This is a genomic window from Saccharopolyspora sp. NPDC002376, from assembly GCF_053593195.1.
This window is the reverse complement of sequence record NZ_JBSFBZ010000027.1, coordinates 1-54,722: the sequence shown is the minus strand read 5'-3', so window position 1 is coordinate 54,722 and position 54,722 is coordinate 1. Positions and strand designations below refer to the sequence as shown.

Sequence of the window (54,722 nt, the reverse complement as noted above, 5' to 3'; positions counted from 1 at the left end):
TTCGGGCTCGTCATCGGGCGCTGCGGGCTCGTCGGACTCCTGAGCTGCGGCCTCTTCGACGACCGGAGCGGCTGGAGTTTCCTCGGCGACAGCGTCGGTTTCGTCATAGGCCGGGGTCGCGTCGGAGTCCTGGTCAACCGTGGTTTCTTCGACGACAGGAGCTGATTCGGCAGCCTCCGCAGAGGCGCTTTCCTCTTCGGCGGTTTCCTCCGCGGGCGCTGCTTGCTCGGCGGGCTTCTCCGAGACGAGCGGCAGAGCGGAGGTGAAGTCCAAGTCGGAGACATCCTTGGCGGCTGGGTAGCGAGCCTCCCAGGCGTCACCGCTCGGCGGCGTCGGGCCGAACTCCAGCAGCCCGTCCTTGGCGAGGGCTTCGACGACTTCCCGCTGCTTGAGGTCGCGCAGCCACACGCCAGGCAGCGCGGGCGCGCCGTAGCGGGCGCCGACGATGTTGCCGCAGATCGCGGCGGTGGAGTCGCTGTCGCCGGAGTGGTTGACCGCCACCATCAGCGCGGCGGCGATGCTGTCCGTGCTCAGCGCCGCGCACACCGCGATCGCCAGGGCCTCGTGCCCGGCCCAGCCGCCGCCCAGCGAGTCCTTGAGCTGCTCGGGGGCCGGTTTCCCCTGCTTGGCGAGGTTTTCGGCGGCCTGCAGCGCGCGTTCGGTGTCCTCGTGGTCCGCGTACTGCACCAGCAGCTCACGGGCCTGGCGCACCGATTCCTCCAGCGTCGCCTCGCGCAGCAACTGGTGGACGATCACCGCGAACACACCGGCGGGCAGGTAGCCGTTGGGCTGCGAGTAGGTCAGCGCCGCGGTCGCGGCGGCCAGCTCGAAGACCTGCTTCGGGTCGTCGGACCACAGCGCGACCGGGGCGGCGCGTACCACGCCACCGCAGTCGGGCGAGTCGTTGATGGGACGCGAGAAGGTGCCGGGAGCGCCGACCGAGGCGAATTCGCGAAGTGCAGTTATGCAGCTGCTGTTCGGCGAGCGCACGGCGAACAGGTCGTGCTGCTCGATCAGCCAGCCGTTGGCCTTGGGATGGCTGATGGCGTACGGCCCGGCGGCCCGCATCCACGCGTAGCCCTGGGTGTGCAGCCAGCGCTGGTAGGCCAGCTGGATCGCCGACAGCGGGTTGTCCGCCCCGGCCCGGACCGCGATGTGGCCGCGGATCAGGCCTTCCAGGGTGAACATCGTCATCTGGGTGTCGTCGGTGAACTCGCCGGGCTGGTCACCGGTGCGGTCGTACTCGGTGACGCCCATCGCGCCGAAGCGGCTGCGGATCTGGTCCACCGGGTAGAACTCGACCGGCGCGCCCAGTGCGTCACCGATCGCACCGGCCAGCATCGAGCCCAGGAAGCGGCGGCCGAACTCCGTCTCGATCGGGTCGATCGGCGCGGGAGGCTGCGGCACGGGCGCGGCGCCGTTCGGCACCGGCGTGCCGTGGGGCGGAGACGGCGGAGCGACTGCGGGCATACCGGCGGCGGGGGAGTTCACCGGGCCCCCGGGGGCCTTCGGTGGCACCGAAGCGGCGGCCTTGACCAGGTCCTCGGCGGGCACTCGGGCCTTGACCGGGCTGGTCGGGTTCACCTGGACGTCGATGCCGGTCGGGTTGTGCGCGGCCAGCTGACGACCGGTCATCCGCTGCCAGGTCGTCCAGTTCGGCGGCAGGAACCCGTCGGAGGTGAACACCTGCAGCTGCCGGCGCCCCGACTCGTGCTCCATCGTGAACAGACCGCTGCCCTGCGGCTGTGCGAACAGGATCAGCTCGGCGTCCAGCATCGCGGTCAGCAGCGCGTGCCCCTGCGCGTAGCCGGTGGTGGTCAGCTGGAGGGCGCGCTCGACGTCGTTGGTCGGCGCGGGCAGCCGCAGCGCGACCGGGGACGGCCGGTAGTTCGGGTTGGGGGAGAAGTCGTCGGTGATCTCGCCCTTCTCATCGACCCGGTAGCCGCCGATGAAGCCCCACGGCGGAACCTCGGCGCTCGGGTCGGTGAAGATCGGATCGACCACGTACAGCCAGGTGTTGGGCTGCTTCGTGGCCTGCTCCCGCATGGCGGGTGTGATGACCGGTCGATTCGGCTGCTGCGTCGTGTTCATCTCGCGCTGTTGTCCCCGACTCCTCATCCAGCCCTGCATTGATCGCCCCCGCACCCCGGCGGTCACTTGATAGCGCGGGTCTGGCGGAGCCGACGAACACAGGGAGCAGCCGGTTCCCCGCCCCGACGCTGATATCAAACTCTCTCATGACCACATGGGGTGAAGCTTAGTGTTCGGCGCAACGACTCAGGGTTAATGGGTGATCAGCCCTTTGGCTCGAATGGGCAAGTTCATCTCGTCCAGCCCGTGACCGCGAAGTACGACCAGCACCGCGTGGTGGGCGGCGCATGCGCCGCCCACGCAGGACGAGGTTGAAACAACCCCAATGGTCAGGACGAGAGCATGGCGGCCATCAGGCAGCTGGTGCACGGCATGCCGACCGGAGCGTCCAGTGGTTCGGCCTCGCCGGGGCGGATGGCGAACCCGCAGTAGGCGCGCAGCGCGGAGGGCATGGTGCCTTCGGCGGGCAGCGGGAAGAAGTGGCAGGACTTGTCCCGCTCACCGCGGGCCAGCTCGGCGCGCACCCGAGCGATCAGGTGGGGCTGCGGGATCATGTGGCGCTCGCGAGGAGCAGCGAAGACGGGTCCGGCAGCGACCTGGAATGTCGGGGTGTTCCGGGTCGCTGCCGGTCATCGTGTACCCAGCTGGACACGTGCGCCATCATGCCCGGAAGGTTGCCCACCTCACCCGAGTTGTCGACTTTTGCTCACTTGGAGTTGTAGTCGCGAATGTAGGCCTCGGTGAGATCACGCTCCTGCTGCCGAGCGCTGTCCACGTCGCGACCGTGCGCTCGGTCCAGGCTTTCCTTGTCCTTCTTGACGTCTTTCCAGGATTGGCCCACCGTTCAGACCTCCTGGCATCGCTGGGTCGTGAGAACGTTCGCGAAGGATCCCTCGGTCTGCTCCGCGAGATCAGGCTTGGCGCCGAGCGAAACCTCGCGCTTGTTCGAGGCGCGCGTCCCCGTTCCGCTTGAGTTGTCCAGCAGCTTTCACTTCCCGTAGTGGTATCGGCATGCTGCGATGCGTATCTCGTCGCCCGCGAGTTTGTAGACCAGTCGGTGTTCGTCGGAAATGCGGCGTGACCAGTACCCCTGGAACCCGTGCTTCAGGGGTTCGGGTTTGCCGATGCCTTCGTTCCCGTTCCGGCAGATGTCCTTGATCAGCGCGTTGATCCGCTTGAGGATCTTGCGATCTTCGGTTTGCCACCAGACGTAGTCGTCCCAGGCGGCTTCATCCCAGAGCAGCTTCATTCGACGAGTTCGTGCTGTTCGCCGCCACCGGCCTCCAGTCGTTCGATCGCCTGGATGAGGCGGCGCGCGTTCTCGGGGCTGCGCAGGAGGTAGGCGGTTTCCTGCAAGGACTGGTAGTCGTCCAGCGAGACCATCACGACCGGCTCATGGCCGGCGCGGGTGATCACGACCTCCTCGCGGTCGTTGACCACGGAATCGAGGGTCTCGGCGTACTTCGCGCGAGATTCCGAGTAGCTCATCGTCTTCATCGAACACCTCCTGTACGCAATACTGTACGCCACCATGGGTGAAGTGGGCAAATAGTGGAGCGCGTCGGATGCGAGGCCCTTCTTCGAAGTCAGAGAGCGACGGGTAGGTGGGCCGATCCTCGGGCTTCGGCGTAGCGGTTGAGGACCAGGTCCGCCAGGGCTTCGTCGTCTGCCATCGGGGCTGCGATCAGGGGGCCCGACGCATGCTCGCGGGCCAGGGCGGTGATTCGGTCGGGGAGCAGGCCCGGGGCGAGGAACCAGGAGGCGACCGCGATGCGACGGGCGCCTCGGGCGCGCAGGAGCTCGATCGCCGCTGGCACTGCCGGTTCGGCCGCCGCTGCGAAGGTTGCGACTGCCCCTGCCCAGGCCGTTTTCGCCTGCCAGCGTTCCGCGACGTCTGCGACCAGCTGATTCGCCAGGGCGTGCGAGGAGCCCGCGCTCGCCAGCAGCACGCCGAGCTCCGGGTCGTCGGGATCGACTCCGGTTTCCAGCAGGCGGCGCCAGGCTGCTGATTCCAGACGCGGGTCGGGGCCCAGGACGTCGGTGACGTGCACCTGGAGACGTGGGTAGCGGCGCTGCGTCTCGGCCACCGCCGCTGGGACGTCCACGCGGGCGTGGAAGGCGCGGCCGAGCAGGAGCGGGACGACCACCGCCGTGTCGTGGCCGTCGCCGTGCACCGCGCTGAGCACGTCGCCCAGGCGCGGTGCCGACAGGTCCAGGAACGCCGCTCGCACGTCGAGGTCCGGGCGCAGCGCGCGCACCACGTCCAACAGGGCGTGGATGGTCGCGGCCGAGCGCGGGTCCCGGCTGCCGTGGGCGACTGCCACCAGAGGCGCCGTCATGGTCATTCCGCCGCGAACGGCGCCAGCGGCACCCCGATCAGGCCCGCAGCCAGCGTGGTTCCGTCGGCGGGGTCGATCACCAGGAACGAGCCGGTGCGGCGGCTGGCCGCGTAGGCGTCCACCGGTAGCCGCTCCGCGGTGCGCAGCTGCACTCGGCCGATCTCGTTGAGCTGCAACGCATCCGGAGCATCCACACTGGACAGCTGCTGCTCGTCGAAGCGGGCCGACAGCTCGGTGACGATGGTCTGCACCGTTCGTGTGCCGTGCTTCACCAGCACCTTCGCGCCCGGCTTCAGCGGCTTCTCGGCCAGCCAGCACACCGTGGCGTCGAGCTCGTCGGTCAGCTCCGGGGCGGCGTCGGCGGCGGCGATCAGGTCACCGCGCGAGATGTCCACGTCATCGGCCAGCAGCAGCGTGATCGAGTGACCGGCCGCGGCGCTCGGCTTCGCGCCGTTCGGAGTGTCCACCTTGGACACGCGCGTCCGCACCCCGGCGGGCAGCACCACGACTTCGTCGCCCTCGGTGACGATCCCGGCCGCCACCTGGCCCGCGAAACCCCGGTAGTCCGGGTGCTCCGCGGTGCGCGGGCGGATCACGTACTGCACCGGCAGGCGGAACGGCGCGTCGTGCGGGTCCGGCGCCACCGGCACGCCCTCCAAGTGCTCCAGCAGCGACGGGCCGTCGTACCAGGGCGTGTTCGCCGAGTGCTCCACCACGTTGTCGCCGAGCAGCGCGGACACCGGGATGGTCACCACGGAGTCGTCGCGGTAGCCCAGCGCGCGGGCGTGCTCGGTGAACTCGGCGGCGATGCGGGTGAACACCGCTTCGTCGAAGTCGACCATGTCGATCTTGTTCACGGCCAGCACCAGCTGCGGCACGCCCAGCAGCGCCAGCACCGCCGCGTGCCGCCGGGTCTGCTCGATGACGCCCTTGCGCGCGTCCACCAGCAGCACCGCCAGCTGCGCGGTCGAGGCGCCGGTGACGGTGTTGCGGGTGTACTGCACGTGGCCGGGGGTGTCGGCCAGCACGAAGGTGCGCTTCGGGGTGGCGAAGTAGCGGTAGGCCACGTCGATGGTGATGCCCTGCTCACGCTCCGCGCGCAGGCCGTCGACCAGCAACGACAGGTCCGGCGTCGCCAGGCCGCGGTCGGCGCTGGCGCGGTGCACGGCGTCCAGCTGGTCGGCCAGCACCGACTTGGTGTCGTGCAGCAGCCGTCCGACCAGGGTGCTCTTGCCATCGTCGACGGACCCGGCGGTGGCCAACCGCAGCAGGTCGGTCTGCACCGGCAAGGTCACCTCGGTGCCGCTGTCCGGCGCGGTGCGGGTCATGGTCTCGGTCATTCGGGAACCCTTCAATGAGGACGTGGTCGTTTTGCGTGGCGGTGCGAGTAGCGGAACCTCAGACGCCGCCTGGCTGCGGGATCCCGTTTTCATGCATGACCAATGCACGGCGAACGGGCTGTCCTCGCCAAGAGCCCAAGTCGGGCGGGCGCAGTCTGAGAACCCGCGGCGGTGCAAGCTGCTTGGGTGGGCTATGCGCCTGCGGCGCATGCGACCCGCGCCGCGCGGTGCTGTTTACCGCTCGAAGCGGCTGGCGCCGCTTGCCTGACGACGACCGCATACCGGGCTGCCCCACCGCCGATTGCTCGGCTGCTCAGAAGTAGCCCTCGCGCTTGCGGTCCTCCATCGCTGCTTCGGAGATGCGGTCGTCGGCTCGGGTGGCGCCGCGTTCGGTCAGTCGGCTGGCCGCGACCTCGGCGATCACGTCGTCTACTGTGTACGCCTCGGATTCCACCGCGCCGGTGCAGGAACCGTCGCCGACCGTGCGGTAGCGGACCGTCTTGAGCGCCGGGACCTCGCCGTCGCGCGGACCGCCCCACGGGCCGGAGGTCAGCCACATGCCGTCGCGCTGGTAGACCTCGCGGCGGTGCGCGTAGTAGATGTCCGGCAGCTCGATCTTCTCCCGCTGGATGTAGCGCCAGATGTCCAGCTCGGTCCAGTTCGACAGCGGGAACACCCGCACGTGCTCGCCCGGCCGGTGCCGGCCGTTGTAGAGGTTCCACAGCTCGGGGCGCTGGCGGCGCGGGTCCCACTGGCCGAAGGCGTTGCGCAGGCTGAAGATCCGCTCCTTGGCGCGGGCCCGCTCCTCGTCGCGGCGACCGCCGCCGAACACCGCGTCGAACCGGTTGTCGCCGATGGAGTCCAGCAGCGGCGTGGTCTGCAGCGGGTTGCGGGTGCCGTCCGGTCGTTCCGCCAGCCGCCCGTCGTCGATGTAGTCCTGCACCGACGCCACTACCAGCCGCAGGTCGTGCCGGGCCGCGATCTCGTCGCGGAACGCCAGCACCTCCGGGAAGTTGTGCCCGGTGTCGACGTGCAGCAGCGGAAACGGCACCGGCGCGGGGCGGAACGCCTTGAGCGCCAAGTGCACCAGCACCGTGGAGTCCTTGCCGCCGGAGAACAGGATCACCGGCCGGTCGAACTCCCCGGCGACCTCGCGGAAGATGTGGACCGCCTCGGACTCCAGCGCGTCGAGGTTGTCCACCTGCGGCGGCACGTCGGTCAGCGGATCGGCCGGCAGGTCGATTGCAGTCATGTCCTCTCCCAAGGTTATGGGACTGCTTGGTCGTTGTCTTTGAAACGCCGGAGGCGTTTAGCCCACCCTCGGCGCTTGCACCGCCGCGGGTTCTCAGCGTTCGCCTGGCGAAGACGGCCCCACTGCCGTGTATTGGCATACATCAAGTTGGGCACCCGCAGTCCAGGCGGACGCTGAGGTTCCGCTACTGGCATCGCTACGCAAAACGAGTCCGGAAACATAAATTCAGCCGTGCAGTCCGCACTCGGTCTTGGCGCTGCCCGCCCACCGGCCGCTGCGCGGGTCCGCGCCCGGTGCGGGTTTGGCGGTGCACGGTTGACAGCCGATCGACGGGTATCCGGCCGCCACCAGCGGGTTCACCAGCACGCCGTGCTCATCGATGTAGCGCTGCATCTCCTCGTCCGACCAGGCCGCCAGCGGGTTGATCTTGACCAGCCCGTTGCGCTCGTCCCAGGTGACGATCGGGGTGTTCGCCCGCGTCGGGGCCTCCACCCGTCGCACGCCCGTCACCCACGCCTCGTAGCGGGCCAGGGTGTTGCGCAGCGGCACCACCTTGCGCAGGAAGCAGCAGCGGTTCGTGTCCCGCTCGTAGAGCCGCGGGCCCTCGGCGGCGTCCTGCTGGGCAACCGTCTGCGCCGGGAGCGCGTCGACGATGGTGACGTCGTAGACCTGCGCCACGGCGTCTCGGGCGCCGATGGTCTCGGCGAAGTGGTAGCCCGTTTCCAGGAACAGGACGTCCACACCGGGCCTGGCGTTGGCCGCCAGGTCGACCAGCACCGCGTCCTGCATGTTCGACGCGACGATCAGCCCGTCGCCGAAGTTCCCCGCGGCCCAGCGCAGCGCCTCCTCCGCGCTGGCTTCGGCCAGCCGCGGGGCGGCCTCCTCGACCAGCGCCCGCAGCTCATCGTCGCTGCGCCGGGTGCCGATGTTCGTAGTGGTCATCGTCGTTCCTCTCCCAAGGCCAACCCGACGAGCCGCACCGCGAAAACTCGCAGGCACGACAAGCACTTCCACGCCCCGGCCGGTTCGGCTTCGGGCGCCAGGTCCTCTTCGCCGCAGTACGGGCAGTAGAACGGTGCCGCGCGGCTCATTTGAGGTCGTCCTCGTCGGCGCGGGCGACCCACTGCGCGAAGCGCTCACCGTCGCCGCGCTGCTCCAGGTAGCGGCGGACCAGGCGTTCCACGTAGTCGCCGAGTTCGGCGGAGGTGACCTTGTGGCCGCGGATCTTGCGGCCGAACCCGGCGTCGATCCCGAGCCCGCCGCCCAGGTGCACCTGGAATCCCTCCACCGGGTTGCCGTCGCCGTCCGGCACCATCTGGCCCTTCAAGCCGATGTCGGCGACCTGGGTGCGGGCGCAGGCGTTCGGGCAGCCGTTGAGGTTGATCGTCACCGGGTCGGCGATGTCGCCCTGGATGTCGGCCAGCCGCTGCTCCAGGTCGTGGACCAGGGCGATCGCCCGCTGCTTGGTCTCGACGATGGCCAGCTTGCAGAACTCGATGCCGGTGCAGGCGATCACGCTGCGCCGCCACGGCGACGGATCCGCCCGCAGCCCCAGCCCGGCCAGATCCGAGACCAGTCCGTCCACTTCGGACTGCGCTACGTCCAGGACGAGCAGGTTCTGCTCCACGGTGGTGCGAACTCGTCGCGATCCGACGCGCTCGGCGGCCTTGGCCACCTCCACCAGCGTCGAGCCGCTGACCCGCCCGGCCTCGGACTTCACACCCACGTAGAAGTTGCCGTCGGTCTGCGGGTGCACGCCGATGTGGTCGCGGTGCCCGGTCGGAGTCTCCGGTGCGGGGCCGTCGATCAGCTTGCGGCCCAGGTACTCGCCCTCCAGCACCTGCCGGAACTTCTCCGCACCCCAGTCGTTGACCAGGAACTTCAACCGGGCCCGGTGCCGCAGCCGCCGGTAGCCGTAGTCGCGGAAGATCGCCACCACCGCGTGCCACACCTCGGCGGCCTCGTCCAGCGGCACCCAGGCACCCAGGCGCACGGCCAGCTTCGGGTTGGTCGACAGGCCACCGCCGACCCACAGGTCGAAACCGGGGCCGTGCTCCGGGTGCACCACGCCGACCAGCGAGATGTCGTTGATCTCCGGCACGGTGTCCCATCGCGGCGAACCGCTGATCGCGGTCTTGAACTTGCGCGGCAGGTTGGACAGCGACCGGTCGCCGATGTACTTCTCGGTGATCTCCTCGATCGCCGGGGTGGCGTCGACGATCTCGTCGGCGGCGATCCCGGCCACCGGCGAACCCAGCACCACGCGCGGGCAGTCGCCGCAGGCCTCGGTGGTGGACAGTCCGACGGCCTCCAGCTTCTGCCAGATCGTCGGCACGTCCTCCACCCGCACCCAGTGCAGCTGGACGTTCTGCCGGTCGGTGATGTCGGCGGTGTCGCGGGCGTAGGTCTGCGAGATCTCGCCGATGGTGCGCAGCTGCTCGGTGGTCAGCGCACCGCCGTCGATGCGCACCCGCAGCATGAAGTAGCGGTCGTCGAGCTCTTCGGGTTCGATCGTGCCGGTGCGCGCGCCCGGGATGCCCGGTGCGCGCTGGGTGTAAAGACCCCACCAGCGGAAACGACCCCGAAGATCAGCCGGGTCGATCGAGTCGAAGCCGCCGTGGGCGTAGATCGTCTCGATGCGCTGCCGGACGTTGAGCGGGTTGTCGTCCTTCTTGGACCGTTCGTTGGCGTTGAGCGGCTCGCGGTAGCCGAGAGCCCACTGGCCTTCGCCGCGCGTCTTGCGCTTGCGGGCGGGGCGGGGGGCAGCTTCCGTCGGGGGGACCATGTCCGACCTCCGGGATTCAGGCGCGGCGACGCCGCGTGGAACCCCGTCGGTGACGGATCGCACTGCTCGGCGCCCCCGGCGCCGACTGGACAATGCAGCAGCGCGGGATCAACCCGTAGCGCGGCACAAACAGCTGGAGACCCGCCGCAGGTCCACGTAGCGGCGGGCGACCAGCAAAAGCGTCGGCAAGGTTGCGCCCATGTGAAGGAGCGTGCCACGCGCCCACCGGCCGGTCCAAGGCCATCCGAATGGTGAGACAGTGGTGCTGTGCCTGCTCAGCTGCCCACCGGCGAACCCGCGCCGGCAGACGGAACCCTGCCGCCCGAGGCCCTGACCGGACTCGGTTCGCGGCCCTTCGGGGTGTACGTCCACGTGCCGTTCTGCGCCACCCGCTGCGGGTACTGCGACTTCAACACCTACACCGCCGACGAGCTGGGGTCGTCCTCGAGCTTCGGCAGTTGGCTGGACGGTCTCAAGGCCGAGCTGGAGCTGGGAGCGCGGGTGTTGGCGCAGGGCGATGCGCCGGTGCCGCAGGCGCAGACGGTGTTCGTCGGAGGTGGCACGCCGTCGCTGCTCGGCGCACAGCGCCTGGGCGAGGTCGTGGCGGCGATCCGCGCCACGTTCGGACTGGCGGAGGCGGCGGAGGTCACCACCGAGTCCAACCCCGAGTCGACCTCGCCGGAGTTCTTCGCCGCGATCCGCGACGCCGGGTACACGCGGGTGTCGCTGGGCATGCAGTCGGCCGCCGAGCACGTGCTGCGGATCCTGGAGCGGCGGCACACCCCGGGGCGCGCGGTGGAAGCGGCCCGCGAGGCGCGGAAGGCCGGGTTCGAGCACGTCAACCTGGACCTGATCTACGGCACGCCGGGGGAGACCGACGACGACCTGCGCCGCTCGCTGGACGCGGTGCTGAGCACCGGCGTGGACCACGTCTCGGCCTACGCGCTGATCGTGGAGGACGGCACGGCGATGGCCCGTAAGGTCCGCCGCGGCGAACTGCCGATGCCCGACGACGACGTGCTCGCCGACCGCTACGAGCTGATCGACCGGACCCTCGCCGAAGTGGGCCTGACCTGGTACGAGGTATCCAACTGGGCCAGCGACGAGGAGGCGGCCTGCCGCCACAACCTCGGCTACTGGCAGGGCGGTGACTGGTGGGGCGCCGGGCCCGGCGCGCACAGCCACGTCGGCGGAGTCCGCTGGTGGAACGTCAAGCACCCGGCCCGCTACGCGTCCCAGCTGGCGGAGGGCAATTCCCCGGCGGCGGGCCGCGAACGACTGAGCGCCGAGGACCAGCGAATCGAGCGGGTCATGCTGGAACTCCGCGTGGCAGAAGGACTTTCGATGAAGGCCCTCGACGAATCCGGAGTCCTCGAGGCGAAGCAAGCGGCGACCGACGGCCTTCTCGACCGCGAAGCCCTCACCGCAGGCCGCTGCGTCCTCACCGACCGAGGCCGCCTCCTCGCCGACGGAGTGGTCCAACGCCTCATCGCGTGACCGCCGGTCGTGCTTCGCGGTCACAGTCCGGACAGGATGAAAAGGCTCGTCGCACCTGCAGATTTCAGTCACGACTGAACACAGTTTCAATTGAAACTGTAATTCCCAGGCAGGGGTGACCACAGTTTCAATTGAAACTGTGGCCCCACGGTGTGTCGGGCGCCTGACACACCGGAGGGTGTGGACAGGTCCCGGGTCCTGTGGAGAACTTGTGCGATTTCAATGGAAATCAGACGTCTGATTTCCATTGAAATCGCGTGCCGGAGCGTCGAGGTCGAAGACCCGGGCGTGCAGGACCGTTCGCTGGTGGAGGGCCGAGCGGAGGGCTCGGTGGAGGCCGTCCTCGAGGAAGAGCTCGCCGCGCCAGCGGACCACGTGCGGGAACAGGTCGCCGAAGAACGTCGAGTCCGGGCTCAGCAGCCGATCCAGGTGCAGGACCTTGGTCGTGGTGACCAGTTCCTCCATCCGCACCGGGCGCGGTGGCACCTCGGCCCACTCCCGCAGGGACATCCGGAGTTCCGGATACGGCCGGCCCTCGCGGACGTCCTTGAAGATCACGTGCTGGTACCTCCTGGCGAACGGCTGATCCGGCGGCAGGCTACCGGTGCCTACCTGCGGCTCTCGGTCCTGGGCGAACAACACCGTAAACTCGATGGTGGTACCCGGGGCCCAGTCCGGGCGCATCAGACTGGGCAGGTGCTACTGGGCGAAGAGGAGGTGGCGCGGGTGAGCGCGGACGAACGCCGGTTCGAGATCCTGCGGGCGATTGTCGCGGATTACGTGTCGAGCAAGGAGCCGGTCGGCTCCAAGGCACTCGTCGAACGCCACGATCTCGGTGTGTCCAGCGCCACCGTTCGCAACGACATGGCGGTGCTGGAGGAGGAGGGCCTCATCGTCCAGCCGCACACCAGCGCCGGACGGGTGCCCACCGACAAGGGCTACCGGCTGTTCGTCGACCGCCTGCACGAGATCAAGCCGCTGACCGGCGCCGAGCGCCGCGCGATCCACACCTTCCTGGAAGGCGCGCTGGACCTCGACGACGTGATGCGGCGCAGCGTGCGGCTGCTGGCACAGCTGACCCGGCAGGTCGCCGTCGTGCAGTACCCGACGCTGACCCGCTCCACCGTCCGGCACGTCGAAGTGGTCACCATTACCCCGGCTCGCCTGATGCTGGTGCTGATCACCAACACCGGGCGCGTCGACCAGCGGGTGGTCGACCTGGGCGACGTCATCACCGACGACGACGTGGCGCGGCTGCGCAACGTGCTCAACGCGGCGATGGCGGAGAAGCGGCTGGCCGACGCCTCGGCGGCGGTCGCCGAGCTGCCCGACCAGGCGCCGTCGGAACTGCGCGATGCGCTGATCCGGGTGTGCAGCGTGCTCATCGACTCGCTGGTGGAGCACCCGGAAGAGCGGATGGTGCTCGGCGGCACCCCGAACCTCACCAACAACGTGGCAGACTTCCCCAACTCGTTGCGCCAGGTCATGGAGGCGCTGGAGGAACAGGTGGTGGTGCTCAAGCTGCTCGCCGCCTCTCGCGACTCCGGCACCGTCCGGGTCAGCATCGGGATGGAGAACGAGGCCAAGGAGATGCAGACGACCTCGGTGATTTCGACCGGTTACGGTTCGGATGGCATGGTGCTGGGGGGCCTCGGCGTCGTCGGGCCCACTCGGATGGACTATCCGGGGACGATGGCGGCGGTGCGAGCAGTCGCCCGGTACGTGGGTGAGATCCTGGTCGGTCGGTGACGTTTCACCAGCAGGACCGGCGTTGCACTCGTTGATCGAGCAGAGGAAGTACGGAGAAGGTGGCCACGGACTACTACGGGACTCTCGGCGTGTCCAAGGACGCGACGCCCGAGCAGATCAAGCGGGCGTACCGCAAACTCGCGCGGGAACTGCACCCGGACGTCAACCCCGACGAGGCCGCTCAGGAGCGGTTCCGCGAGGTGACCACCGCATACGAGGTGTTGTCCGACCCGCAGAAGCGGCAGGTCGTCGACCTCGGCGGTGACCCGCTGGGCAACGGTGGCGGCGCCGGCGGCGGGATGGGCGATCCGTTCGCCGGTTTCGGCGGGCTCGGCGACATCATGGACGCCTTCTTCGGCGGCGGTGCCGGCGGTGGCGGTGGGCGCGGTCCGCGCAGCCGGGTCCAGCCGGGCTCGGATGCGCTGCTGCGGCTGGAGCTCACGCTGGAGGAGTGCGCCAGCGGCGTCAACCGGGACATCACCGTCGACACGGCGGTGCTCTGCGACTCCTGCGACGGCGGCGGCTCGAAGGCCGGCAGCGCGCCCTCGACCTGCGACACCTGCGGTGGTCGCGGTGAGGTGCAGTCGGTGCAGCGCTCGTTCCTCGGGCAGGTCATGACCTCTCGCCCGTGCCCGGTCTGCCGCGGCTTCGGCGAGGTCATCACCGACCCGTGCCAGCAGTGCAACGGCGACGGACGGGTCCGCGCGCGGCGCACCATCACGGTCAAGATCCCGGCCGGTGTCGGCGACGGGATGCGGGTCCGGCTGGCCGGCGAAGGCGAGGTCGGGCCCGGCGGCGGACCGGCCGGTGACCTGTTCGTCGAGGTCGAGGAGCTGCCGCACGAGCGGTTCACCCGCGACGGCGCGGACCTGCACTGCACCGTCGAGCTGCCGATGACGGCGGCCGCGCTGGGCACGGTGCTGACGCTGGAGACCCTCGACGGCGGTCAGGAAGAGCTCACCGTCGAGCCCGGCACGCAGCCCGGCACCGAGCACGTGCTCAGCGGTCGCGGCCTGCCGAAGCTGCGCTCCAACGGCAAGGTCAGCGGGCACGGCGACCTGTACGTCCACCTGGACGTCGTGGTGCCGACCAAGCTCGACGACTCGCAGGCCGACCTGCTGCGCCAGCTGGCCTCGCTGCGCGGCGAGGAGCAGCCGGAACCGACCGTCACCGCGAACGGCAACGGCAGCCGGCACGGGCTGTTCTCCCGGTTCCGCTCCTTCGGGCACCGCTGAGAACACCACTCGAACTCCGGGCAGCATTCCGGGACGCACCTGAGCGGGCGTCCCGGAATGCCGCTTCCGGGGCCAAGGACTGAGGGGCAGGACGTGTCGGAATCCTCGCTGCCGGTGTTCACCGTCGAGCAGCTGCCCGCCGTCGGACCGACCACATTGGACGGTCCGGAGGGCAAGCACGCGGCCACCGTGCGCCGACTCCGGGTGGGGGAGCACCTGCTGCTCTCCGACCGCGCGGGCGGCATGGCCCGTTGCGAGGTGGTGGCCACCGCCAAGGACTCCCTGGAGCTCGCGGTCGCCGAAACCTGGCAGGAACCGCAGCCCGCGCTGCGCGTGCGGCTCGCGCAAGCCCTGGTGAAGGGCGATCGCGGCGAGCTCGCGGTGGAGCTGGCGACCGAGGCCGGGGTCGACGCGGTCGTGCCGTGGCGCGCTTCGCGCTGCGTGGCGAAGTGGGACGACGGCCCGCGCGGAGCGAAGGCGCTGGCGCGCTGGCGAAGCGCCGCGGAGCAGGCGGCGAAGCAGGCGCGCCGGGCGTGGACACCGCAGGTGGACGAGCCGGTGAGCACCAAGCAGCTCGCCGCGCTGGTCAACAGCGCCGACGTGACCCTCGTGCTGCACGAATCGGCGACCGAGTCGCTGGCCTCCGTCGATCTCCCCGACTCGGGAGAACTGATCCTCGTGGTGGGACCGGAGGGCGGCATCGCCAGCGAGGAACTCGCAACTTTGACCGACGCCGGAGCCCATGTGGTGCGCCTCGGCCCAACGGTCCTCCGAGCCTCCACCGCCGCCGCAGTCGCCCTCGGCGCCCTCGGCGTCCGCACCAACCGCTGGACCTGATCCCCCCCACCCATCACCCGATCGCCGGACCCCCGATCAGTCCACACTTCCCCCGCTCCCATCCCGCCGTCTGACGCCCCCGGGCGGCCACCAGAGCCACAGTTTCAATTGAAACTGTGATCCGCCGTGGGTGGAAGTTACAGATTCAATTGAAACTGTGGTTCCTAGTGCGCAGGACGGCGGTTCGAGCGGGGTAACTGTGCGCGAAGGAAGATCAAAAAGTTCGTAAGGCGCGTAGCGCGAATGGTTGATGGGACGCTACGCTCGGTGGCGAAAGTGGATATCGCGGCTCTGCCGCGACCGGTGCCGCACGGGGCATCGGAGCCCAGCACTCGCCGGACACCTCCCCCCTCGGTCCGGCGAGAGCTGCGCCGCAAACGGGAATCCCCCCAGACCCGGTTGCGGCGCAGCGTGCGGGGCATCGACCGCCACCCGGGGCAGAGTCGGCACCCCTTAGTCTTCCGGCATGAGCGACATGGATTCCTTGTTCCTGCGGATCATCGAGCGCGAGATCCCCGCTGACGTCGTGCGGGAGAACGAGCGGGTCATCGCCATCCGCGACATCAACCCGCAGGCGCCCACGCACGTGCTGGTGGTGCCGAAGAAGCGCCACCGCAACGCCGCCGAGCTGGCCGCAGCCGACCCGGAGTTGCTCGCCGAACTGATCACCACGGCCCGCGAGATCGCCGCGCAGGAGGGCATCGAGGAGTCCGGCTACCGGCTGCTGTTCAACACCAACGCGGACGCCGGCCAGACGATCTTCCACGTCCACCTGCACCTGCTGGGCGGCGAGCCGCTCGGCGGCCTTACCGGCGGTCCGCTCAAGGGCTGAGTGCTGTCTGACGTACTCGTTTTGAGCTGCGGCGCGGGTAGCGGAACCTCAGCGTCCGCCTGGACTGCGGGAGCCCTGACTTGTGGTCCAGTACACGGCGTCAGAGCTGCCCTCGCCAGGCGAACGCTGAGAACCCGCGGCGATGCAAGTGCTGTATGCGGGCTGAGCGGCTACGCCGCTTCAACGACAAAACCAGTTCGAAGGCAGGCGTTGAATGGCCTCTCCGGTGGTGGCGCGGTCGGGCGCTGCGCCGCCACCGCGGCCTCGCGTGATCCACGTCGTTCGCGGGCGGTGACGACGGCAATTCGATTGTCGCGTGGACTACCATCGGTGCCAGGCAGAAATGACCGAACGACCCGCGCGGATCGCGCAGAAGGCAGGCCCGAACACACGTGGCCGGTATTGCAGCGGGTGGCGCTGCCGCCCAGTCCGGAGAACCACCCCAGACGGCAACAGCCCAGACCGCGAGGGCGCAGTCCAAGGTGACCGTTCCCGACGACGTCGTCCTGACGTTGGTCGGATCCCGCGACCAGAACCTGCGGGTCGTCGAAGACCTGCTCACCGCTGATGTCCACGTTCGGGGCAACGAGGTGACGCTGTCCGGCGACCCCGCCGAGGTGGCGTTCGCGGAGCGGGTGTTCGCCGAGCTCATCGCGTTGATCGGCAAGGGCGGCCCGCTGACCCCGGACGTGGTCCGCCGCAGCGTCGGGATGCTTTCGGCAGACCACAACGAGTCGCCCGCCGACGTGCTGAGCCTGGACATCGTGTCGCGGCGCGGTCGGACCATCCGGCCCAAGACGCTGAACCAGAAGCGCTATGTCGACGCCATCGACCACCACACCGTGGTGTTCGGCATCGGCCCGGCCGGTACCGGCAAAACGTACCTGGCGATGGCCAAAGCTGTGCAGGCGCTGCAGGCCAAGCAGGTCAACCGGATCATCCTGACCCGTCCCGCGGTCGAGGCCGGCGAACGGCTCGGCTTCCTGCCGGGCACCCTCTACGAGAAGATCGACCCGTACCTGCGGCCGCTGTACGACGCGCTGCACGACATGGTCGACCCGGAGTCGGTGCCGCGGCTGACGCAGGCCGGGACAATCGAGATCGCGCCGCTGGCCTACATGCGCGGTCGGACCCTTAACGACGCGTTCATCATCCTGGACGAGGCGCAGAACACCACGCCCGAGCAGATGAAGATGTTCCTGACCCGGCTGGGCTTCGGCTCCAAGATCGTGGTCACCGGAGACGTCACCCAGATCGACCTGCCCGGTGGCCAGCGCAGCGGGCTGAAGGTCGTCCAGGAGATCCTGGGCGGTGTCGACGACGTGCACTTCGCCCAGCTGGACAGCCACGACGTGGTGCGGCACCGGCTGGTGACCGACATCGTCAACGCGTACGACCGCTGGCACGCATTGGAAGACGCAGAACCGCACGACCGCCACGGTCGGCGCAACGGGCAGCGACGAGGACGAGCATGAGCATCGAGATCGCCAACGAATCCGGCGTCGCAGTGCCCGAGGCGACCATCGTCTCGGCCGCGCGCTTCGCCCTGGACAAGATGAGCGTCAGCCAGCTCGCCGAGCTGTCCATCGTGCTGGTGGAGCTCGACGTGATGGCCGACCTGCACGAGCGGTGGATGGACCTGCCCGGCCCCACCGACGTGATGTCGTTCCCGATGGACGAGTACGACTCGGCCCGTCGGCCTGACTCGGCCGGAGCCGGTCCGGCGCTGCTGGGCGACATCGTGCTCTGCCCGGCGTTCGCCCGCGACCAGGCCCGCAAGGCCGGGCACAGCATGCTCGACGAGCTGCACCTGCTGACCGTGCACGGCGTGCTGCACCTCCTCGGCTACGACCACGCCGAGCCGGAGGAGGAGCGGGAGATGTTCGGCCTGCAGAACCGCATCCTCGCCGAGTTCCGCGAGGCCCGCGCCGAGGCCGAGCGCGCGGAGGCGCAGCGCAGCGCCGACGACCGCGTGCTGGGCGCGGTCGGACTGGACGAGTCGGAGCCGCCGCAGGGCGGTCCGGCACCTGCCAACTGAGGGAGTCGGCGTTGGAATTGGCCGATTCCACCGCGTTCTTGATCGCGGCAGTGCTGCTGGTGCTGGCCGCCGGGGTGTTCGCAGCTTCGGAGTCCGCCGTCACGGTGGCCTCCCGCGCACGCGTCGATGAACTGGTGCGTGAAGGCCGGAGCGGGGCCAAGCAGTTCGCGCTGCTGCTCGCCGACCGCCCCCGACACGTCAACCTGCTCCTGCTGCTGCGGTTGGCCTGCGAGTTGGGCGCCACCGTGCTGGTCACGGTGGTCGCGCTGCGGCTGGCGAACTCCGAGGCCTGGGCGGTGGTGATCGCCTGGCTGATCATGCTGGTGGCCTCGTACGTGCTGGTCGGCGTTGGCCCGCGCACGCTCGGTCGGCAGCACCCCTACGGCATCGGGCTGAAGGTGGCCGCGCCGGTGCGCGTGCTGGCCCGGCTGCTCAACCCGCTGACCAGGCTGCTGATCCTGATCGGCAACATGATCACCCCGGGCAAGGGGTTCCGCGAGGGCCCGTTCTCCACCGAAGTGGAGCTGCGCGAGTTGGTGGACCTGGCGGGGGAGCGCGGCGTGGTGGCCGCCGACGAGCGGGAGATGATTCACTCGGTCTTCGAGCTCGGCGACACGCTGGCCCGCGAGGTCATGGTGCCGCGGCCGGAAATCATCTGGATCGAGCAGACCAAGTCCGCCCGGCAGGCGCTGGCGCTGTGCCTGCGCTCCGGGTTCTCCCGGGTGCCGGTGATCGGCGAGAGCGTCGACGACATCGTCGGTGTGGTGACCGTCAAGGACCTCACCCGCGCGGTGCTGACCGCCCGCGACGAGGCCGGTCCGCCGGTGTCCGAGCTGATGCGCCCGGCGAGCTTCGTGCCCGATACCAAGCGGGTGGACGAGCTGCTGCGCGAGATGCAGCTGTCCCGCAGCCACCTGGCTATCGCCGTTGACGAGTACGGCGGCACCGCCGGGCTGCTGACCATCGAGGACATCATCGAGGAGATCGTTGGCGAGATCACCGACGAGTCCGATCTGGAAGAGCACCGGCCGATCGAGAAGCTCGAGGACGGCACCGTCCGGGTCAGCTCGCGGTTGCCGGTGGAGGACCTCGGCGAGCTGTTCGGCGTCGAGCTCGACGACTCCGACGTGGAGACGGTCGGCGGCTTGCTGGCGCAGCGCCTCGGCCGGGTTCCGCTGCCGGGCGCGGAAGCCGAGATCGCCGGGCTGAAGCTGCGCGCCGAGGGCGGCAAGGACCACCGGGGACGGATCCGCATCAACGCGCTGCTGGTCCGCCCGGCCAACACCGACCAAGCACCGCTGCGCGGTGCTGACCAGGAGGGAAGCAACAGCCGTGGCTGAGCACGTGGAAGCGGCAGCACCGCAGCAGATCGACCCGGAGGACGCCAAGATCGTCACCCTCGCCAGGTCGTCCCGCGCCCGCAACGGCGCCGCCGAGGGCGCGGCGGTCCGCGACACCGACGGCCGGACCTACGCGGCCACCACGGTCGCCCTCCCGTCCCTGAACCTCACGGCGCTGCAGGCGGCAGTGGCCGCCGCGGTCTCCAGCGGCGCTGAAGGCCTCGAGGCCGCCGCAGTCGTCACCGACGCGGACTCCGTGGACGCGGACTCCGTCGCAGCAGTCCACGACCTCACCTCCACGGCCCCGATCCTCCGCGCCGACGCCCGAGGCGATGTCGCCGGAGTCCGCTCCGCATAACTCCCGCGCTCGACCAGGCGATTCCACAGTTTCAATTGAAACTGTGGAATCGCCTCGTGGGGCGGGCGCCCGACACACCCGGGTGCGTCGGGATCTGATGCGATTTCAAGGGAAAACGGATGTCCGAGTTCCATTGAAATCGCGAACTCCGGGGCTCGGGAAGGCGCCGGACTCGGCGTCGGGTCGGGAACGGTGCCCGGTGCGAGGGGGTGCGGGCGGGGCGGTCACAATGGGTCGGTGACCAGCTCTGATGTGCACCGCTCCGGATTCGCCTGCTTCGTCGGCCGCCCCAACGCCGGGAAGTCGACGCTGACGAACAGCCTGGTCGGCTCCAAGGTGGCGATCACCTCCAGCAAGCCGCAGACCACCAGGCACGCCATCCGCGGCATCGTGCACCGCCCGGACGCGCAGCTGATCATCGTCGACACCCCTGGCCTGCACCGCCCGCGCACCCTGCTCGGCAAGCGGCTCAACGACCTGGTCTACGAGACCTGGTCCGAGGTCGACGTGGTCGGGTTCTGCGTGCCGGCGGACCAGAAGGTCGGCCCGGGTGACCGGTACATCGTCGAGCAGCTGAAGAAGGTGGCCCGCCGCACCCCGGTGCTGGGCATCGTCACCAAGACCGACCTGGTGTCCAAGGACCAGGTCGCCCGGCAGCTGCTGGACCTGCAGCAGGTGATGGACTTCGCGGACCTGGTTCCGGTGTCGGCCAAGGATTCCTACCAGGTCGACGTGCTCTCCGACCTGCTCGTGAAGCAGATGCCGGAGGGGCCGCAGCTGTACCCGGACGGTGAGCTGACCGACGAGCCGGAGACCACCCTGATCGCCGAACTGATCCGCGAGGCCGCGCTGGAGGGCGTGCGCGACGAGCTGCCGCACTCGCTGGCGGTGACCATCGAGGAGATGATCCCGCGCGAGGACCGTGACGACCTGATCGACGTGCACGCGGTGGTCTACGTCGAGCGCTCCAGCCAGAAGTCGATCGTCATCGGCCGCGGCGGGGAGCGTCTGCGCGCGGTCGGCACCCAGGCGCGCAAGCACATCCAGGCGCTGCTGGGCAGCAAGATCTACCTGGACCTGCACGTCAAGGTGGCCAAGGACTGGCAGCGCGACCCGAGGCAGCTGCGCAAGCTGGGGTTCTGATCACACCAACGTGATGGATTCACCGGAATCGACCGAACGGTGAATTCGCGTTGGGTACGGTCCTGCCTGGCCCGAGTGCGGGGAGACCCGCGCCCCGTTCTGGACGGCCCGCCGCTGCTGCTCTGGGGCGTGGTCCGGAACTTGCCGTTCGAGCCGTTCCACGCGCTGCGGGCCTGAGCCCTGGTGGGCGGCCGGCCCGACCGCCCACCAGGCGGTCACATGCCGAGCAGCGGCACCGCGAAGCCGGTGATCAGGAACGGCAGCGCGACGAGGGCCGCCAGGAACCCGATGATGCAGTAGCCGATGACGATCCCGGCCATCGCCATGCCCGAGCCGCGGGTGCCGTCGCGCTTGATCTGGGTCTGCGCGATGTGGCCGAAGACCACCCCGAGGATCCCGAGCAGGAAGCCGATCCACGCGCACATCAGTGGGATGCCGACCAGCGACACCACCATCGAGGCGACGGCCAACCCGTTGTTCGGCGGAAGCACGGACACGCCGACCACGGGAACGTAGGCAGGCTGCCCGTACTGCGGCTGGACGTAGGGCTGCTGCGCGTAGTTCGGGTCGTAGGGCTGTTCGAATCCTCCGCTGTTCGGGTTGTTGGGGTCGTACGGGGGCGTTGTCAACTCGGGTTCTCCGTCCACCATGGGAAGTTCGTCTGATCTTGGCAAATCTGGTGCGGGGCGCGCTGGAGAATTGACTACCCTGGTACGACGTGTTGTCAGTGCGGATGCGTTCCCCGTTGCGGTTGAAGTGGACCGCGACCGCGGTCGTCGCGACTGCAGGGCTCGGGCTCCTGTTCGGCAGCGGGGTCATCGCGATCCAGTGCCCCATCAAGGCGGCCTTCGGCGTCGACTGCCCGGGGTGCGGTGGCAGCCGGATGTGCGCGGACCTGCTGCGCGGCGATCTGTCCGCGGCCCTCGACCACAACGCCTACGCCGTGCTCGTGCTCGCTCCGCTGGCGCTCGCGCTGCTGATCGCCGGAGCCAGGTTCGAACTGGGGCTGGCCCGGCGGATGTGGCCGCCGGGGCGGTGGGGGAAGGTCGCGGCGGTGGCACTCGGCGTCTCGATGATCGCCTGGACCGTGCTGCGGAACCTGCCCTTCCCGCCCTTCGACGTGCTGCGCGCCTGAGCCCCGCTAGTTCGAGAGCTCGGCCTCGAGCGCTGAACCGAGCAGGCCGGTGGCGGCGAGGATGAGGAACGCGATGATCGACGCCCACACCGCGAACAGCGACCAGCCGACGATGATGCCGGTCAACGCCATGCCGCGGTTGGTGTAGGCCTGCGGGTTGCGCTTGATCTCGCGCAGCGACACGTGCCCGAGGATCGCGCCGACCGGCCCGACGACCACCGATGCGTGGCACATCAGGATCGAGGCCAGCGAGACGCACATCGACGCGATCGCCATGCCGTTGTTCCGCGGGGGCTGCGGATAACCCATGCCGTACGGCTGCGGGGCCTGGTAGTACTGGGCGTTGGGGTCATACGGGTAGGTCATCCGTTCCTCTCAAATTCAGCCGGTTCACCGATGGGACGTCCCGAAGGGCGAAACGGATCCCCGCATTCTTCGCCTTGCTCGCGAGTTGCCCGCACAGAGGTGCGACGATGTGGGGGTGAGCCTCTACCGGGATACCGCGGTCGTTCTGCGGGTGCAGAAGCTGGGTGAGGCGGATCGGATCATAACCCTGCTGACCCGCCGCTACGGGAAGGTGCGCGCGGTGGCCAAGGGGGTGCGTCGGACCACGTCGAGGTTCGGTGCCCGCGTCGAACCGTTCTGCCACGTCGACGTGCAGCTCTACACCGGTCGCACGCTCGACGTGATCACCCAGGTGCAGACGCTGGACGCCTTCGGCCTGCACATCGTCGACGACTACCAGCGCTACACCGCGGCCTGCGCGGTGCTGGAGACCGTGGACCGGCTGGCCGCCGAAGAGGGCGAACCGGTGCTGCGGCTCTACCTGCTGGCCAACGGAGCGCTGCGGGCGCTGGCCGCCCGGGATCGCGACTCCTCGCAGGTCCTCGACGCGTTCCTGCTGCGCGCGATGTCGTTCGCCGGGTGGGCCCCGGCGTTGTCCGAGTGCGCGCGGTGTGGCGAGTCCGGGCCCCACGTGGCGTTCAACGTGCAGGCCGGTGGCGCGGTGTGCGCTCAGTGCCGCCCGGCCGGTTCGGTCCGGCCGTCCGCGCACACGCTGCCGTTGATGGAGGCGCTGCTGCACGGCGACTGGGCGAGCGCGGAGCGGGCCGAGCCGTCGGTGCGCCGCGAGGCGAGCGGGTTGATCGCCGCCCACCTGCAGTGGCACATGGAACGCCAGCTGCGCTCGCTGCCGCTGGTCGAGCGCACCGTGCCGGAGCTGATCCGGGAGCGGGCGGCGGAAGCCGCGCTGGTCGGCACCGCCGAGGACGGGCGCTGAACTGTTGATCGACGCGGGCGGGGACAATGAAGCCGCACGCAGTCCGAAGGGGAGAAGCCAGATATGTTGCGACGCCGTGGGCGGGGCAAGGACGACCCGACCGTACGGGCGCCGGATCCGCACGCCTCGGGGGAGAAGCCGCCGGCGCTGCCTGCCGAGTTCGTGCCCAACCACGTCGCGGTCGTGATGGACGGCAACGGCCGGTGGGCCAACGAGCGCGGCCTGCCCCGCATCGAGGGGCACAAGCGCGGCGAGGCCGTCGTGCTGGAGCTGGCCCGCGGTGCGATCGAGCTCGGCGTCAAGTGGCTGTCGCTGTACGCCTTCTCCACCGAGAACTGGAAGCGCAGCCCGGACGAGGTGCGGTTCCTGATGGGCTTCAACCGCGACGTGATCCGGCGGCGCGTCGACGAGCTCGACGAGATGGGCGTGCGGGTGCGTTGGGCCGGGCGCAAGCCGAAGCTGTGGCGCAGCGTGGTCAACGAGCTGCAGTCCGCCGAGGTGCGCACGGAGAAGAACGAGGTCATGAACCTGACCATGTGCGTCAACTACGGCGGCCGGGCCGAGATCGGCGACGCGGCGCGGGAGATCGCGCGGCTGGCGGCGGCCGGGAAGATCAACCCGGAGCGGGTCGACGAGCGCACCCTCGCGAAGTACCTGTACCAGCCGGAGATGCCGGACGTGGACCTGTTCATCCGGCCCTCCGGGGAGCGGCGGACGTCGAACTTCATGATCTGGCAGTCCGCCTACGCCGAGTTCGTCTTCCAGGACACCCTGTTCCCCGACGTGGACCGACGGCACCTGTGGCACGCGTGCGAGGAGTACGCGCGCCGCGACCGGCGGTTCGGCGGGGCTGTTGATCGGGCGGCGTCCGGTGAACCCGCCCAGGAGGGCAATTGATGACCCAGGAGGCCGCAACCACGGCGCGGTTGATGACCGCGGCGAAGGAAGCGCTGGAGACCTACCACGACGTGCACGTCGACGACGACGGCGCGCTGACCTTCCGGCACTCCGAGGTGCCGTGCGCGGTGCAGGCGATGCAGCTCGCCGAAGGGCTGACCGTGCTGAGCCTGACCTGCGTGGTCGCGTGGGACCTGCCGGCGACCGAGGAGCTCGCCCAGTCCGTCGCGGAGCGCGCTGGGCAGGGCCTGTTCGGCACGCTGGGCGTGGTCCGCACCGAACGCGGCATGGACGTCACGCTGCGCTACGCGTTCCCGGCCGAGGGAATGGCGCCGACCCCGCTGGGCACTCTGATGATGCTCGTCGTGGCCACGGCGTCCCAGCTGCGCGCCGAACTCCTCGAATCCGAAGACACCGCGTCCTGACGCGATTCCCACGGCGTGTCGGGCTCCCGACACGCCGGAGGGGGACAGGTTCCGGGTCCTGTGGAGAACTTCCGCATTGCGGTTCAACACCCTCGCTCAGGGGATCCGTCGGTGTGTCGGATCCGGTGAGTGCTGGGTTCGAACCTCTGCTTGACCAGGGGTGATTCGCCGTGGGTGGTGTTCGGGGATGATCGCGTCACACTAGTGCGAACGATTATCAGTTCGAACTGCCACGATGTGCGGGTGACTGAGCTCGCCGATCCGCCGCGCACGCGGCGCCCCGTCATCACTTCGTTGGAGGTGCTCTGCGTCCTGCTGGTGCTCGCTGCGGTGTTCCAGCCGCAGCTGATCGCGCTGCTGGACGTCCCAGCGCTGCGCACCGGATCGACGGTGTTCGTCGCGGTCTGCGTGCAGGCGATGCCGTTCCTGGTGCTCGGCGTGCTGGTCAGCGGCTTCATCGCGGCCTTCGTCCCGCCGGACGCGCTGCGCCGCGTGCTGCCGGCCAAACCCGGTGCGGCGGTCCCGGTCGCTGGTGCTGCGGGTCTTGCGTTGCCCGGGTGCGAATGCGCGTCGGTGCCGGTGGCGCGCCGCCTGATGCAGCAGGGCGTCGCGCCCGCTGCCGCGCTGGCGTTCCTGCTGGCCGCGCCGGCGATCAACCCGATCGTGCTGGTGTCCACCGCGGTCGCCTTCCCCGGCGAACCCCGGATGGTGCTGGCCAGGTTCCTCGGCTCGCTGCTGACGGCCTGCATGATGGGCTGGCTCTGGGCCCGGTTGGGCAAAGCCGAGTGGTTGGCCGAACGCGCGCTGCGCCGGGTCGAACCGCAGCACGGCGACAACCGCTGGGTCGTGTTCGCCGAATCGGCGCGGCACGACCTGGTCGAGGCCGGTGGGTTCCTGGTGCTGGGCGGCCTGACGTCCGCGGTGTTCAACGTCCTCGTGCCCACCGAGTGGCTGGAGTCGCTGGGCGGTCAGCTCGTGCTCGGCGTGCTGGTAATGGCCGTGCTCGCGGTGGTGCTGGCGCTGTGCAGCGAGGCAGATGCGTTCGTGGTGGCGTCGATGCCGGGGCTGCCGCTGATCCCGAAGCTGGTGTTCCTGGTCGTCGGGCCGGTGGTGGACCTGAAGCTGATCGCGCTGCAGTCGGGCGCTTTCGGGCGCGGGTTCGCGGCCCGCTTCGCGCCGGTGACGTTCGTGGTCGCGATCGCCTGCGCCATCGCGGTCGGGGCAGTGCTGCTGGGAGGTTCGTGATGCGCCGGGAAACCCAGAACCTGCTGTTGCTGCTGCTCGGCGGCGCGCTGCTCAAGATCGCACTCGGCGGCAGCTACCTGCGCTACGTCAAGCCGTCGCTGTTCCCGTGGCTGGTGGCGTCCGGGCTGGTCATGGTCGGGCTCGCGGCGTTCGCCATCATCCGCGACATCCGCGTGAGCGGAGCCGGGAGCCACGAGCACAACTCGCGCAGTCCGTGGATGCTGCTGTTTCCGGTGTTCGCGATCTTCCTGGTCGCACCGCCCGCGCTGGGCTCGGACTCGGTCACCCGCGACCGGGCCGCCGCCCCGCAGGCTCCAGCGGAATCGCTGTTCCCGGACCTGCCGCCGGGCCCGGAGCCGCTGCTGAGCGCGTCGGAGTTCGTAACCCGCGTGATCTGGGACAACAGCGGCGCGCTCGACCACCGAACGGTCCGCCTCCAGGGCTTCGTCGTGCACCCGAAGCCGGACACCGCGCAGCTCGCGCGAATGCGCATCAGCTGCTGTGCGGCCGACGCGGCACCGGTGAAGATCGACCTCGCCGGTGCACCGCAGGCGGTCGGCCTCCCGGCGGACACCTGGATCGAGGTGACGGCCCGCCTCCGCCCGGGCACGGCGACCGAAGCCAACGACTACGTCCCGACCGTGGACGTGCTCACTCTCCGCACCATCCCAGCCCCACCGGACACCTATGAGTACTGAAAAGCCGTGAACACTTCGGGCTGTCATGACGGCCCGAAGTGCTCACGGCGCAAAGTTGTTCAGTCGGTGCAGTTCGGGCAGGTCCCGATGATCTCCACGGTGTGGCTGACGTCGGTGAAGCCGTGCTCCTGGCCGATGCGCTCCGCCCAGTTCTCCACCGGCGGGTCGGCGACCTCGACGGTCCGCCCGCAGTGGCGGCACACCAGGTGATGGTGGTGATGGCTGGAGCACCGCCGGTAGACCGCCTCACCCGACGGGTTGCGCAGCACGTCGACCTCGCCTGCGTCGGCCAAGGTCTGCAGGGTTCGGTAGACCGTGGTCAGGCCGATGCCCTCGCCCTGCCGCCGCAGCTCCTCGTGCAGCTCCTGCGCCGACCGGAAGTCGTCGATCTGGTCCAGCAGCTTCGACACCGCCGCTCGCTGCTTGGTGGCCCGCAGTCCCGGTACCCCGACCGCGGGGCCCTCGCCGGTGGTCACGCTGTCTCCGTCTCCTGTCCGCCGTCGGGTTCGATGGAGTGCGCCGCCGGTCCGCGCGACCGGGCACCGGAGATCTCCTCCGCGTGCGCGACGGCGTCCACCACGATGTGCGCCAAGTGCTCGTCGACGAGCCGGTAGACGACCTCCCGCCCGTGCCGCTCGCCGTGCACGACCCCGGCCGACTTCAGCACCCGCAGGTGCTGGCTGATCAGCGGCTGGGCGACGTCGAGCGCGTCGACCAGCTCGTGCACGCAGCGCTCGGCGGTCCGCAGCTGCAGGACGATCGCGATCCGCACCGGGGCGGCCAGGGCGCGCAGCAGCTCGCCGGCCTCCACCAGGACCTGCTGATCCCGCTGCGGTGCTGGGCGCGCGGCTCGGTCGGGGGAGTGCACGTGGTCCTCGGCGCGGTCCAGGCCGGGCCGCGTGCTCGGCTGGGCCGACTCGGCATCCGGGCTGATCGCGGGCATCGCTTCCTCTCCGAGGCTTCTGGGCGCAGGGCCGTCGAGCTGCGGTGCCATCGCGCAGTGACGCTCCACGCACCCATCTTACGGGTAGCACACGGACAGCTGATCGCATCGACACCGCAGCCCGGGCGCACCCCCTCCGCGACCGGATCGGTACGCTGGGAATCTCCAGCCCGACCAGCTGGTTCGACTCATCCAGCAAAAGATTTCCGGAGTTAACGTGCCCGCCGACCAGATCGACACGATCGTCAATCTCTGCAAGCGCCGTGGTTTCGTCTACCCGTCGGGTGAGATCTACGGCGGTACCCGGTCGGCCTGGGACTACGGTCCGCTCGGCGTCGAGCTCAAGGACAACATCAAGCGCCAGTGGTGGAAGTTCATGGTGCAGGGCCGCGACGACGTCGTCGGCCTGGACTCCTCGGTGATCCTGCCGCGCCCGGTCTGGGAGGCCTCCGGGCACGTCACCGCGTTCCACGACCCGCTGGTGGAGTGCACCTCGTGCCACCGCCGCTTCCGCGCCGACCAGCTCGCCGAGGAGTACGCCGAGCGCACCGGCAAGGAGATCGCCGAGGACGACCTCTCCGACGTCCCGTGCCCGAACTGCGGAGTCCGCGGCCAGTACACCGAGCCGCGCGAGTTCAACATGATGCTCAAGACCTTCCTGGGGCCGGTCGAGAGCGAGGAGGGGATGCACTACCTGCGCCCCGAGACCGCGCAGGGCATCTTCGTCAACTTCGCGAACGTGATGACCACGGCGCGCAAGAAGCCGCCGTTCGGCATCGGCCAGATCGGCAAGTCGTTCCGCAACGAGATCACCCCGGGCAACTTCATCTTCCGGACCCGCGAGTTCGAGCAGATGGAGATGGAGTTCTTCGTCGAGCCGGGCGAGGACGAGCAGTGGCACCAGTACTGGATCGACCAGCGCATGGCCTGGTACACCGGTCTGGGCATCAACAGCGACAACCTGCGGGAGTACGAGCACCCGAAGGACAAGCTGTCGCACTACTCCAAACGCACGGTCGACATCGAGTACCGGTTCCGCTTCGGCGGCCAGGAGTGGGGTGAGCTCGAGGGCATCGCCAACCGCACCGACTTCGACCTGACCACGCACTCCAACCACTCCGGCGTGGACCTGTCCTACTTCGACCAGGCCAGCAACTCCCGCTTCCGGCCGTACGTGATCGAGCCGGCAGCCGGTGTGGGCCGTCCGATGATGGCGTTCCTGATCGACTCCTACCACGAGGACGAGGCGCCCAACGCCAAGGGCGGCGTGGACAAGCGCGTGGTGCTGAAGCTGGATCGCCGCTTGGCGCCGGTCAAGGTCGCGGTGCTGCCGCTGTCCCGCAACTCCGACCTGTCGCCGAAGGCCCGCGACATCGCCGCGCAGCTGCGCTGCAACTGGAACGTCGACTTCGACGACGCCGGTGCGATCGGCCGTCGCTACCGCCGCCAGGACGAGGTCGGCACCCCGTTCTGCGTGACGGTCGACTTCGACACGCTGTCCGACCACGCGGTCACGGTTCGCGAGCGCGACACCATGTCCCAGGAGCGGGTGGCGATCGACAAGCTCGAGGAGTACTTGGCGGTCCGACTCATCGGCTGCTGAGTTCCCACCCGTTCGGGTTGCCCCCCGGACGGAGATGCTGAGCGCGGACTCCGGGCTCGTCCTTCGGGGCGGGCCCGGAGCACCGGTTCCGAGGTTCTGCGAGGTTTTGCCAGCGTGAGTCCGCACCGAGCCGCCCACCGGTCCCGCTCAGGGCGGACTCTGACCCGGGTCCTGGTGGGTACGCTGCTGGTGGCCCTGCTCGTCGTCGGTGGTACCGCGTTCCGCGTGTGGCAGGTGGCGCGCGCCGATGACCGGCGGCCGGTGGACATCGTAGTCGTGCTCGGCGCCGCGCAGTACCACGGCAAGCCCTCCGACGTGCTGGAAGCGCGGCTCAACCAGGCGCTGAAGCTGTACCGGTCCGGGGTGACCGAATACGTCGTCACCGTCGGTGGACGGCAGATCGGCGATGCCTACACCGAAGCCCAGGCGGGCAAGAAGTGGTTGAGCAGCAACGGAATTCCCGCCGATCACATCGTCGAGGTCGACGTCGGCGAGGACACGCTGGGCAGCATGAAGGCGGTCGCGAACCTGGCTGCGGACCGCGGCTGGGACACCGCGCTGATCGTGAGCGACCCGTGGCACTCGCTGCGGGCGCGGACGATGGCCAGCGACTTCGGGTTGGAGTCGTGGTCCTCACCGGCCCGTTCCGGCCCGGTCGTGCAGACCCGCGAGTTCCAGTTCAAGTACATCGTCCGGGAGACCGGCGCGCTGCTGTACTACCGGCTGACGCACGCCCCCGCCGAGCTCAACGGCGACGGTTTGGGCTGACGCCCACCGGGATGATTGATTCCAGGCTCGCGCGCAGCGCGCTTGCGACGGCCTGCGTCGGCTGGGCACGCTGAGCGTCGCGACCAAGGCATCAAACGTCTGGTGGGCGCTGCTGCGAAACGCCAGCGGGCTCCGGCGATACGTCGGATTCCGGCCGTAGTCTGAGCCCGATGGAGACCACGCCCGGCTATCACGCGCACGATCTGGAACGGCTGCTTCCCGAGCCGCCGAAGCTCGCCGTGCCCGAAGGTGCGCGCTCCGACAACCGTTCCCCGTTCTCCCGCGACCGCGCGCGCGTGCTGCACTCGGCGGCGCTGCGCCGGTTGGCGGGCAAGACGCAGGTGGTCGGCCCGGAGGAGGGCGACGTACCGCGCACCCGGTTGACGCACTCGCTGGAGGTCGCGCAGATCGGGCGGGGCATCGCAGCGGCGTTGGGCGCCGATCCGGACCTCGTCGACACGGCGGGTCTCGCGCACGACATCGGCCACCCGCCCTTCGGGCACAACGGCGAACGCGCGCTCAACGACCTGGCCGGGCCCTGCGGCGGGTTCGAGGGCAACGCGCAGACGTTGCGGATCCTCACCCGGCTGGAACCGAAGTTGGCCGAATCCGGTGAAGTCGGCCGCGGGCTGAACCTGACCCGGGCGTGCCTTGACGCGGCCACCAAGTACCCGTGGCCGAAGCGGCCCGGCGAGGCCAAGTTCGGGGTGTACCCGGACGACCTGGCGGTGTTCGAGTGGTTGCGGCAGGACGCCCCGCCGCAGCGCCGCTGCCTGGAGGCCCAAGTGATGGACTGGGCCGACGACGTGGCGTACTCGGTGCACGACGTCGAGGACGGGGTGCTCTCCGGACGGATCTCGCTGCGCTCGCTGACCAGCGGTGATGAGCGCGCGGAGATCGTCCGGATGGCTGCGAAGTACTTCAGCGGCGATGGTTCCGGCGCCACCTCGGGGCTGCTGGAGCACGCCGCGGAGGAGCTCGTGCGGTGGCCGGTGGTGGCGGCGGTGCTGGACTACGACGGCACGTTCACCGCGCAGGTGGCGCTCAAGCGGCTCACCAGCGAGCTGGTGGGGCGGTTCGTGGCGGCCGCGGTGACCGGCACGGTGGACCGGTTCGGGCCGGGGTCGCTCACCCGGTACCTCGCTGATCTGGTGGTTCCCGAGCCTGTGGTGGCCGAGGTCGCGGTGCTCAAGGCGGTTGCGCTGCGGTACGTGATGAGCGATCCGCAGCGGTTGCGGATGCAGGAGCGGCAGCGGGTGATGCTGGCGGAGCTGGTCCACGCGCTGGCTGAGCGCGCCCCGGGGTCGTTGGACCCGGCGATGTCGGCGGTGTGGCGGCGGGCGGGGGACGACGCCGTGCGGCTGCGGGTGGTGCTGGACCAGGTGGCGTCGCTGACCGATGCGCAGGCGGTGCGTTGGCATCGAAAGCATGTACGGAACGTTTCTGAATCTGTGTGACGTACATCCGAAAGGGGCGAGTTGATCTGGGATTCTCCGCGATGCTTACGCAGAGTGCTCGACGGCGGTTCCCGACCGCAGGTAGCACCGACCCCCGAAACCGCCCAGCGGCCTGGTCCCCGAAACAGCCGGGTCGCGAGGAGACCCCGATGCGCAACCGGCACTACATCCAGAAGCTCGTCGTCGGCGGCGAGCCGTACATCAACGCCGACAACCTGGCCGACTGGGTCACCGACCTGAACTGGCAGGACCCCGAAGCCCAGCGCGCGGCCACCTACATCGCCCAGGAACTCCGCCTCATGGGTCTCTCCGAGATCGAAGAGTCCCTCCGCTGAGATCCGTCCCAGGCCTCTGCCCCGTGGACCCCGTCGCCAACCGCCCCGTCTCCTCCTCGGCCGCGTGGCTGGATCCCGCAATTTCAGACGTCTGATTTCCATTGAAATTGCACCGGGCGGGACACCACGGAACCCCCGACGCCGGAGCCCGGTGGTCATCGGCAGGGCGACTGGGCTGATCAGGGGCTCGTGCTGGGCGGGGTGTGCCCGGTGCGTTGATCACAGTTTCAATTGAAACTGTGATTGCTCGTGGCTGGGTTTTACAGTTTCAATTGAAACTGTGGTTCGGGCGCGGTCAGCGGGGCCCGTTGGCTGGCAGACTCGGGATCAGACCGGAGTGAGCCGACGCGGAAACGGAGCCCAGCGGCCGTGAGCGAACACCTCGACTTCAGCTTGTCCCTGCACCGGCAGCTCGCCCCGAAGCCGGACGAGCAGTTCTGCTGGTCGCCGTACTCGGTGGCCAGCGCGCTCGGTCTGGCCGCCACCGCGACCGGTGGCCAGACCCGCAAAGAGCTGGTCACGGCCCTGCGCGACGAGCCGTCCGCACTGCTCGACGTGCTCCGCGGCGCGGCCGAGCTGGCCACCGGCCCTGCGCCCGAACCGCCGGTGCTCGCAGTGGCGAACACGCTGTGGGCGCACGAGGAACTCCGCATCGAGGAATCCTACTTGGGCGCGCTGAAGGACTGGCCCGGCAGCGAGGTGCGCAACGCGCCGTTCCGCACCGACCCGGAGAAGTCCCGGCAGCTGATCAACACCGACGTCGCGGAAACTACCCGCGACCTGATCCCGGAGCTGCTGCCCACCGGTTCAGTGCGTCCGGAAACGGTCGCTGCGCTCGTCAACGCGCTGTACCTGAAGGTCTCGTGGCGCGAGGCCTTCGACGACAAGGCCACCACCGCGCGCGCCTTCCACGCTCCGACCGGTGCCCGCGACGTGCCGACGATGCACGTCACGCGGCGTCTCGGCTATGCCGCGGCAGAGGGCTGGCAAGCGGTCGGCCTGCCCGCCGCCGGAGGAGTCGAGGCCGTGGTGCTGCTCCCCGACGACGGCTTGGAGCAGGCCGAACCCGGTCTCGACGCCGCACGCCTGGGCAGGCTCCTGGGTGCGGTGAAGCAGGAGCGCCTGGAGCTGTTCCTGCCGAAGTTCAAGGTCACCGGCGATGCCGAGCTGACCCGACCGCTGGGTGCGCTCGACGTCCGCGACCTGTTCACCCCGGCCGCGGACTTCTCCCCGCTGACCGACGAGCCGTTGCGGGTCTCAGCGGTGGTGCACCAGGCGGTCCTCGACGTGGACGAGAAGGGCCTCGAAGGCGCGGCGGCGACGGCGATGATGATGCGGCTGTCGGCGATCGTCCGAGAGCCGGACCCGATCCGAGTCGAGGTCGACCGACCGTTCCTCTTCCTGGTCCGCCACCAGACCACCGGAGCCCTCTACTTCCTAGCCCGAATCACCAACCCCGCCTGACCGCACGGCGTCCCCGCTCACCAGGGGATTCGGGTGAGCTTGTCGGGGTTGACGATGTCGAAGAGGGTTGCCGCTTGGCCGTCGATGATCGAAAGGGTGAAGACGCGGCCCGGGATGCCGGGGGAGCTCGGCAGCACGACGCCGAGGTCGCCGTTGACCAGGACCGGGCGGATCCCCGCGAGTAGCCCGTCGTCGTACTTCTGCATGAGTCCGACGATGAACCGGGCCACCTTGTCGACGCCCACGACCGGGCGTCGGGCGGTGCGGGCCTTGCCGCCGCTGTCGCCGAAGACCGCGATCGCCGGGTGCAGCGCTCGCGTCACCGCGTCGATGTCCTTCGACGCCACGGCGGCGAGGAACTCCTCCAGCACGCGCTGCTGCTCGGGCAGCGGCACGCGCGGCGGCGGGTCGGCGTCGGCCATCGCGCGCCGCGCTCGCGAGGCGTGCTGCCGGGCCGCGACGACGCTGCAGCCGAGCACGTCGGCGATCTCGGCGAACGGCACGTCGAAGCCGTCGTGCAGGACGAAGGCCAGCCGCTGGTCGGGCGTCAGCTCGTGCAGCACGCGCAGCGCGGCCATCCGCAGGTCGTCCTGATCGGCCACGATGTCGCCCGGGTCGTCGTCGAGCGAGGTCACCAGCGGTTCCGGCAGCCACGGGCCGACGTACTGCTCGCGCTGCACCGCCGCCGAACGCATCCGGTCCAGGCACAGCCGGCTGACCACGGTCGTCAGCCACGCGCTCAGGTCGCGGATGTCCGCGCGGTCGGTCGACGCGAGCCGAAACCAGGCGTCCTGGACGGCGTCCTCGGCGTCGGCGATCCGGCCGGTGAGCCGGTAGCCGAGACCTATCAACCGGCTGCGGTGCTGGTCGAATTCCGCGGCGAGCGCGGTGCTGCTGGCGGGCACGACGGTGATTCTGCCGCAAGCGACATCGCGGACGCGCCGAACCGGTGAAACCGCAGATGCGATCCGACCAGCCGGAGCAGCGCACCGAGAGGCACCCGGACGGCGACGATCACAATGCCCCTAGACTGGTCCACGTGGTAGGTAGGATCCGGGAGAGCGACATCGCCGAGGTGCGCGATCGCAGCCGGATCGACGACGTCGTAGGCGAATACGTCGCCCTGCGAAACGCCGGTGGCGGCGCGCAGAAGGGCCTGTGCCCGTTCCACGACGAGAAGACCCCGTCGTTCAACGTGCGCCCGAGCCACGGCACCTTCCACTGCTTCGGTTGCGGTGAGGGCGGCGACGTCATCGCCTTCGTGATGAAGATCGAGCACCTCGGCTTCGTGGAGTCCGTCGAGCGGCTGGCCGACCAGGTCGGTATCCAGCTGCAGTACGAGGGCGGTGCTCCAGGGCCCAAGCGCGACCGCGGCACGCGGGCGCGGATGGTCGAAGCGCACCGCATCGCCGCCGAGTTCTACGTCGAGCAGCTGCGTTCGCCGGAGGCGCTCAAGGCCCGCGAGTACCTGTCGGAGCGCGGTTTCGACGAGGCTGCGGCGCAGCGCTTCGGCTGCGGTTTCGCGCCCGCCGGCTGGGACAAGCTGACGAAGATCCTGCTGCAGAAGGGCTTCGAGCTCGACGAGCTGATCAAGTGCGGTCTGTCCAAGGAAGGCCGCCGCGGCCCGATCGACCGGTTCCACCGGCGGTTGCTGTGGCCGCTGAAGGACCTAGGCGGTGACGTCGTCGGGTTCGGCGCGCGCCGGCTCTTCGACGACGACCCGATCCAGGCCAAGTACGTCAACACCTCGGCGACCCCGATCTTCAACAAGTCGCAGGTGCTGTTCGGCATCGACCTGGCCAAGCGGGAGATCGCCAAGCGCCGCCAGGCGGTGGTGGTCGAGGGCTACACCGACGTGATGGCGATGCACCTTGCCGGGGTGCCGACGGCGGTGGCCTCCTGCGGCACGGCTTTCGGCGACGAGCACATCTCGGTGCTGCGCCGGCTGATGATGGACGACGACGCGTTCCGCGGCGAGGTCATCTTCACCTTCGACGGTGATGAGGCTGGGCAGAAGGCGGCGCTGAAGGCGTTCGAGGGCGAGCAGCAGTTCGCCGGGCAGACCTACGTGGCGATCACTCCGGACGGCATGGACCCGTGCGAGCTGCGCGAGGCCAAGGGCGACGCGGCGGTGCGCGACCTGGTGGCCCGGCGCCGTCCGCTGTTCGAGTTCGCGATCCGCAGCCTGCTGACCGAGTACGACCTGGATTCGGTGGACGGCCGCGTCGCGGCGCTGAAGCGGACCGTGCCGCTGGTCGCGCAGATCAAGGATCCGGCGAGCCGGGACGGTTACGCGGCCAGGCTCGCCTGGTGGGCGGGCTGGAACGACGAGAACCAGGTGGTCCGGCGGGTCCGGCAGAGCTCGGGCGCCCCGGTGCACACCAAGCGCCGACCGCAGCGCGACAAGGCGCAACAGTCGCTCGGCATGGACGTCGACCTGCCCAAGCGGCCGCAGCTGCACGATCCGCGTTGGGCAGAGCGCGAGCTGCTGAAGGCGGCGCTGCAGGAGCCCGCACTGGCCGGACCGATGTACGACGCGCTGCCGGACGAAGCGTTCACCGAGCCCGTTTACGCCGAGCTGCACCGCGCGATGCTCGCCGCGGGCGGTTCGGCCTCCGGCTTGAGCGGGGCTGGGCTGGTCGACGCGGTGTCGCAACAGTGCGAGAACCAGGTCACGCGGGGCCTGCTCACCGAGCTGGCGGTGGAAAAGCTGGAGTCGCGAACCGAGGAAGGTCCGCGCTACATCTCCGGGCTGGTCGTCCGGCTGCAGGAACGCCTGGTCAGCAGGCAGATCGCGGACATCAAGTCGAAGGTCCAGCGGATGTCGCCGCTGGAGGACGCCGAGGAGTACAACGCGCTCTTCGGCGACATGATCGCGCTGGAGGGCTACCGGAAGGCCCTGCTCGAACAGCTGATGGGGACGATTTGATCACCTGGCTGCGGCGTCTGGTCGCGAGGTTGAGCGGCACGGCCGAGTTGCCGGCCGACTTCACCGGCGAACTCGCCGCGGACGAGCACGTCCTCGCGGTGTCGCGGACTTCGGATGGTGCGCTGGTCGCCACCCACCTCGGCCTGTGGCTGCCCGAGGGGCGCCGCGTCGGCTGGCACCTGCTGAGCAAGGCCACCTGGAACGACGGCGTGCTCACCGTGATCGAGGCGGAGGAATCCGGCGGCGCGGGCGGCGCGGTGCTGCTGCACGACCAGCCGAGCCGTCGGCTGCAGCTGACCGAGTCCGGGCGCCTGCCGGACGTCGTGCACGAGCGCGTGAACCAGTCGATCCGCTCCCGCCACCACCGCGATCTTCCCGGCGGGGGAGCGTGGTTCGTGCAGCGCAAGGTGCCTGGTCAGGACGGGATCGTGCTGCAGGTCCGGCCGGACCGCGGGGCGGACGAGGCCGCGGTCGCGGAGTTCGCGGCCACCGTCGTCGAGCAGCTGCACCGGGCGAAGGACCAGAACTGACGCTCGACAGATGAGCACCTCCAGGAATACGGTACGGGCGTACTGCTAAGGAGGTGCGGCATGTGGGATCCGCAGAAGTACCTGACCTTCAGCGAGCAGCGAGACCGCCCGGCGCACGATCTGATGGCCCGGGTCGGAGCTGACCAAGCGCGCCGCGTGGTGGACCTCGGTTGCGGCGCGGGCAATCTGACGCACCTGCTCACCGACCGCTGGCCGGATGCGGAGGTGGAGGCCACGGATTCGTCGCCGGAGATGGTCGAAGCGGCGCGGGCCAACGGGATTCCGGCGCGCATCGAGGACGTCCGGGACTGGAAACCGTTGCAGGACACCGATGTCGTGCTGTGCAACGCGGTCCTGCAATGGGTGCCCGAACACGTGGAGCTGTTGCAGCGCTGGCTGCCCGGGCTGCCTTCCGGATCGTGGTTCGCCTTCCAGGTCCCGGGCAACTTCGAATCACCGTCCTACGTGGCGATCCGCGAACTGATGGCCGAGCCGCGCTGGCGAGACCGAGCGGATGTCCTGCGCACGGACTCGGTGCTCACTCCGGTCGGATACGCCGACGCCCTCGCCGATCTCGAGGTCGCGGTGGACGTGTGGGAGACGACTTACGTCCACGCCTTGCGGGGACCGGATCCGATCCTCGAATGGGTGACAGGAACGGCGTTGCGCCCAGTTCGGGCGGCGCTGGACGACGCCGAATGGGCGGAGTTCCGCGCGCAGCTGGCGCCTCGACTGGCGGAGGCCTATCCGCAGCGACCAGATGGGGTGACCTGGTTCCCGTTCCGTCGCGTCTTCGTCGTAGCGCGCCGCCTCTGACCTGCGGTTACGCTGCTTGGATCAATAAGAGGGGGGTGCCTGCGGAGGGTCCTGCGGGGATGCGCTAAAGTAGTTCCTGTCAGCGAGACGAGCTGACGAAACAAAAGAACATTCCTCCGTAGCTCAATTGGCAGAGCATTCGACTGTTAATCGAAGGGTTACTGGTTCGAGTCCAGTCGGAGGAGCGCAAAGCCCCAGATCGATGATCTGGGGCTCTTTCGTTTTCGGACTCCCTTTCGAAGCGCGGACGTGCGCGAAAGGGACTGCGGGGCAGGTAATCCCGATAGGGTGACGCAGCGGACAGGCGTGCACCTGGGAGGAGCGCCGTGGACCCGATCGCCCTGTACTACCCGTACATCCACGTTCGCGACGACACGTGGATGAAGTACGCGGCCCTGTACTGGCCGAAGATGGGGCGGCTGCGTCCGCGGAACTACCCGGTGCGGGACTCGGTCGTGGCGAGGACGCTTCAGAGCGAGCTCGGGTGGCTCGTCGACGTGCCGCCGAACCAGGCAGCGCACATCGTGCAAGGGGATTTTCTGGAGTTCGTCGAGGAACACGCCTCGAAGCTGCGGGAGCGCTTCGGGCTCCACGGTGAGAGTCGTTGGCCCGTTCGACCAGCGGAAAGCTTCATGAACGTCTCATCGGGTGGGGGAGCGTCGTCGGCGGGCGTGGTCCCCGGGGACGCGGCAGGTTCGGTCTCCGAGGGCCCGGTGTTGAATCCGCGGTTGAGCTACGTCCACCTCAGCAAGGTCTTCCCGAGACTGACCGAGAGCGTGATCGAATCGGGCCTCGCCGTCGAGGTGGAAGGTCGGGGCGGCCGCTGGCTGGGCATGCATCCGGAGCTGGCCAGCGTCTACCTGTGCGTCCTGACCGAGCAGGTCGCCGCGCAGAACCACCTGCATCCGGTCACCGACCAGATCTTGCCGCACGCGGCCGCTTCCGACTGGAACGTGGAACGCCTCGCCGAGGCGTTGTTGGGTGAGCGCCTGAGCAGCGGGGGCACGCCGGGGGATCCGTTGGGAACGTTCGTGCTGATGGCCTTCGAAACGGTGGTGCCCGCGAATCTCGCTTCCGTCCCGGTGGAGAAGATCGTCGAAGTCCGGCAGAGGTTCGGCGCTGAACTGGATGCGTTCCGCGAGTACGTCACGAGCCAGGTCGAGCAGATGACCGGCATCGAGGACGTCCGGGAGCTCACCGTCTTCCAAGAGCACGTCCGCAACGAAGTGCAGCGCACCGTGTCGCGCCAGCTGGCCGACCTGCGCGAACGGCTGCGCAGCGTCGGTCTGGAGTCCGTCCGCGCGCTGGCCAACATCAGGACCTTCGCGCTACCGCCACTAGCGGCGACGGCAGCCCAGCTGGCAGGCGTGAGTCCAGCAGTCACCGGGCCGGCCGCGGTGGCGACCTGCCTGGCCAGCGTCCCCGTCCGAACTCGGAGCGAACGGCGGAAAGCGGTCAAGGAATCGCCCGTCGGCTACTTGTTCCGAGTGGGCCAGGAACTCGACCCGGCATCCCTGACGGACCGCCTGCGAAACCTGCTCCACAAACGATGAACTGAACGGACACCCCGAATTCCACAATGGACGCTTCGTGAGGCTGATGCGGGCGCAAAGCCCCAGGCTGCATGGCCTGGGGCTTTGCGCTCTCTGCTACGAAGGTTCGCCGCGCGGGGCGATCTCAGCGTTCGACGAGCCGCATGCCGCTTTCGAGGAGGCGTCGTTCGCGGCGCTCCCACTCCCACTCGCTCTTCAGCTGCGTGATCTGGCGGCGGTAGTGGTGCGACAAGACGATGTAGCAGGTCTCGAAGCCCAGCAGGATGGCAAGGGCGAACACGTAGAGCGGGTTCATGGGAATTCCTCCGGCAGGAGCGCGCCGCGTTCGGTGGGGGATCCAGCGTCGATACCGGCGCGTCGGTTTCGAACAGAACCGACGTTATTGGGGAATCGCTGGATTGCCCACGATTTCGGCAGTACTCGCCACGAAGTTGCCACGGAGAAGTTTTTCGCCAGGAACTTGCCAAGCGGGGACCGTGGCAAGAAGCTGGCAACTTTTCCCGGGAATCGCAGGTCGGAGGGGGTGAGGCGATTGACCGGATCAGCTCCGCTCCTCTAAGGTCGGCCTTCCGGTACGGGCAGGGGGATACGCGAATGACTGGCTCTCGCAGCCGTGTGGATTTGAAAAGCGCGAGGGATTCGGTCCTCGACATGCACAAAGGGCTTGGCGTTCGACGCCCGGATCTGAGCAATTGGCTTGGGCCAGACCTGCGCCGGATCTGGGGGATCACGGTGGAGGACATGGCTGGTGTCATGGCTCAAACGATCGTTCGCCTGGACCAAGCCATCTCTGAGATCCCGGTTCCGATAACTGCCCGGATCGTGCGAGTTTCCTACAATATCGACCCCGATCCGGCGTTGATGCACTTGAAGCACCAGAGACGGATAGAGCTGCTGGCGAGCAGACTGGGCGCCGGTTACTCGTCGCGGACCGTCGGGCGGCGGGCAGAAGAGGCGCGCAAAGACGTGGCGGCACAGCTCGACCGGGTCTGGGCGCCGATTTCGCCTGATGCAGTGCGGGCTGTACTGGAACGGGAGCCAAACCGACGGGAACAGTTGGAGCAGTCCCGGGACGGTGGGGCGATACTGTGCGCGATCCGCGAGGTCAGCAACCCGCGAGCGCAGGCGGACCGCGCGATCCAGCTCGTTCTCGCCGGTGTTGTGCACGTGCCGCGGTCTTCGGCTGGGACGTTGGCCATCGCGCGAACGGCGAGTCACGGGGACTGGGTTTGTGCCTTCACCAGTGCCAGTTTGCTGGTGGAGTACCAGCGTTCGGCGAATCCGCCGTGGGAAGGGCATCCTTCCACCATGACCGGTGCCGATCTGTTGCGGGAGATGCACCACCTCGAGCTGGCGGCGGGAGTGCTGGTCAATCCCAGTGCGGACAGGAATGCGGAAAAGGCCGACGCGTTGCCGTTGCCTCCGGAACTGGTGGCCAACCTCGTCCAGAGCAGCTGAGCAAGGATTCCAGAGCAAGCAGAGCTGGTTGAGGCGAAACAACTGAATTTTTCGTGCGAATCGCGCACATCGGCAAAGGCGGGCCGCTATGATCTCGGGCCATGGTTGAGCCGAAGGACTCGGGAACCGCTCGTTTCTCCGTCGAGCCGGCGGAACTGCGCGACGCCGCCCAGACCGTGCAGGAGGCGATCGGGGAGTTCTCCGCGCAGTCGGCGTTGAAGTACTGGCTCAACCCGGGCGAGGTGGGCAACGGCCAGCTGGCCAAGGAGTTGTCCGAGTTCCAGCGCAACTCTTCGGGTGTGGTCGACCTTCTCCGGGATGATGCCCTGGAGATGGCCGAACGTCTCGCGGATGCAGCTGCCGGATATGAAAGAACCGACTCCGACATGGCTTTGGCACTGTCTGACGTGATGGAGCGCCAGTAATCCTGACCGGACGAACCACGATGGCCGTACAAGACGCTGTGGACGACAGTTTGGTGCCGATTCGCGGCAACAACCTCGGCATCGAGGGCGAGTGCACGCGGCTGAAAGGGCTAGCTGACCACCTCGAGTCGACCGGGCGGAAGATCTGGTCGCTCCGGGCCGACACCTGGGACGGGCGCGCGCGGGAATACTTCGACGACGCGCGGTTTGCCATGGGCAAGAACTGGTTGAACGCGGCGGATGCCCATTACAAGGCTGCGGCGAAGCTGCATCAGTACCGAGTTACGCTCGAAGACGTGCAGCTCTTCGCTGCTTCCGCCATGGCGGAAGCGCGAGAGTGCGGTTTCGCCCCTGCTGTCGTGGAGAACAGCAGGGCTCTCATCGCGAGGTGGCAGCACCAGCTCGACGAAGTCGGTGTGGCGGCGGCCGCCGCCATCAGGGAGGCGAACGAGACCATCGTTGGCCTGCGCCGAGTGCTGAGTGAACCGGAACCGGTCGTCTCGCCGTCACCGTCGATTCAGCTCGTTGCCACGCCGCAGCCCGAGGTGGAACCACGGCGCAGCATGAAGGTGGACCTGCCCAGCCCGTACGGCGTTTTCGGGAACGTGTCCGCGCATTACCAACAGCAGTTGAGCGCCCTCAACGCCGCGGTGCTCGATTCCTGGTTGACGTGAGCGGGCAGTGGTTTGCCCTGGAGTCCATGGGATTCGCGGTGTGGGAGTGCCACAATCCTCGTCATGGACTTGGTGGGGTTGCTTCCTGGGTTTCTGCTGGCCGTTCTGTTGATCTCGGTGTCTCCCGGGCCTGCCATGGCGTTGATCTTCCGTCGGGCCGCTCTGCGCGGGTTCCGGCCTGCTGTTGGCACCGTTCTCGGGTTGGAAGCCGGTGTCTATATCTGGGCGATCGCTGCTGGTGCTGGGTTGACCGCGCTCGTGGCGGCGTCGGAAACCGCGTACCTCGTGCTGCGCCTCGCGGGCGCGGCCTTCCTCATCTACCTCGGCATCCGCTCGTGGATCGAGATCTTCAGGAATCGCGGCAGCGTCGAAGAGGTAGTGCCCGCTGAAGAGGCTGGGAGCGGATCCTTCGCCCGAGCTGTGGGGGAGGGGCTGCTCGTTCAGCTCGCGAATCCGAAGGCGGCGATCTTCATGTTCGCCTTCTACCCGCAGTTCATCCCGGAGAACTGGCCGTTGCTGAGCACCACCGCCATCCTCGCGCTGATCCAGGTGACCGTGGAATTCGGCTTCTACCTCGCGTTGGCCGGCAGCGTTGCGCGGGCGGGAGCTTGGTTCCGGAAGTCCAAGGTCCGGCGGCGTCTCGAAGCGATCACCGGGACCGTTCTGATCGCGCTCGGGCTGCGCGTTGCGGTGAGCAGCCAGTAGGTCCGACACGGGGGGCGATTGGCGACGTTTCGGGCGGATTCGGCTGTTGTGTCCGCGCGGAGCGGAGTTGGGCGGAACACTGGGCGGCATGTTCAAGAAGTTGTTGGCCGCTGTCGGTTTCGGTGGCGCTGAGGTGGATACCGTGCTGCACACTCCCGGGGTGCAGCCCGGTGGTCCTGTGCGCGGGACCGTTCGGTTGCGGGGCGGGGAGATGCAGCAGCCCTTGGACGGCGTCTTCGTCGAGTTCGTCGCGCGCGTCAAGCACGAGATCCCCGCCCACGGTCCGGACAGCGACCACTACCAGGGCCACGACCACGACCGCCACAAGCGGACGCGGGAGACGATGATCGGCTTCGGGCGGGTCGACGTCCAGCGCGGCGTCGTGCTCCAGCCCGGGCAGGTCGTCGAGATCCCCTTCCAAGTCCAGGCGCCGCTCGAAACACCCATCACGCACTTCAGGGACGGGCCGCTGCCTGGCATGTTCATCGCGGTGCGCACCCAGCTGGAGATCAAGGGGGCGTTCGACGCGACCGACACCGATCCGATCGGGGTCGGCGCGCTGCCCGCGCAGCACGTGCTGCTGGAAGCGGTGGAGCAGCTCGGGTTCCGGCTGCACCACGCCGACGTCGAGAACGGCCGGTTCCGCGGGACCCGGCAGCAGCTGCCGTTCCACCAGGAGATCGAGTTCAGCGGCTCGCCGCGCTACCGGCGGATCCGGGAGCTCAGGGTGTCGTTCTTCGCCGGCCCGGACGGCATGGACGTGGTCCTGGAAGCCGACCGCCGGCACGGCCTGCTCACCGGGGACCGAGACGTCAAGAACGTCCTGCACGTCGACTACGCGACGATGTCCCAGGTGGACTGGCCCGCCGAGATCCACCAACGAATCGAGCGCACCGGCACCAACTGGCTCTGACAGAGATCGTGAGTGCGTAGCAGTGTTCGAACACTGCTACGCACTCACGAACCCTCAACCGTCGAACCGGCCACCCTTGATCGCGCCGAGGAACGTCGACCACTGGTCGGGCGTGGTGGTTAAGTGTCCTGCGCTGCGGTTCTTGCTGTCCCGCACCGCAGCGCCACCACCGACACGGCCGACTTCGACGCAGTTCGTCTGTCCGCCGCTGTAGCTCGACTTCCGCCAGCTTTCGGGGAAGGTTCGTACCGTCATGATGTCGTCTCCCTGGATCCGATGACATCGGCGATGAGTCTTGCTGTTTCCGTTGGGCTCATCGCCAATTCACGCAGCTCGTCCACTGCAGCTCTGTAACTCTTCACCGTCTTCTCGTCCGTGATCGTCGCCGACGAACGGAAGTGTTCGAGGTGCAGCACCGGCTTCGCGCGAGAGAACTCGAGCAGCGCCCACGCGCCACTCAACACCGCAGCGGATGGATGTTCCATCGGCAGGATCTGGAGCTCGACATTGTCCAGTTCGGAGACCTTCAACAGATGGCGAAGCTGCTCATCCATCACGTCATCTGGGCAAACCGAGTAACGCAGTGCGTACTCGCCGACGATGGCGATGAGATGTTTCGGCGGTTTGTCGGTGAGCACGTGCTGTCGGCCGATCCGAAGGGTTGCACGCTGCTCGGCTTCGCCACGGGGCTGGCCGTAAGCGACCATGATGTGACGGGCGTACTCATAGGTTTGCAGAAGGCCTGGGATCATCAGCGGCTCGACGTTGATGACGGTGTCCGCTGTGCGCTCGTATTCCGTCAGGGCTGCCAGCTGCTTGTCGACGCCCGGAGCCACCCAGTTCGGGTCGAGTGCATCGCGAGCGAGGTCGAGGAGCCGTTCACGGTCCGTGCCGTTGACTCCCAGCACGGCCAGAACGGTGGCGGTGTCCGCCTCGCTGGGAATGAGTTTGCCGTTCTCCCAGCGCGATATGTGCGAACTGCTTCGCTCGATCATCCCGGCAAGCTTGCGCGTCGAATAGCCGAGCCGTTCACGTGCTTGCCTTAGCTCCGCTCCCAACGCGCGTGCTCGCGGAGTGTCAGCGCTGCTTGCCATGCAGCAATCGTATGCGTGCACAGATCGTCAGGACAGCGTCAGCTGATCGAGTAATAGCGCGAATGCTGCATGCATCACATACTTGATGCATGCAGCACAACAGGTGGCTGCTGGAGGCGAGCAGGCGGGAGGCTTCATGTCGTACAGAGCTCATCCGTTCCATTGGGTTCCGGGTGCTGGCCAGCGGCATGCGAGTACGGATGGACGTCCATCGGGTTCGCTCGTCTACGTAGACGACACCGAGGTTTCAACGCTGTGCGGGGAGTCCGTTCAGGCCGATTCGAGTGAGATCGCGTGGTTGTGGCCGACTTGCTCGGAGTGCAACCGGTCCGCTCGTGAACTCGCTGGCCTGCCGCCGATGCGTGGTGCGCGATGATCTCAGCGGTAATCGCCTTCGGCGCAGTCGTGTTCGGATTCGCCGTGTGGTGCGTGGTCCAGCACTTCACCGAACACGGCAAACACGCTGGTGCTGGTGAAGGCGCGTTGACCGTGCGGCACCTGCTCGCCCAAGCCGCCAGCGAAGTCGAGTCCGGCGGTCGTCATCGGCTGCACGAACCCACGCCTCCGCACTGCGGTATGGCCTATGCGTTGGCCACTGCGGAGACACGGCTTTTGCCGCGCATCGAAGCCAGTGCTCCGGCAGAACATGAGTCCACTGGGGATCCGTTGCTGCTGCAGAGGATCCTGGCGGCTTTGCGTCAAATCTGAAGGCCTGGTGGGGAGAACTGCGGCCGTCCCCTCCCCGAGCTGCGCTCCCCGCCACGTGCCCGCCGTCGACACCCAGGACGGTCAGGGCACCTCGGATGGTCGGGCGGTGTGTCGTTCGTCGGCGCCCCCGGCACCGCCCGGCCATCCGTTCTCTAAGCCACAGTTTCAATTGAAACTGTAAATCTTGCCCACGGTGGATCACAGTTTCAATTGAAACTGTGATTGATCATGGGCATCGGGGTCAGGTGACGACGAAGGTTTGGGTGGTTCCGGTGAAGGCGGTGATCTCGCCGTTCCAGCCGTTCTTCCAGTTTCCGTTGTGGACTATTCGGTAGCGGCCGGTCGGGGCGTTGGGCGGGATGTCCCAGGTGATCGTGGCCGTTGAGGTCGCCGGGCCGGTTCGGGCCCAGCGGTACTTCGTCGACCAGTGGCGGTCGTCGGCCACGGGTTGCCAGGTGCCGTTCACCTGGCGTTGGACCTCGGCGAAGGTGCCGCCGCGGTGCAGGTCGTTCTTCGGGTGGCCGGTCGTGAACACCGCGGAGACCTGGTCGCCGCGGCCGTAGCGGGTGGCCGGTTCGGTGAGGACGTCGCCGAATTCGCGGCCCAGCGGCTTGTCGTCGAAGACCACGCCAGGCTGGAAGTTGATCAGCTTTCCGCGCAGGTCGCGCGGAGTCGGGCCCGGCGGCACGGAGTCGCCGGACCGCATCGCGGCGGCCAGGCGGCTGAACTCCTGCTGGTAAGCGGGCAGCGTGTACCGGCCGAACAGGGTCGAGGCGCCCTCGTACTGCTGGGCGTCGTACTCCTCCGGCGTGGTCACGTACTGGCTGTAGGCGTTGGAGTAGCCCTGCACCAGCACGTTCTCCAGCGGTACGCCCAGCTCTTCGGAGACCGCGCGGCGGATCCGCAGGCCGGCCACGATGGTGAACTCGGCGGGGGCGGCCACCAGGTGCAGCTGGCCGATGCGGATCAGTTGCAGCGGCAGCACTTCCGGGCACCACGGGTAGGGCTTCATCGCGCCGAACGGCACCGCGACCGGTTTGGGCGCCTGCTCGTCGGCCAACCAGTCCGGGACTGGTTCGTCGGCGCCGCCGAGCCAGTCCAGGAACGGGTTGCGGATGCCTTCCGGGATCGGCAGGCCTGGCCCGTCCTCGCGGCTTCCGGCGAGCATGGACACGCCGATCGCCGCCGTGGTGGTCTTGTGCTGCTGGCCGTCCGGGGTGAAGCGACCGTCCACGATGACCTTGGACATGTCGACGAAGCACATCCGGTGGTCGACCGCGCCGGTGATCTGCTCCTGCGCTGCGTCGAAAGCGCTTTTCGCTGCGCGGAATTGCCGGTCGCCGATGATCCGGGTGTTCTCGAACTCGTCGTCGGTCGGCCCAGAACCGGGCGAGAGGTTCAGGTTCGGCGACATGTCACCGGAGTTGGTCTGCGCGAAGCAGGCGACGAACTCGTCGTCGAGCTGCTCCCAGGCGAACGCGGCGTAGCCCTTGTTGTCCGAGCTGATCAGCTGGTTCGTGTTGGTCATCGAGGTGCCGTGGGTGGCGAACCAGGTGATCGCACCGACGTCCCGGTTGCCCTGCGCGAAACGCAGCACCGTCACTGCCGGGTCGATGGCCAGCGGGAAGTGGTCCTTGTCCGACTGGGGATTCAGGTCGAACGCGCTGTGCGACCGGTTCACGCTGGCATCGGTCAGCACGGCCCGTCCGAGGTGCACGGTGCCGGGCTTGAGGTCGTCGTGCGCCAGGGAAATCGCCTCGACGATCCCGTCCACGACGGCGTTGTAGGTCTGTTCCTGGAAGCCGAGGATCGCCAGGTCGTAAGCGGCGTAGTGCGAGTCGCCGCCGCACGCGGCGTGCGTGTGCGTGGCGTTGAGCAGCACGTTCTGCTCGGTGTAGAGATCGCCGTACGTTTCGCGGAGCTTGCGCAGAACTCCTTGGTGCACCGACTGGAACAGCGCGCCGAGCTCGGCGGTGACGAACGCGATGCGCTTGTCGCCGCCGGCCACGACGAACGCGCGCGCGAGGGTGCGCAGATGGATGCCCGCGGTCTGCTGCTGGGGCATCGAGTAGCCCATCATGCCGTTCTCGGCGGCCGGGCCGGTGACGTCGGCGATACCCCTGCCTACCAGGTAATCCCCGGATCCTCGGGTGGTTTCGGCGGCGGCGCTGGTGCCGCCGAGGGCCGATGCGACCAGTGGTGCTGCGGCGGCGGCCGCCAGCACCTGCCTCCTGGCAACGGGCATGGGCTGCACTCCTCGGTGAATGCGAACCGAATTCATGTTCTTGGCCGCTGGAGACTACGTGATTCAGTTCACGCTGCCAAGGGGTCAGCTCGCCGGTTTCGGCGTCCACACGGTGGCCTCGCCCCGGAAGGTCGGCTGGTGGTCCGGAGGGTCGACGTCGTCGATGCGGGCGCGGACGACGCGGCCGAGGTCGGTCACCACGCACAGCGCAGTGCCGGGTTGCAGGGTGTCCAAGATGTCCGCGCCGATCTCCTCGTGCAGCACGCCCGGTATCTCGGGATTGGTCGCAGCTCGGTGGCACTCGGTCGGGGTGAGGAACGCGCTGGGTTGCACGATCGACATGGCGCTGCCCTGGTATTTGCTGAACCAGTCTGCCAGGCAGTGCTCTCCGCTGAAGGCGAGATCCGGCTTGCCCGGCGCGCTCTCGGGGTGGGTGCCGGTGTCGTCCCAGTCGATCTCGTGCTTTTCGCAGTTCAGCGAATTAACGCCCCAGAGCACGACTTCCGGTGGGAAGTAGGCAGCGGCGGGTGCACGCAGCTGTGGAGGGGTGGTGTCCTCGGGTTCGCTGGAGCATCCGGTGACAACAGCGGCTGCGACCAGGAATCCGAGTGCTGCACTCCGACGTTGCGGCATCACTCCGGGATCCAGATCTTCGCCTTCCCCCGCAACGACGGGGAGCGGATGTTGGACGCCGTGATCACCTCGCCGATCTCCGCGCGCACCACGCGTTTCTGATCGGTCACGATGCAGAATGCGGCGCCGGGGACGAGTCCCAGCTCGTCCACGTCATCGACGTCGACCCAGATGGGCAGGGCGCCGGCCATCGCTGCGCTGCGGCAGGCCATCACGTCCAGCGCGGTGTTCGGCGGGACGAGGCCACCGTGCGTCGCGTAGAACGACGCGGCCGAGCAATCGCCCCTGCCGTAGGAGAAGTCGGTTTCGCCGGGGTCTGCAGCGGGGGAGCTGCCGAGGTCGTCCCAGTTGATCTCGTTGGTGCTGCCGCACGCCGTCTCGGTCACGTTCCACGCGACCTCCTCCGGCTCGCCGAACTGGAGCTGTGCGGCGGGGGTGGCCGATGCCGAGGGCTGCGCGGACATCCCGGGGTCGAAAGGCGGCGGTGGTGCGGTCGTGGACGGCTCGGCATTGCCGGTGATCCGGTCCAGCACGTCGAGACCGTCTGCGGCGAACCCGACGATCGCGGCTGCTGCGGTGAAGGCCGTGACCAGGACTGCGACCTTGCCCTTGCCTTCCATCCGACTCCTGCGGTTCCGAAGCGATGATCGATCGTGCGCATTCTGTCACGTCGATCACGCCGGCAAGATCGGTTCTTCGGAAGAAGGCCTGGTCGGTGCAGAGGTCAGGGCTTTCGGCCGATACCGCCGATGTGCATGCCGTGCGCTGGGCTGTTCGGCTCGGGCATGTCCGGGCCGACGCGCCACTCGTTGTGCGGTACCAGGCCGGGGTCGACCAGTTCGAGGCCGTCGAAATAGCGGATCTGCTCGTCCCAGGTGCGGAAGCACCGGGTGCCCATGCCGCTGTCGGCGAACACCTGCGACAGCTCCATGGCGCGCGGCTCACCGTTGTCGCAGGTGTTGGACACCAGCAGGAAACCGCCGGAGGGCAGGCGATCGCGGATGCCCGCGGCCACGCCCTCGGGGTCTTCCTCGTCCTCGAGGTGCATCAGGATTCCGCCCAGCAGCACGGCGAACGGCTCCGACTGGTCGATCAGCCGCTCGGTGTCCGGGTGTTCGAAGATGGCTTCCGGTTCGCGCAGGTCCGCTTTGAGGAAGGTGGTCCGGTCGTTGGAGGCCAGCAGGGCGCGGCCGTGGGCCAGCACGATCGGGTCGTTGTCGACGTAGACGACGCGCGTCTCGGGTGCGACCTCCTGCGCGATCTCGTGCACGTTGCCCGCGGTCGGCAGCCCGGAGCCGATGTCGACGATCTGCCGGATCCCGGCCTCGCCGACCAGGTAGCGCACGGCCTGCTGAACGAAGTGCCGGTTCGCCTTGGCCAGCAGCAGGGCCTCCGGGACGACCTCGGTCATCGCCGTGGCGGCGGCTCGGTCGACCGCGAAGTTGTCCTTGCCGCCCAGGGCGAAGTCGTAGATGCGGGCGATGGAGACCTTCTCGGTGTTGATCTCCGCAGGCACGTGGTCCGCCCCGGCTTCGGAGCCGATCAGTCGCTGCAGCGGTCCCGGCGAATCCGTCATCGTGGCTGTCCCCTCGTGCTGAGTCCGAAGATCGACCCAAGGTACAACACCAACTCGACGCGGGTCCGGCATTGCGCTCAATCCGCGAAAGGGCTTTCTCGTGGCATATTCCAGACGAAACGTCTGACTATTATTCGCCGTTGCCCCGCACGGGTCCGGTCGGCATTGCGACGACGTCGCGGAGTCGTCCTGGCCATTCCCGCACCGCACCGGCAGCGATGATTCTTTCGCGGTCGAATTCACTTGGAACCAGGAGTATTTCGTCCACCGCCACGGTGCTTCCGGGCAGTGACAGCTGGTCGAGGAACCGCGTCACGTTCGGGATGACGCGGACGTGGGTGCAGTGTTCGAGGGCGATCGCCCACGCTTTGGACTTCATGCGGTTGATACGGCGAAGGGCCCACCACTCCGCGATTTCCGCGTCGTACAGCGCGGCTTGCTCGGCGCCCTCGGGCGTGGAGATCACCGGGAAGGTGCCGGGGTGGTCGTCGCGGCGGGTGTCGACGACGACGAGCTCGCCGCTGGTGATGCGCGCGGCGAAGGTGTCGATGCCGAGCATCGTGGCAGCGCCGTCGTAGCGGGACGTCGTCTCGTTGATGATTTCCTCGCCGTGGCGCGTGGTCCGCCACCGGAGGTGTCCGGGGCAGCGGTCGGTGCGGTACAGGTGCCGGCGCCAGCACTTCCGGCCTCGCCCGCAATCCTCCCAGCTGGGATGCACGATGCCGGTGACGAACAGGTCGATGTCGGAGATGCCTCGGCGGTCACCCCGTGCGGGACGGATCAGCCGCACGCTGGGGACCTGCTGGTCGTCGCGGACCCTCTGGATCTGGACGAGCAAGGTGAAGTCGGTGTCGTCCGGACATTCGAACCGCAATTCGGTGGTGCGGCGCGCATTCCCGGCTCGGTGGAAGGCCGCTGTCGCGCGTTCCCGCAGGATCTCGTGCGCCTGGGACGGCGCGTGGTGGGGCAGGTGCGCCCAGCGGGAGTCGTTCCGGGAACGGTGCGCGAAGCGGTGGCGGCGGTGGAAGCGGGCGGACATATCGGGATGTCCGAAGTCTGATCGGTGCGCGTACAGCTCGTGCTCGTCGTCGGAGAACGCGATCACGGGGGCTCCCAGCGTCAGGTTTCCGGCTCGCACCCCATGGTGACGTCTGAGCGGAAATGCCCGGCCGGCCAGCAGATCGCGCCGGGTGATCAGAACTGCGGCACCCGGGTCGCATCGGCGGCCGGACGGGTTCGCCAGCAGTGCCGTGATCGCGGATCGTCGCCGAACGAGAGCGTCGGACTTCGCCGGACCGGCCCAGCCTTGCGCAGCTCGGGCGAATTCGCTCCGAGCACCTGCGCCAAGGCCCGTGAGCACTTTGGGTTGCTATGACAGCCCATAGTGCTCACGGGGCGTAGTCCTCACGGAAGCTCCACGGGCAGCCCGAAGACCGGGAAGTGCTCGGCGCCGATGAACGCCGTGATCTCCCGGATCAGACCGTCCTGCAGCGTGAGCACGTTGATCGCCCAGGCGCGGTGCACGGTCTCGCCGTCGCGGCGGAGGTAGCAGGCCGCCGCGGGTTGTCCGTTCGCACTGGTCGGAAGGTGTCGCCACGACCCGCAGGTCAGCGGAACCTGAACGGCGAAGTCCGTCACCGCCTCGATACCGCGGTACCAGTGCGGCAGCGGCGGCATCGACCACGTGACGTCCTCGGTGAGCAGCGCGAGCAGGGAATCAGCGTCGCCGTTCTCCAGAGCCGCGGAGAATCCGGCGACGATCTCCTGCATCCGCCCGTCCTCGAGCTGGCGCAGCGTCTGCTGCTGGGTGCGCGGCGGGACCTTCTCGGCCACGATCCGCCGCGCGCGCTGCAGCGCGCTGTTCACCGACGCGGTCGAGGTGCCCATCGTCTCGGCGATCTCGGCGGCGGAAAAGCCCAGCACCTCGAACAGCAGCAATGCCGCTCGCTGGTTGCCGGGCAGGTGCTGCAGCGCGGCCACGAAGGCGAGCTCGACGGCTTCGCGCTGCTCGTAGCGGGCTTCCGGGGCGGCTCGACCGCTGCTGAGCCCGGCGTCCGGGTACGGCCCCAGCCAGGCGACGTCGGTGAGCGGGGCGTCGTCGATCACGGCGTGGTCGGTGGACGGTCCGAGATCGACGGGAAGCGCCCGCTTGCCTCGGTTCTCGATGATGTTCAGGCAGGTCCGGGTGGCGATGGTGTGCAACCAGGTGCGCACGGAGCTGCGCCCCTCGAACCGCGCCAGCCCGCGCCACGCCCGCACCATCGCGTCCTGCAACGCGTCGTCGGCGTCGTGGGCGGAGCCCAGCATGCGGTAGCAGTGCGCGTGCAGATCCCGCCGCAGCGGCGCCACGAGCCGCTCGAACGCGGCGTCGTCGCCTTCGCGGGCCCGGGAGAGATCATCCGCTGTGCTGGAAGAAATGTCGCTCACAGCGATGATTCTGCCCTCGCAGCGCCGGTCATACCGGTAAATCGCTTGCGAGGAGGATCGCTATGACGAACGCACCCACCACCGGCCTGCTCCGGGTGCCCGACGGTCGACTGCACTTCGAGGTGCGCGGACGCGGACCGCTCGTGGTGCTGGTCGGAGCCCCGATGGACGCCAGGTCGTTCGAGGGATTGGCCGACCGGCTCGCCGTCGACCACGCGGTGCTCACCACCGATCCGCGCGGCATCAACCGCAGCCCGCTGGACGATCCGGAGCAGGACTCGACGCCCGAGCTGCGTGCTGACGACCTCGCCCGCCTCATCACCCACGTCGACGCGGGGCTGGCCGTGGTCCTCGGTTCCAGCGGGGGAGCGGTCAGCACCCTGGCCCTGGTGCAGGCGCACCACGAGCTGATCAGCACGGCGGTGGTCCACGAGCCGCCGCTGTGCGAACTGCTGCCGGACCGCGAGCAGCTGCGCGCGAGCACCGAGGACATCATCGCCACGCACCTGTCCGGCGACCACGTCGGCGGTTGGCGGAAGTTCCTGGCCATGGCCAACATCGACATGCCGCCGGAAGCGGTCGGGGAGATCTTCGGCGGCGAGCGCGACGCCCAGCAGATCGCCGACGACCACTACCAGCACGCGCACATGCTGCGCGGCACCTCGCACTGGGTGCCCGACCTTGAGACCTTGCGTGCGGGGCCCACCCGCGTCGTGGTCGGCATCGGTATGGAGTCGGGAGGGCAGCTGTGCGAGCGCACCTCGAAGGCGCTGGCCGCGGAGCTGGACGTCGACCCGGTGCTGTTCCCCGGTGATCACATCGGGTTCGCCCACGACCCGGAGGCCTTCGAAACCCGGCTCCGCGAGGTCCTGCGGAACTGAGAACCCTCTCCGCACAGTGGACTCGACGCGGACGTCCCGGAGTGATGGCAGTAACACGTGGCGCGCCGCGGTGTCGCTGCTGCGTTCGCTAAGATCGGTGATGAGGTACTTCGGTACCGCAATCGGGATGATCAGCAGCGAACGCGGAAAGCGGTGCGCTGAAGCGAATTTCGCAGCCCCGGGCAGGAACGCCGCGACGTTGCGGCGACTGCAGTTCACCTGTCCGGGCGACTCGGGATCGGGAAGGATAACAATCCCGGCTCAACGCGCGATCACGTCCATGCTCGGCTCGCGATCAGCGGCAGTGGCGCTGATGATTTGTGCAAGCCGCGCGAACCGCGGACCACTGGCCGGCCACTCTGGTTGATCTGCTCGATTGCTGACCGAAACGAACTCGTGATGCTTTTGCGTGCAACGAAGCGCCGTTGCACGTCGTCTCTCTAGCAGTGGTGGTTTGTCCAAGGGGACTGACTACAGGACGGGGGAAGTCAGGATGTCCGCACCAGGGATCGGCAAGAATTCGCACCTCTCGCTGCCCGATTTCGCTTCGGTGACCAAGCTGCCGAAGCCGATCAAGGCGTTGGTCTACTTGATCATGTTGGCGGTGATCACCGTCGCCGGCATCGCCGCGCTGGCGGCCACGATGGCGGTCATCGGCCAGCTCACCGGCGCGTTCGACATCTTCAGCTTCATCGGCTGAACGAGCTGAGATCAACAGGGCGGTGCACCAGCGGTGCACCGCCCTTTCTCATGCCCTGGAACGGTCGGCTAGTCCGGTCGGCTCAACGCCGTGCGCAGGTGATTCGACCAGTCCGACCAATCGTCCGGTAGGCCGCGCGGCGGGTCCACCCGAGGGTCGCAACGCCCCGGCGCCTCGCTACGATCGCCAGTGTTGCCAACGCCACGGGGGCAGTAGCTCAGCAGGTCAGAGCAGCGGACTCATAATCCGTCAGGTCGTGGGTTCAAGTCCCACCTGCCCCACAAAACGCCTGCTAAAACAGCTGTGGGAAAGGCACGGATTGATCATCTCCACACCTTTCCCACACTTTACTCACCGAACCACTCAACCTCACTCAGCGCGTCGGCGGCCCTGCGGCTCTTGACCTTGCGCCCCATGTAGACGTCCTGGGTCGTGGAGACCTTCGAAAGACTCCTAGGGCCCGGTCGAACGCCCGCTCATGCCGCCGAGCGTGTGAGGTGGGAGTAGGGGAGAGGGTGTCAACGTGTTGCCAACAATTACCCGCAAACGGCGGTAGGCAACACGAAATCCGCTTCCTGTGTTCGTGCAGGTAACCAAAGGTGTTGGCAGACAACGGCAAACACTGATGATCACGGAATCGAGATCCGCGGGTTCAGGGTTCGATCCCCTGGCGCCCCACCAAAACCCCAGGTCGCAGACCTGGGGTTTTGCATTTGTGGATGCCGAGCCACACCTTTCCCACGCATAACTACTCGGCGTCCGGATCGAGCGCCGACTCCAGCGCGTCCGCTGTATCCCGGCTGACTGCGTCTCGGCCCATGTACACGTCCTGCGTCATCGACGGCCGCGAGTGCCCGAGCTGGTTGGCGATCAGCCGGGCCGTCAGCCCCGCCTCGTCGAGGATCGTCGCAGCGGTCTTGCGGAACACGTGCGAGGTGACCCAGGCGAACCCCTCACTGCCGCGCGTCTCACGAAGGACACGCCGAGTGTTCGAAGGATCACGGAGCCCGCCGAGGCTGTTGGGGAACACCGGGCGTCAGGATCGTCGGTCTCAGCGAAACGTCGACGGAGCATCTCGACAGCCCACGATGGCAGCGGCAAGGTCCGTTCCCCGTACTCGGTCTTGGTCGACTTCCTGATCAAGCCCTTGCCCTTGACCCTGACTACGTTGTAGTCGACCTCGACCAGGCCCTCATCGGGCTCGAAGGCGCACAGGACTAGCCCCAGAACGCACAGGTCCGGGCCCGCAGTCCGCGTGTGTCTAAACTTTCTCTACTTCATCAGCCACCCTCACCGCCGCACCCGGCCGCGGTGCCAATACCGGCCGGCGGTCCCCCGGCTACGGCAGCAGGCCACCCGCGAACCTCGAC

The 54,722-nt window shown here is 68.5% G+C and carries 62 protein-coding genes and 2 tRNA genes (1 of these 64 running past the window's edge); 36 read left to right on the top strand and 28 right to left on the bottom strand.

Features of this window, described 5'->3' with window-relative positions; all coding sequences use genetic code 11:
- From ACWCO2_RS19350 to ACWCO2_RS19295, 12 genes are all read right to left on the bottom strand, one after another.
- Positions 1-2,091 carry the 5' portion of a type VII secretion system-associated protein gene (locus ACWCO2_RS19350; RefSeq protein WP_450129114.1) on the bottom strand. 2,823 nt of this gene lie to the left of the window's left edge, so only the first 2,091 of its 4,914 coding nucleotides appear in the window; it begins with the start codon at positions 2,089-2,091; the stop codon falls past the left edge of the window.
- Between the two features lie 329 nt (positions 2,092-2,420).
- Entirely contained in the window at positions 2,421-2,645 is a 225-nt protein-coding gene (locus ACWCO2_RS19345) for a hypothetical protein (RefSeq protein WP_450129113.1), read from the bottom strand.
- A gap of 152 nt (positions 2,646-2,797) precedes the next feature.
- Positions 2,798-2,932, bottom strand: coding sequence for a hypothetical protein (locus tag ACWCO2_RS19340; protein ID WP_450129112.1), 135 nt, complete (start codon positions 2,930-2,932; stop codon positions 2,798-2,800).
- A 147-nt stretch (positions 2,933-3,079) separates the two neighbouring features.
- Positions 3,080-3,340, bottom strand: a complete 261-nt coding sequence (locus tag ACWCO2_RS19335) for a Txe/YoeB family addiction module toxin (protein ID WP_450129111.1) — start codon at positions 3,338-3,340, stop codon at positions 3,080-3,082.
- Positions 3,337-3,588, bottom strand: a complete 252-nt coding sequence (locus tag ACWCO2_RS19330; protein WP_450129110.1) for a type II toxin-antitoxin system Phd/YefM family antitoxin — start codon at positions 3,586-3,588, stop codon at positions 3,337-3,339. Before ACWCO2_RS19330 ends, ACWCO2_RS19335 begins: the two co-directional genes overlap by 4 nt.
- 89 nt (positions 3,589-3,677) lie before the next feature.
- Entirely contained in the window at positions 3,678-4,430 is a 753-nt protein-coding gene (locus ACWCO2_RS19325) for a sirohydrochlorin chelatase (RefSeq protein ID WP_450129109.1), read from the bottom strand.
- Between the two features lie 2 nt (positions 4,431-4,432).
- Entirely contained in the window at positions 4,433-5,758 is a 1,326-nt protein-coding gene (locus ACWCO2_RS19320) for a sulfate adenylyltransferase subunit 1 (RefSeq protein WP_450129156.1), read from the bottom strand.
- Between the two features lie 325 nt (positions 5,759-6,083).
- Positions 6,084-7,022, bottom strand: coding sequence for a sulfate adenylyltransferase subunit CysD (gene cysD, locus ACWCO2_RS19315; RefSeq protein WP_450129108.1), 939 nt, complete (start codon positions 7,020-7,022; stop codon positions 6,084-6,086).
- A gap of 225 nt (positions 7,023-7,247) precedes the next feature.
- Positions 7,248-7,964: a phosphoadenylyl-sulfate reductase gene (locus tag ACWCO2_RS19310; RefSeq protein ID WP_450129107.1), complete on the bottom strand. Its 717-nt coding sequence runs from the start codon at positions 7,962-7,964 to the stop codon at positions 7,248-7,250.
- Entirely contained in the window at positions 7,961-8,113 is a 153-nt protein-coding gene (locus ACWCO2_RS19305; protein ID WP_450129106.1) for a hypothetical protein, read from the bottom strand. Before ACWCO2_RS19305 ends, ACWCO2_RS19310 begins: the two co-directional genes overlap by 4 nt.
- Entirely contained in the window at positions 8,110-9,807 is a 1,698-nt protein-coding gene (locus tag ACWCO2_RS19300) for a nitrite/sulfite reductase (protein ID WP_450129105.1), read from the bottom strand. Before ACWCO2_RS19300 ends, ACWCO2_RS19305 begins: the two co-directional genes overlap by 4 nt.
- Positions 9,808-9,915: 108 nt before the next feature.
- Complete coding sequence (locus ACWCO2_RS19295; protein WP_351052295.1) at positions 9,916-10,008, bottom strand: putative leader peptide; 93 nt, start codon at positions 10,006-10,008, stop codon at positions 9,916-9,918.
- Positions 10,009-10,074: 66 nt separating this feature from the next.
- Here ACWCO2_RS19295 and hemW point away from each other — a divergent pair, with 66 nt between their 5' ends.
- On the top strand, positions 10,075-11,304 hold the full coding sequence (gene hemW, locus ACWCO2_RS19290) for a radical SAM family heme chaperone HemW (protein WP_450129104.1): 1,230 nt from the start codon (positions 10,075-10,077) through the stop codon (positions 11,302-11,304).
- 219 nt (positions 11,305-11,523) lie between these two features.
- Here hemW and ACWCO2_RS19285 read toward each other — a convergent pair whose 3' ends face one another.
- Positions 11,524-11,946 (bottom strand): type II toxin-antitoxin system VapB family antitoxin, encoded by a 423-nt coding sequence (locus ACWCO2_RS19285; protein ID WP_450129103.1) that lies wholly within the window; start codon positions 11,944-11,946, stop codon positions 11,524-11,526.
- 84 nt (positions 11,947-12,030) lie between these two features.
- Here ACWCO2_RS19285 and hrcA point away from each other — a divergent pair, with 84 nt between their 5' ends.
- The 9 genes from hrcA (at position 12,031) to era (ending at position 20,836) form a co-directional block, all read left to right on the top strand.
- Positions 12,031-13,053, top strand: coding sequence for a heat-inducible transcriptional repressor HrcA (gene hrcA, locus ACWCO2_RS19280; protein ID WP_450129102.1), 1,023 nt, complete (start codon positions 12,031-12,033; stop codon positions 13,051-13,053).
- 59 nt (positions 13,054-13,112) lie between these two features.
- The gene (dnaJ, locus tag ACWCO2_RS19275; protein WP_450129101.1) at positions 13,113-14,288 is read left to right on the top strand and encodes a molecular chaperone DnaJ; all 1,176 of its coding nucleotides are present in this window, start codon (positions 13,113-13,115) and stop codon (positions 14,286-14,288) included.
- A 93-nt stretch (positions 14,289-14,381) separates the two neighbouring features.
- Positions 14,382-15,125, top strand: a complete 744-nt coding sequence (locus tag ACWCO2_RS19270) for a 16S rRNA (uracil(1498)-N(3))-methyltransferase (RefSeq protein ID WP_450129100.1) — start codon at positions 14,382-14,384, stop codon at positions 15,123-15,125.
- Between the two features lie 466 nt (positions 15,126-15,591).
- A complete protein-coding gene (locus ACWCO2_RS19265) occupies positions 15,592-15,957 on the top strand; it encodes a histidine triad nucleotide-binding protein (protein ID WP_450129099.1) in 366 nt (121 codons plus the stop codon).
- A 392-nt stretch (positions 15,958-16,349) separates the two neighbouring features.
- Positions 16,350-17,432 (top strand): PhoH family protein, encoded by a 1,083-nt coding sequence (locus ACWCO2_RS19260; RefSeq protein ID WP_450129098.1) that lies wholly within the window; start codon positions 16,350-16,352, stop codon positions 17,430-17,432.
- On the top strand, positions 17,429-17,995 hold the full coding sequence (gene ybeY, locus ACWCO2_RS19255; protein ID WP_270952071.1) for an rRNA maturation RNase YbeY: 567 nt from the start codon (positions 17,429-17,431) through the stop codon (positions 17,993-17,995). Before ACWCO2_RS19260 ends, ybeY begins: the two co-directional genes overlap by 4 nt.
- A gap of 17 nt (positions 17,996-18,012) precedes the next feature.
- Entirely contained in the window at positions 18,013-19,335 is a 1,323-nt protein-coding gene (locus ACWCO2_RS19250; RefSeq protein ID WP_450129155.1) for a hemolysin family protein, read from the top strand.
- Positions 19,328-19,693, top strand: a complete 366-nt coding sequence (locus ACWCO2_RS19245) for a cytidine deaminase (RefSeq protein ID WP_450129097.1) — start codon at positions 19,328-19,330, stop codon at positions 19,691-19,693. Before ACWCO2_RS19250 ends, ACWCO2_RS19245 begins: the two co-directional genes overlap by 8 nt.
- 237 nt (positions 19,694-19,930) lie before the next feature.
- The gene (gene era / locus ACWCO2_RS19240) at positions 19,931-20,836 is read left to right on the top strand and encodes a GTPase Era (protein ID WP_450129096.1); all 906 of its coding nucleotides are present in this window, start codon (positions 19,931-19,933) and stop codon (positions 20,834-20,836) included.
- 215 nt (positions 20,837-21,051) lie between these two features.
- Here the strand turns inward: era and ACWCO2_RS19235 are convergent, their stop codons facing one another.
- Entirely contained in the window at positions 21,052-21,486 is a 435-nt protein-coding gene (locus tag ACWCO2_RS19235; RefSeq protein WP_450129095.1) for a DUF4190 domain-containing protein, read from the bottom strand.
- Between the two features lie 68 nt (positions 21,487-21,554).
- On the opposite strand from ACWCO2_RS19235, the gene ACWCO2_RS19230 reads away from it, so the two are divergent.
- The gene (locus tag ACWCO2_RS19230) at positions 21,555-21,971 is read left to right on the top strand and encodes a DUF2752 domain-containing protein (protein ID WP_450129094.1); all 417 of its coding nucleotides are present in this window, start codon (positions 21,555-21,557) and stop codon (positions 21,969-21,971) included.
- Positions 21,972-21,977: 6 nt separating this feature from the next.
- On the opposite strand, the gene ACWCO2_RS19225 is transcribed toward ACWCO2_RS19230, so the two are convergent.
- Positions 21,978-22,337: a DUF4190 domain-containing protein gene (locus ACWCO2_RS19225; RefSeq protein ID WP_450129093.1), complete on the bottom strand. Its 360-nt coding sequence runs from the start codon at positions 22,335-22,337 to the stop codon at positions 21,978-21,980.
- Between the two features lie 115 nt (positions 22,338-22,452).
- Here ACWCO2_RS19225 and recO point away from each other — a divergent pair, with 115 nt between their 5' ends.
- The 5 genes from recO (at position 22,453) to ACWCO2_RS19200 (ending at position 26,515) form a co-directional block, all read left to right on the top strand.
- Complete coding sequence (gene recO / locus ACWCO2_RS19220) at positions 22,453-23,250, top strand: DNA repair protein RecO (RefSeq protein WP_450129092.1); 798 nt, start codon at positions 22,453-22,455, stop codon at positions 23,248-23,250.
- Positions 23,251-23,313: 63 nt separating this feature from the next.
- The gene (locus tag ACWCO2_RS19215; protein ID WP_450129091.1) at positions 23,314-24,147 is read left to right on the top strand and encodes an isoprenyl transferase; all 834 of its coding nucleotides are present in this window, start codon (positions 23,314-23,316) and stop codon (positions 24,145-24,147) included.
- Positions 24,147-24,572 (top strand): hypothetical protein, encoded by a 426-nt coding sequence (locus ACWCO2_RS19210; protein ID WP_450129090.1) that lies wholly within the window; start codon positions 24,147-24,149, stop codon positions 24,570-24,572. Before ACWCO2_RS19215 ends, ACWCO2_RS19210 begins: the two co-directional genes overlap by 1 nt.
- A 243-nt stretch (positions 24,573-24,815) precedes the next feature.
- The gene (locus tag ACWCO2_RS19205; protein WP_450129089.1) at positions 24,816-25,817 is read left to right on the top strand and encodes a permease; all 1,002 of its coding nucleotides are present in this window, start codon (positions 24,816-24,818) and stop codon (positions 25,815-25,817) included.
- Entirely contained in the window at positions 25,817-26,515 is a 699-nt protein-coding gene (locus ACWCO2_RS19200; RefSeq protein WP_450129088.1) for a TIGR03943 family putative permease subunit, read from the top strand. The genes ACWCO2_RS19205 and ACWCO2_RS19200 overlap by 1 nt, the downstream gene beginning before the upstream one ends.
- Positions 26,516-26,574: 59 nt before the next feature.
- Here the strand turns inward: ACWCO2_RS19200 and ACWCO2_RS19195 are convergent, their stop codons facing one another.
- The gene (locus ACWCO2_RS19195; RefSeq protein WP_450129087.1) at positions 26,575-26,991 is read right to left on the bottom strand and encodes a Fur family transcriptional regulator; all 417 of its coding nucleotides are present in this window, start codon (positions 26,989-26,991) and stop codon (positions 26,575-26,577) included.
- A complete protein-coding gene (locus tag ACWCO2_RS19190; protein WP_450129154.1) occupies positions 26,988-27,458 on the bottom strand; it encodes an ArsR/SmtB family transcription factor in 471 nt (156 codons plus the stop codon). The genes ACWCO2_RS19195 and ACWCO2_RS19190 overlap by 4 nt, the downstream gene beginning before the upstream one ends.
- Positions 27,459-27,675: 217 nt before the next feature.
- On the opposite strand from ACWCO2_RS19190, the gene ACWCO2_RS19185 reads away from it, so the two are divergent.
- The 5 genes from ACWCO2_RS19185 to ACWCO2_RS19165 all read left to right on the top strand — a co-directional run bounded on the left by ACWCO2_RS19185 (position 27,676) and on the right by ACWCO2_RS19165 (position 33,085).
- On the top strand, positions 27,676-29,061 hold the full coding sequence (locus tag ACWCO2_RS19185) for a glycine--tRNA ligase (protein ID WP_450129086.1): 1,386 nt from the start codon (positions 27,676-27,678) through the stop codon (positions 29,059-29,061).
- 174 nt (positions 29,062-29,235) lie between these two features.
- On the top strand, positions 29,236-29,829 hold the full coding sequence (locus ACWCO2_RS19180; protein ID WP_450129085.1) for a YdcF family protein: 594 nt from the start codon (positions 29,236-29,238) through the stop codon (positions 29,827-29,829).
- A 170-nt stretch (positions 29,830-29,999) separates the two neighbouring features.
- The gene (locus ACWCO2_RS19175; RefSeq protein ID WP_450129084.1) at positions 30,000-31,286 is read left to right on the top strand and encodes a deoxyguanosinetriphosphate triphosphohydrolase; all 1,287 of its coding nucleotides are present in this window, start codon (positions 30,000-30,002) and stop codon (positions 31,284-31,286) included.
- 149 nt (positions 31,287-31,435) lie between these two features.
- Positions 31,436-31,621, top strand: a complete 186-nt coding sequence (locus ACWCO2_RS19170) for a hypothetical protein (RefSeq protein ID WP_450129083.1) — start codon at positions 31,436-31,438, stop codon at positions 31,619-31,621.
- Positions 31,622-31,990: 369 nt separating this feature from the next.
- On the top strand, positions 31,991-33,085 hold the full coding sequence (locus ACWCO2_RS19165) for a serpin family protein (RefSeq protein ID WP_450129082.1): 1,095 nt from the start codon (positions 31,991-31,993) through the stop codon (positions 33,083-33,085).
- Positions 33,086-33,102: 17 nt separating this feature from the next.
- Here ACWCO2_RS19165 and ACWCO2_RS19160 read toward each other — a convergent pair whose 3' ends face one another.
- Complete coding sequence (locus ACWCO2_RS19160) at positions 33,103-33,999, bottom strand: sigma-70 family RNA polymerase sigma factor (RefSeq protein WP_450129153.1); 897 nt, start codon at positions 33,997-33,999, stop codon at positions 33,103-33,105.
- Between the two features lie 125 nt (positions 34,000-34,124).
- Here ACWCO2_RS19160 and dnaG point away from each other — a divergent pair, with 125 nt between their 5' ends.
- From dnaG to ACWCO2_RS19135, 5 genes are all read left to right on the top strand, one after another.
- Positions 34,125-36,014: a DNA primase gene (gene dnaG / locus ACWCO2_RS19155; protein ID WP_450129081.1), complete on the top strand. Its 1,890-nt coding sequence runs from the start codon at positions 34,125-34,127 to the stop codon at positions 36,012-36,014.
- Positions 36,011-36,544, top strand: a complete 534-nt coding sequence (locus ACWCO2_RS19150; protein WP_450129080.1) for a hypothetical protein — start codon at positions 36,011-36,013, stop codon at positions 36,542-36,544. The genes dnaG and ACWCO2_RS19150 overlap by 4 nt, the downstream gene beginning before the upstream one ends.
- A gap of 60 nt (positions 36,545-36,604) precedes the next feature.
- A complete protein-coding gene (locus tag ACWCO2_RS19145) occupies positions 36,605-37,360 on the top strand; it encodes a trans-aconitate 2-methyltransferase (protein ID WP_450129079.1) in 756 nt (251 codons plus the stop codon).
- 112 nt (positions 37,361-37,472) lie between these two features.
- Positions 37,473-37,545: transfer RNA gene (locus ACWCO2_RS19140), tRNA-Asn, on the top strand.
- 141 nt (positions 37,546-37,686) lie between these two features.
- The gene (locus tag ACWCO2_RS19135; RefSeq protein WP_450129078.1) at positions 37,687-38,913 is read left to right on the top strand and encodes a DUF6236 family protein; all 1,227 of its coding nucleotides are present in this window, start codon (positions 37,687-37,689) and stop codon (positions 38,911-38,913) included.
- A gap of 124 nt (positions 38,914-39,037) precedes the next feature.
- On the opposite strand, the gene ACWCO2_RS19130 is transcribed toward ACWCO2_RS19135, so the two are convergent.
- On the bottom strand, positions 39,038-39,208 hold the full coding sequence (locus tag ACWCO2_RS19130) for a hypothetical protein (protein ID WP_450129077.1): 171 nt from the start codon (positions 39,206-39,208) through the stop codon (positions 39,038-39,040).
- A gap of 299 nt (positions 39,209-39,507) precedes the next feature.
- On the opposite strand from ACWCO2_RS19130, the gene ACWCO2_RS19125 reads away from it, so the two are divergent.
- The 5 genes from ACWCO2_RS19125 to ACWCO2_RS19105 all read left to right on the top strand — a co-directional run bounded on the left by ACWCO2_RS19125 (position 39,508) and on the right by ACWCO2_RS19105 (position 43,088).
- The gene (locus ACWCO2_RS19125) at positions 39,508-40,371 is read left to right on the top strand and encodes a hypothetical protein (RefSeq protein ID WP_450129076.1); all 864 of its coding nucleotides are present in this window, start codon (positions 39,508-39,510) and stop codon (positions 40,369-40,371) included.
- 101 nt (positions 40,372-40,472) lie between these two features.
- The gene (locus ACWCO2_RS19120) at positions 40,473-40,796 is read left to right on the top strand and encodes a type VII secretion target (protein ID WP_450129075.1); all 324 of its coding nucleotides are present in this window, start codon (positions 40,473-40,475) and stop codon (positions 40,794-40,796) included.
- A gap of 20 nt (positions 40,797-40,816) precedes the next feature.
- The gene (locus tag ACWCO2_RS19115; protein ID WP_450129074.1) at positions 40,817-41,470 is read left to right on the top strand and encodes a putative T7SS-secreted protein; all 654 of its coding nucleotides are present in this window, start codon (positions 40,817-40,819) and stop codon (positions 41,468-41,470) included.
- Between the two features lie 63 nt (positions 41,471-41,533).
- A complete protein-coding gene (locus ACWCO2_RS19110; RefSeq protein ID WP_450129073.1) occupies positions 41,534-42,175 on the top strand; it encodes a LysE family translocator in 642 nt (213 codons plus the stop codon).
- A 67-nt stretch (positions 42,176-42,242) separates the two neighbouring features.
- Complete coding sequence (locus ACWCO2_RS19105; protein WP_450129072.1) at positions 42,243-43,088, top strand: sporulation protein; 846 nt, start codon at positions 42,243-42,245, stop codon at positions 43,086-43,088.
- A 54-nt stretch (positions 43,089-43,142) separates the two neighbouring features.
- Here ACWCO2_RS19105 and ACWCO2_RS19100 read toward each other — a convergent pair whose 3' ends face one another.
- On the bottom strand, positions 43,143-43,343 hold the full coding sequence (locus tag ACWCO2_RS19100) for a DUF397 domain-containing protein (protein ID WP_450129071.1): 201 nt from the start codon (positions 43,341-43,343) through the stop codon (positions 43,143-43,145).
- Entirely contained in the window at positions 43,340-44,182 is an 843-nt protein-coding gene (locus ACWCO2_RS19095) for a helix-turn-helix domain-containing protein (RefSeq protein ID WP_450129070.1), read from the bottom strand. Before ACWCO2_RS19095 ends, ACWCO2_RS19100 begins: the two co-directional genes overlap by 4 nt.
- Positions 44,183-44,267: 85 nt before the next feature.
- Between ACWCO2_RS19095 and ACWCO2_RS19090 the strand changes: the two genes are divergently transcribed.
- A complete protein-coding gene (locus tag ACWCO2_RS19090) occupies positions 44,268-44,558 on the top strand; it encodes a zinc finger protein (RefSeq protein WP_450129152.1) in 291 nt (96 codons plus the stop codon).
- Complete coding sequence (locus tag ACWCO2_RS19085) at positions 44,555-44,890, top strand: hypothetical protein (protein WP_450129069.1); 336 nt, start codon at positions 44,555-44,557, stop codon at positions 44,888-44,890. The genes ACWCO2_RS19090 and ACWCO2_RS19085 overlap by 4 nt, the downstream gene beginning before the upstream one ends.
- Before the next feature lie 241 nt (positions 44,891-45,131).
- Here the strand turns inward: ACWCO2_RS19085 and ACWCO2_RS19080 are convergent, their stop codons facing one another.
- From ACWCO2_RS19080 to ACWCO2_RS19055, 6 genes are all read right to left on the bottom strand, one after another.
- On the bottom strand, positions 45,132-47,135 hold the full coding sequence (locus tag ACWCO2_RS19080; protein ID WP_450129068.1) for a neutral/alkaline ceramidase: 2,004 nt from the start codon (positions 47,133-47,135) through the stop codon (positions 45,132-45,134).
- Positions 47,136-47,219: 84 nt separating this feature from the next.
- Positions 47,220-47,768, bottom strand: coding sequence for a hypothetical protein (locus tag ACWCO2_RS19075; RefSeq protein ID WP_450129067.1), 549 nt, complete (start codon positions 47,766-47,768; stop codon positions 47,220-47,222).
- Complete coding sequence (locus ACWCO2_RS19070) at positions 47,768-48,388, bottom strand: hypothetical protein (protein WP_450129066.1); 621 nt, start codon at positions 48,386-48,388, stop codon at positions 47,768-47,770. Before ACWCO2_RS19070 ends, ACWCO2_RS19075 begins: the two co-directional genes overlap by 1 nt.
- A 104-nt stretch (positions 48,389-48,492) precedes the next feature.
- Positions 48,493-49,344 carry an SAM-dependent methyltransferase gene (locus ACWCO2_RS19065; RefSeq protein ID WP_450129065.1) on the bottom strand — a complete coding sequence of 284 codons (852 nt, stop codon included), beginning with the start codon at positions 49,342-49,344 and terminating at the stop codon, positions 48,493-48,495.
- A gap of 130 nt (positions 49,345-49,474) precedes the next feature.
- Entirely contained in the window at positions 49,475-50,449 is a 975-nt protein-coding gene (locus ACWCO2_RS19060) for a hypothetical protein (protein ID WP_450129064.1), read from the bottom strand.
- A 299-nt stretch (positions 50,450-50,748) separates the two neighbouring features.
- Entirely contained in the window at positions 50,749-51,771 is a 1,023-nt protein-coding gene (locus ACWCO2_RS19055; RefSeq protein WP_450129063.1) for a sigma-70 family RNA polymerase sigma factor, read from the bottom strand.
- 62 nt (positions 51,772-51,833) lie between these two features.
- Here ACWCO2_RS19055 and ACWCO2_RS19050 point away from each other — a divergent pair, with 62 nt between their 5' ends.
- The 3 genes from ACWCO2_RS19050 to ACWCO2_RS19040 all read left to right on the top strand — a co-directional run bounded on the left by ACWCO2_RS19050 (position 51,834) and on the right by ACWCO2_RS19040 (position 53,633).
- Entirely contained in the window at positions 51,834-52,652 is an 819-nt protein-coding gene (locus tag ACWCO2_RS19050; protein ID WP_450129062.1) for an alpha/beta fold hydrolase, read from the top strand.
- 493 nt (positions 52,653-53,145) lie between these two features.
- Positions 53,146-53,352 carry a hypothetical protein gene (locus ACWCO2_RS19045; RefSeq protein WP_450129061.1) on the top strand — a complete coding sequence of 69 codons (207 nt, stop codon included), beginning with the start codon at positions 53,146-53,148 and terminating at the stop codon, positions 53,350-53,352.
- Positions 53,353-53,558: 206 nt separating this feature from the next.
- Positions 53,559-53,633 (top strand) — tRNA-Ile (locus ACWCO2_RS19040).
- 467 nt (positions 53,634-54,100) lie between these two features.
- On the opposite strand, the gene ACWCO2_RS19035 is transcribed toward ACWCO2_RS19040, so the two are convergent.
- Complete coding sequence (locus ACWCO2_RS19035) at positions 54,101-54,382, bottom strand: tyrosine-type recombinase/integrase (RefSeq protein ID WP_450129060.1); 282 nt, start codon at positions 54,380-54,382, stop codon at positions 54,101-54,103.
- Between the last annotated feature and the right edge of the window lie 340 nt (positions 54,383-54,722).

What these genes read in the sequence shown, in the direction of transcription:
- ACWCO2_RS19090 (WP_450129152.1), top strand. Translation starts at nt 44,268, where the DNA reads ATGCATGCAGCACAACAGGTGGCTGCTGGAGGCGAGCAGGCGGGAGGC.
- ACWCO2_RS19310 (WP_450129107.1), bottom strand. Translation starts at nt 7,964, where the DNA reads ATGACCACTACGAACATCGGCACCCGGCGCAGCGACGATGAGCTGCGG.
- ACWCO2_RS19200 (WP_450129088.1), top strand. Translation starts at nt 25,817, where the DNA reads ATGCGCCGGGAAACCCAGAACCTGCTGTTGCTGCTGCTCGGCGGCGCG.
- ACWCO2_RS19170 (WP_450129083.1), top strand. Translation starts at nt 31,436, where the DNA reads ATGCGCAACCGGCACTACATCCAGAAGCTCGTCGTCGGCGGCGAGCCG.
- ACWCO2_RS19300 (WP_450129105.1), bottom strand. Translation starts at nt 9,807, where the DNA reads ATGGTCCCCCCGACGGAAGCTGCCCCCCGCCCCGCCCGCAAGCGCAAG.
- ACWCO2_RS19190 (WP_450129154.1), bottom strand. Translation starts at nt 27,458, where the DNA reads ATGCCCGCGATCAGCCCGGATGCCGAGTCGGCCCAGCCGAGCACGCGG.
- ACWCO2_RS19335 (WP_450129111.1), bottom strand. Translation starts at nt 3,340, where the DNA reads ATGAAGCTGCTCTGGGATGAAGCCGCCTGGGACGACTACGTCTGGTGG.
- ACWCO2_RS19050 (WP_450129062.1), top strand. Translation starts at nt 51,834, where the DNA reads ATGACGAACGCACCCACCACCGGCCTGCTCCGGGTGCCCGACGGTCGA.
- ACWCO2_RS19345 (WP_450129113.1), bottom strand. Translation starts at nt 2,645, where the DNA reads ATGATCCCGCAGCCCCACCTGATCGCTCGGGTGCGCGCCGAGCTGGCC.
- ACWCO2_RS19120 (WP_450129075.1), top strand. Translation starts at nt 40,473, where the DNA reads ATGGTTGAGCCGAAGGACTCGGGAACCGCTCGTTTCTCCGTCGAGCCG.
- ACWCO2_RS19085 (WP_450129069.1), top strand. Translation starts at nt 44,555, where the DNA reads ATGATCTCAGCGGTAATCGCCTTCGGCGCAGTCGTGTTCGGATTCGCC.
- ACWCO2_RS19145 (WP_450129079.1), top strand. Translation starts at nt 36,605, where the DNA reads ATGTGGGATCCGCAGAAGTACCTGACCTTCAGCGAGCAGCGAGACCGC.
- ACWCO2_RS19330 (WP_450129110.1), bottom strand. Translation starts at nt 3,588, where the DNA reads ATGAAGACGATGAGCTACTCGGAATCTCGCGCGAAGTACGCCGAGACC.
- ACWCO2_RS19065 (WP_450129065.1), bottom strand. Translation starts at nt 49,344, where the DNA reads ATGACGGATTCGCCGGGACCGCTGCAGCGACTGATCGGCTCCGAAGCC.
- ACWCO2_RS19130 (WP_450129077.1), bottom strand. Translation starts at nt 39,208, where the DNA reads ATGAACCCGCTCTACGTGTTCGCCCTTGCCATCCTGCTGGGCTTCGAG.
- ACWCO2_RS19070 (WP_450129066.1), bottom strand. Translation starts at nt 48,388, where the DNA reads ATGGAAGGCAAGGGCAAGGTCGCAGTCCTGGTCACGGCCTTCACCGCA.
- ACWCO2_RS19225 (WP_450129093.1), bottom strand. Translation starts at nt 22,337, where the DNA reads ATGACCTACCCGTATGACCCCAACGCCCAGTACTACCAGGCCCCGCAG.
- ACWCO2_RS19175 (WP_450129084.1), top strand. Translation starts at nt 30,000, where the DNA reads ATGGAGACCACGCCCGGCTATCACGCGCACGATCTGGAACGGCTGCTT.
- ACWCO2_RS19100 (WP_450129071.1), bottom strand. Translation starts at nt 43,343, where the DNA reads ATGACGGTACGAACCTTCCCCGAAAGCTGGCGGAAGTCGAGCTACAGC.
- ACWCO2_RS19320 (WP_450129156.1), bottom strand. Translation starts at nt 5,758, where the DNA reads ATGACCCGCACCGCGCCGGACAGCGGCACCGAGGTGACCTTGCCGGTG.
- ACWCO2_RS19110 (WP_450129073.1), top strand. Translation starts at nt 41,534, where the DNA reads ATGGACTTGGTGGGGTTGCTTCCTGGGTTTCTGCTGGCCGTTCTGTTG.
- ACWCO2_RS19235 (WP_450129095.1), bottom strand. Translation starts at nt 21,486, where the DNA reads ATGGTGGACGGAGAACCCGAGTTGACAACGCCCCCGTACGACCCCAAC.
- ACWCO2_RS19325 (WP_450129109.1), bottom strand. Translation starts at nt 4,430, where the DNA reads ATGACGGCGCCTCTGGTGGCAGTCGCCCACGGCAGCCGGGACCCGCGC.
- ybeY (WP_270952071.1), top strand. Translation starts at nt 17,429, where the DNA reads ATGAGCATCGAGATCGCCAACGAATCCGGCGTCGCAGTGCCCGAGGCG.
- ACWCO2_RS19295 (WP_351052295.1), bottom strand. Translation starts at nt 10,008, where the DNA reads ATGGGCGCAACCTTGCCGACGCTTTTGCTGGTCGCCCGCCGCTACGTG.
- ACWCO2_RS19215 (WP_450129091.1), top strand. Translation starts at nt 23,314, where the DNA reads ATGTTGCGACGCCGTGGGCGGGGCAAGGACGACCCGACCGTACGGGCG.
- ACWCO2_RS19125 (WP_450129076.1), top strand. Translation starts at nt 39,508, where the DNA reads ATGACTGGCTCTCGCAGCCGTGTGGATTTGAAAAGCGCGAGGGATTCG.
- ACWCO2_RS19115 (WP_450129074.1), top strand. Translation starts at nt 40,817, where the DNA reads ATGGCCGTACAAGACGCTGTGGACGACAGTTTGGTGCCGATTCGCGGC.
- ACWCO2_RS19095 (WP_450129070.1), bottom strand. Translation starts at nt 44,182, where the DNA reads ATGGCAAGCAGCGCTGACACTCCGCGAGCACGCGCGTTGGGAGCGGAG.
- ACWCO2_RS19265 (WP_450129099.1), top strand. Translation starts at nt 15,592, where the DNA reads ATGAGCGACATGGATTCCTTGTTCCTGCGGATCATCGAGCGCGAGATC.
- ACWCO2_RS19045 (WP_450129061.1), top strand. Translation starts at nt 53,146, where the DNA reads ATGTCCGCACCAGGGATCGGCAAGAATTCGCACCTCTCGCTGCCCGAT.
- cysD (WP_450129108.1), bottom strand. Translation starts at nt 7,022, where the DNA reads ATGACTGCAATCGACCTGCCGGCCGATCCGCTGACCGACGTGCCGCCG.
- ACWCO2_RS19210 (WP_450129090.1), top strand. Translation starts at nt 24,147, where the DNA reads ATGACCCAGGAGGCCGCAACCACGGCGCGGTTGATGACCGCGGCGAAG.
- ACWCO2_RS19080 (WP_450129068.1), bottom strand. Translation starts at nt 47,135, where the DNA reads ATGCCCGTTGCCAGGAGGCAGGTGCTGGCGGCCGCCGCCGCAGCACCA.
- ACWCO2_RS19075 (WP_450129067.1), bottom strand. Translation starts at nt 47,768, where the DNA reads ATGCCGCAACGTCGGAGTGCAGCACTCGGATTCCTGGTCGCAGCCGCT.
- ACWCO2_RS19305 (WP_450129106.1), bottom strand. Translation starts at nt 8,113, where the DNA reads ATGAGCCGCGCGGCACCGTTCTACTGCCCGTACTGCGGCGAAGAGGAC.